Source organism: Aquabacterium sp. CECT 9606 (assembly GCF_918741295.1).
GTDB lineage: Bacteria > Pseudomonadota > Gammaproteobacteria > Burkholderiales > Burkholderiaceae_C > Aquabacterium.
Genome location: NZ_CAKKNB010000003.1, coordinates 910,416 through 966,961 on the forward strand (window position 1 = coordinate 910,416; position 56,546 = coordinate 966,961).

The 56,546-nt window shown below is 63.1% G+C and carries 54 protein-coding genes (2 of these 54 cut by a window edge); 16 read left to right on the plus strand and 38 right to left on the minus strand.

Going from position 1 to position 56,546, the window contains the following annotated elements:
- Positions 1–841, plus strand: the end of a protein-coding gene (locus tag LQ232_RS16870; RefSeq protein ID WP_230181524.1) for an Rne/Rng family ribonuclease. Its footprint begins 2,204 nt before the window's first position; 841 of the gene's 3,045 nt are visible here — the last part of the coding sequence; its start codon lies beyond the left edge, outside the window; the stop codon is at positions 839–841.
- A gap of 67 nt (positions 842–908) precedes the next feature.
- Here LQ232_RS16870 and nagZ read toward each other — a convergent pair whose 3' ends face one another.
- The 21 genes from nagZ to LQ232_RS16975 all read right to left on the minus strand — a co-directional run bounded on the left by nagZ (position 909) and on the right by LQ232_RS16975 (position 20,430).
- The gene (gene nagZ / locus LQ232_RS16875; protein WP_230181525.1) at positions 909–2,024 is read right to left on the minus strand and encodes a beta-N-acetylhexosaminidase; all 1,116 of its coding nucleotides are present in this window, start codon (positions 2,022–2,024) and stop codon (positions 909–911) included.
- The gene (gene acpS, locus LQ232_RS16880) at positions 2,021–2,425 is read right to left on the minus strand and encodes a holo-ACP synthase (RefSeq protein WP_230181526.1); all 405 of its coding nucleotides are present in this window, start codon (positions 2,423–2,425) and stop codon (positions 2,021–2,023) included. Before acpS ends, nagZ begins: the two co-directional genes overlap by 4 nt.
- Positions 2,422–3,249, minus strand: a complete 828-nt coding sequence (locus LQ232_RS16885) for a pyridoxine 5'-phosphate synthase (RefSeq protein WP_230181527.1) — start codon at positions 3,247–3,249, stop codon at positions 2,422–2,424. The genes acpS and LQ232_RS16885 overlap by 4 nt, the downstream gene beginning before the upstream one ends.
- A complete protein-coding gene (gene recO, locus LQ232_RS16890) occupies positions 3,246–3,995 on the minus strand; it encodes a DNA repair protein RecO (protein WP_371820277.1) in 750 nt (249 codons plus the stop codon). The genes LQ232_RS16885 and recO overlap by 4 nt, the downstream gene beginning before the upstream one ends.
- 60 nt (positions 3,996–4,055) lie before the next feature.
- On the minus strand, positions 4,056–5,033 hold the full coding sequence (gene era / locus LQ232_RS16895) for a GTPase Era (protein WP_371820293.1): 978 nt from the start codon (positions 5,031–5,033) through the stop codon (positions 4,056–4,058).
- 116 nt (positions 5,034–5,149) lie between these two features.
- On the minus strand, positions 5,150–5,953 hold the full coding sequence (gene rnc, locus LQ232_RS16900) for a ribonuclease III (protein ID WP_230181529.1): 804 nt from the start codon (positions 5,951–5,953) through the stop codon (positions 5,150–5,152).
- Between the two features lie 31 nt (positions 5,954–5,984).
- A complete protein-coding gene (locus LQ232_RS16905) occupies positions 5,985–6,332 on the minus strand; it encodes a DUF4845 domain-containing protein (RefSeq protein ID WP_230181530.1) in 348 nt (115 codons plus the stop codon).
- Between the two features lie 17 nt (positions 6,333–6,349).
- A complete protein-coding gene (gene lepB, locus LQ232_RS16910) occupies positions 6,350–7,321 on the minus strand; it encodes a signal peptidase I (RefSeq protein WP_230181531.1) in 972 nt (323 codons plus the stop codon).
- A complete protein-coding gene (gene lepA, locus LQ232_RS16915; RefSeq protein WP_230181532.1) occupies positions 7,321–9,129 on the minus strand; it encodes a translation elongation factor 4 in 1,809 nt (602 codons plus the stop codon). Before lepA ends, lepB begins: the two co-directional genes overlap by 1 nt.
- 438 nt (positions 9,130–9,567) lie before the next feature.
- A complete protein-coding gene (locus LQ232_RS16920; RefSeq protein ID WP_230181533.1) occupies positions 9,568–11,067 on the minus strand; it encodes a DegQ family serine endoprotease in 1,500 nt (499 codons plus the stop codon).
- Positions 11,068–11,341: 274 nt separating this feature from the next.
- The gene (locus LQ232_RS16925; protein ID WP_230181534.1) at positions 11,342–12,079 is read right to left on the minus strand and encodes a sigma-E factor negative regulatory protein; all 738 of its coding nucleotides are present in this window, start codon (positions 12,077–12,079) and stop codon (positions 11,342–11,344) included.
- Between the two features lie 93 nt (positions 12,080–12,172).
- The gene (rpoE, locus tag LQ232_RS16930) at positions 12,173–12,904 is read right to left on the minus strand and encodes an RNA polymerase sigma factor RpoE (RefSeq protein WP_256450056.1); all 732 of its coding nucleotides are present in this window, start codon (positions 12,902–12,904) and stop codon (positions 12,173–12,175) included.
- Positions 12,901–13,701, minus strand: a complete 801-nt coding sequence (locus LQ232_RS16935; RefSeq protein WP_230181535.1) for a hypothetical protein — start codon at positions 13,699–13,701, stop codon at positions 12,901–12,903. Before LQ232_RS16935 ends, rpoE begins: the two co-directional genes overlap by 4 nt.
- Positions 13,702–13,726: 25 nt before the next feature.
- Entirely contained in the window at positions 13,727–14,971 is a 1,245-nt protein-coding gene (fabF, locus tag LQ232_RS16940; protein WP_230181536.1) for a beta-ketoacyl-ACP synthase II, read from the minus strand.
- Between the two features lie 79 nt (positions 14,972–15,050).
- Positions 15,051–15,290, minus strand: a complete 240-nt coding sequence (gene acpP / locus LQ232_RS16945) for an acyl carrier protein (RefSeq protein ID WP_230181537.1) — start codon at positions 15,288–15,290, stop codon at positions 15,051–15,053.
- A 99-nt stretch (positions 15,291–15,389) separates the two neighbouring features.
- A complete protein-coding gene (gene fabG / locus LQ232_RS16950; protein ID WP_230181538.1) occupies positions 15,390–16,136 on the minus strand; it encodes a 3-oxoacyl-ACP reductase FabG in 747 nt (248 codons plus the stop codon).
- Complete coding sequence (fabD, locus tag LQ232_RS16955; protein ID WP_230181539.1) at positions 16,133–17,071, minus strand: ACP S-malonyltransferase; 939 nt, start codon at positions 17,069–17,071, stop codon at positions 16,133–16,135. The genes fabG and fabD overlap by 4 nt, the downstream gene beginning before the upstream one ends.
- Positions 17,072–17,098: 27 nt before the next feature.
- A complete protein-coding gene (locus LQ232_RS16960) occupies positions 17,099–18,079 on the minus strand; it encodes a beta-ketoacyl-ACP synthase III (RefSeq protein ID WP_230181540.1) in 981 nt (326 codons plus the stop codon).
- A 63-nt stretch (positions 18,080–18,142) separates the two neighbouring features.
- Positions 18,143–19,312: a phosphate acyltransferase PlsX gene (gene plsX / locus LQ232_RS16965; protein ID WP_256450057.1), complete on the minus strand. Its 1,170-nt coding sequence runs from the start codon at positions 19,310–19,312 to the stop codon at positions 18,143–18,145.
- 140 nt (positions 19,313–19,452) lie between these two features.
- Positions 19,453–19,635, minus strand: coding sequence for a 50S ribosomal protein L32 (gene rpmF, locus LQ232_RS16970; protein ID WP_230181541.1), 183 nt, complete (start codon positions 19,633–19,635; stop codon positions 19,453–19,455).
- A 195-nt stretch (positions 19,636–19,830) separates the two neighbouring features.
- Positions 19,831–20,430: a DUF177 domain-containing protein gene (locus tag LQ232_RS16975; protein WP_230181542.1), complete on the minus strand. Its 600-nt coding sequence runs from the start codon at positions 20,428–20,430 to the stop codon at positions 19,831–19,833.
- Between the two features lie 32 nt (positions 20,431–20,462).
- Between LQ232_RS16975 and LQ232_RS16980 the strand changes: the two genes are divergently transcribed.
- From LQ232_RS16980 to LQ232_RS17000, 5 genes are read left to right on the plus strand one after another with little or no spacing between them, the layout of a single operon-like run.
- Positions 20,463–21,089, plus strand: a complete 627-nt coding sequence (locus LQ232_RS16980) for a Maf family nucleotide pyrophosphatase (protein ID WP_230181543.1) — start codon at positions 20,463–20,465, stop codon at positions 21,087–21,089.
- Positions 21,086–21,940, plus strand: coding sequence for an SAM-dependent methyltransferase (locus LQ232_RS16985; RefSeq protein WP_230181544.1), 855 nt, complete (start codon positions 21,086–21,088; stop codon positions 21,938–21,940). The genes LQ232_RS16980 and LQ232_RS16985 overlap by 4 nt, the downstream gene beginning before the upstream one ends.
- A 55-nt stretch (positions 21,941–21,995) precedes the next feature.
- Positions 21,996–22,502, plus strand: a complete 507-nt coding sequence (locus LQ232_RS16990) for a DUF3429 domain-containing protein (RefSeq protein WP_230181545.1) — start codon at positions 21,996–21,998, stop codon at positions 22,500–22,502.
- 10 nt (positions 22,503–22,512) lie between these two features.
- The gene (locus tag LQ232_RS16995) at positions 22,513–24,306 is read left to right on the plus strand and encodes a M61 family metallopeptidase (protein ID WP_230181546.1); all 1,794 of its coding nucleotides are present in this window, start codon (positions 22,513–22,515) and stop codon (positions 24,304–24,306) included.
- A 38-nt stretch (positions 24,307–24,344) separates the two neighbouring features.
- Positions 24,345–25,460 carry a DUF3108 domain-containing protein gene (locus tag LQ232_RS17000; protein WP_230181547.1) on the plus strand — a complete coding sequence of 372 codons (1,116 nt, stop codon included), beginning with the start codon at positions 24,345–24,347 and terminating at the stop codon, positions 25,458–25,460.
- A 7-nt stretch (positions 25,461–25,467) separates the two neighbouring features.
- Here LQ232_RS17000 and LQ232_RS17005 read toward each other — a convergent pair whose 3' ends face one another.
- Together LQ232_RS17005 and LQ232_RS17010 are read right to left on the minus strand one after the other, a co-directional pair.
- Positions 25,468–26,238 carry a DsbC family protein gene (locus LQ232_RS17005; protein ID WP_230181548.1) on the minus strand — a complete coding sequence of 257 codons (771 nt, stop codon included), beginning with the start codon at positions 26,236–26,238 and terminating at the stop codon, positions 25,468–25,470.
- A 20-nt stretch (positions 26,239–26,258) separates the two neighbouring features.
- Entirely contained in the window at positions 26,259–27,419 is a 1,161-nt protein-coding gene (locus LQ232_RS17010; RefSeq protein WP_230181549.1) for an FAD-dependent monooxygenase, read from the minus strand.
- A 101-nt stretch (positions 27,420–27,520) separates the two neighbouring features.
- On the opposite strand from LQ232_RS17010, the gene LQ232_RS17015 reads away from it, so the two are divergent.
- The gene (locus tag LQ232_RS17015; RefSeq protein ID WP_230181550.1) at positions 27,521–29,365 is read left to right on the plus strand and encodes a response regulator; all 1,845 of its coding nucleotides are present in this window, start codon (positions 27,521–27,523) and stop codon (positions 29,363–29,365) included.
- Between the two features lie 63 nt (positions 29,366–29,428).
- Positions 29,429–30,520 (plus strand): redox-regulated ATPase YchF, encoded by a 1,092-nt coding sequence (gene ychF, locus LQ232_RS17020; RefSeq protein WP_230181551.1) that lies wholly within the window; start codon positions 29,429–29,431, stop codon positions 30,518–30,520.
- A 72-nt stretch (positions 30,521–30,592) separates the two neighbouring features.
- On the opposite strand, the gene LQ232_RS17025 is transcribed toward ychF, so the two are convergent.
- From LQ232_RS17025 to LQ232_RS17035, 3 genes are all read right to left on the minus strand, one after another.
- Positions 30,593–31,171: a PEP-CTERM sorting domain-containing protein gene (locus LQ232_RS17025; protein ID WP_230181552.1), complete on the minus strand. Its 579-nt coding sequence runs from the start codon at positions 31,169–31,171 to the stop codon at positions 30,593–30,595.
- 88 nt (positions 31,172–31,259) lie between these two features.
- A complete protein-coding gene (locus LQ232_RS17030) occupies positions 31,260–32,198 on the minus strand; it encodes a DUF72 domain-containing protein (protein WP_230181553.1) in 939 nt (312 codons plus the stop codon).
- Positions 32,195–33,934: an ATP-dependent DNA helicase RecQ gene (locus LQ232_RS17035; RefSeq protein ID WP_230181554.1), complete on the minus strand. Its 1,740-nt coding sequence runs from the start codon at positions 33,932–33,934 to the stop codon at positions 32,195–32,197. Before LQ232_RS17035 ends, LQ232_RS17030 begins: the two co-directional genes overlap by 4 nt.
- Before the next feature lie 101 nt (positions 33,935–34,035).
- On the opposite strand from LQ232_RS17035, the gene LQ232_RS17040 reads away from it, so the two are divergent.
- Positions 34,036–34,614 carry a chemotaxis protein CheW gene (locus LQ232_RS17040; RefSeq protein WP_230181555.1) on the plus strand — a complete coding sequence of 193 codons (579 nt, stop codon included), beginning with the start codon at positions 34,036–34,038 and terminating at the stop codon, positions 34,612–34,614.
- A 6-nt stretch (positions 34,615–34,620) separates the two neighbouring features.
- Here LQ232_RS17040 and LQ232_RS17045 read toward each other — a convergent pair whose 3' ends face one another.
- Entirely contained in the window at positions 34,621–37,239 is a 2,619-nt protein-coding gene (locus LQ232_RS17045; protein ID WP_230181556.1) for an ABC transporter permease, read from the minus strand.
- Positions 37,240–37,305: 66 nt separating this feature from the next.
- On the opposite strand from LQ232_RS17045, the gene LQ232_RS17050 reads away from it, so the two are divergent.
- The gene (locus tag LQ232_RS17050) at positions 37,306–38,058 is read left to right on the plus strand and encodes a YoaK family protein (protein WP_230181557.1); all 753 of its coding nucleotides are present in this window, start codon (positions 37,306–37,308) and stop codon (positions 38,056–38,058) included.
- A gap of 8 nt (positions 38,059–38,066) precedes the next feature.
- Here LQ232_RS17050 and LQ232_RS17055 read toward each other — a convergent pair whose 3' ends face one another.
- The 7 genes from LQ232_RS17055 to LQ232_RS17085 form a co-directional block, all read right to left on the minus strand.
- The gene (locus tag LQ232_RS17055; protein ID WP_230181558.1) at positions 38,067–39,098 is read right to left on the minus strand and encodes an adenosine deaminase; all 1,032 of its coding nucleotides are present in this window, start codon (positions 39,096–39,098) and stop codon (positions 38,067–38,069) included.
- 10 nt (positions 39,099–39,108) lie between these two features.
- Entirely contained in the window at positions 39,109–40,287 is a 1,179-nt protein-coding gene (locus LQ232_RS17060) for a BMP family ABC transporter substrate-binding protein (protein ID WP_230181559.1), read from the minus strand.
- Between the two features lie 66 nt (positions 40,288–40,353).
- Positions 40,354–41,289: an ABC transporter permease gene (locus tag LQ232_RS17065; RefSeq protein WP_230181560.1), complete on the minus strand. Its 936-nt coding sequence runs from the start codon at positions 41,287–41,289 to the stop codon at positions 40,354–40,356.
- The gene (locus tag LQ232_RS17070; protein WP_230181561.1) at positions 41,286–42,344 is read right to left on the minus strand and encodes an ABC transporter permease; all 1,059 of its coding nucleotides are present in this window, start codon (positions 42,342–42,344) and stop codon (positions 41,286–41,288) included. The genes LQ232_RS17065 and LQ232_RS17070 overlap by 4 nt, the downstream gene beginning before the upstream one ends.
- Entirely contained in the window at positions 42,331–43,842 is a 1,512-nt protein-coding gene (locus LQ232_RS17075; RefSeq protein WP_230181562.1) for an ABC transporter ATP-binding protein, read from the minus strand. The genes LQ232_RS17070 and LQ232_RS17075 overlap by 14 nt, the downstream gene beginning before the upstream one ends.
- A gap of 18 nt (positions 43,843–43,860) precedes the next feature.
- On the minus strand, positions 43,861–45,261 hold the full coding sequence (gene guaD, locus LQ232_RS17080; protein WP_230181563.1) for a guanine deaminase: 1,401 nt from the start codon (positions 45,259–45,261) through the stop codon (positions 43,861–43,863).
- A gap of 6 nt (positions 45,262–45,267) precedes the next feature.
- Entirely contained in the window at positions 45,268–46,281 is a 1,014-nt protein-coding gene (locus LQ232_RS17085) for a LysR substrate-binding domain-containing protein (protein WP_230181564.1), read from the minus strand.
- Positions 46,282–46,411: 130 nt separating this feature from the next.
- Between LQ232_RS17085 and xdhA the strand changes: the two genes are divergently transcribed.
- The 3 genes from xdhA to xdhC are packed head-to-tail and all read left to right on the plus strand — an operon-like array spanning position 46,412 to position 51,107.
- A complete protein-coding gene (gene xdhA, locus LQ232_RS17090) occupies positions 46,412–47,911 on the plus strand; it encodes a xanthine dehydrogenase small subunit (protein WP_230181565.1) in 1,500 nt (499 codons plus the stop codon).
- On the plus strand, positions 47,899–50,223 hold the full coding sequence (xdhB, locus tag LQ232_RS17095) for a xanthine dehydrogenase molybdopterin binding subunit (protein WP_230181566.1): 2,325 nt from the start codon (positions 47,899–47,901) through the stop codon (positions 50,221–50,223). The genes xdhA and xdhB overlap by 13 nt, the downstream gene beginning before the upstream one ends.
- Before the next feature lie 5 nt (positions 50,224–50,228).
- Positions 50,229–51,107, plus strand: coding sequence for a xanthine dehydrogenase accessory protein XdhC (gene xdhC, locus LQ232_RS17100; protein ID WP_230181567.1), 879 nt, complete (start codon positions 50,229–50,231; stop codon positions 51,105–51,107).
- Between the two features lie 14 nt (positions 51,108–51,121).
- Here the strand turns inward: xdhC and LQ232_RS17105 are convergent, their stop codons facing one another.
- Positions 51,122–51,532 carry a GFA family protein gene (locus LQ232_RS17105; protein WP_230181568.1) on the minus strand — a complete coding sequence of 137 codons (411 nt, stop codon included), beginning with the start codon at positions 51,530–51,532 and terminating at the stop codon, positions 51,122–51,124.
- Positions 51,533–51,574: 42 nt separating this feature from the next.
- Complete coding sequence (locus tag LQ232_RS17110; RefSeq protein ID WP_256450058.1) at positions 51,575–52,576, minus strand: AraC family transcriptional regulator; 1,002 nt, start codon at positions 52,574–52,576, stop codon at positions 51,575–51,577.
- Positions 52,577–52,735: 159 nt separating this feature from the next.
- Between LQ232_RS17110 and LQ232_RS17115 the strand changes: the two genes are divergently transcribed.
- Positions 52,736–53,563, plus strand: coding sequence for a class I SAM-dependent methyltransferase (locus LQ232_RS17115; protein WP_230181569.1), 828 nt, complete (start codon positions 52,736–52,738; stop codon positions 53,561–53,563).
- Here LQ232_RS17115 and LQ232_RS17120 read toward each other — a convergent pair whose 3' ends face one another.
- The gene (locus LQ232_RS17120; protein ID WP_230181570.1) at positions 53,564–54,787 is read right to left on the minus strand and encodes a lipase family protein; all 1,224 of its coding nucleotides are present in this window, start codon (positions 54,785–54,787) and stop codon (positions 53,564–53,566) included.
- A gap of 262 nt (positions 54,788–55,049) precedes the next feature.
- On the opposite strand from LQ232_RS17120, the gene LQ232_RS17125 reads away from it, so the two are divergent.
- Entirely contained in the window at positions 55,050–55,535 is a 486-nt protein-coding gene (locus LQ232_RS17125) for a helix-turn-helix domain-containing protein (protein WP_230181571.1), read from the plus strand.
- 2 nt (positions 55,536–55,537) lie between these two features.
- Complete coding sequence (locus LQ232_RS17130) at positions 55,538–55,972, plus strand: VOC family protein (RefSeq protein ID WP_230181625.1); 435 nt, start codon at positions 55,538–55,540, stop codon at positions 55,970–55,972.
- On the opposite strand, the gene LQ232_RS17135 is transcribed toward LQ232_RS17130, so the two are convergent.
- Positions 55,943–56,546, minus strand: the 3' portion of a protein-coding gene (locus LQ232_RS17135; RefSeq protein ID WP_230181572.1) for a helix-turn-helix domain-containing protein. It continues 371 nt past the right edge of the window; 604 of the gene's 975 nt are visible here — the last part of the coding sequence; the start codon falls outside the window, past its right edge — the gene reads right to left on this strand; its stop codon occupies positions 55,943–55,945. The genes LQ232_RS17130 and LQ232_RS17135 overlap by 30 nt on opposite strands.

The following is a 56,546-nucleotide window of genomic DNA, read 5'->3' on the forward strand; positions in this document are numbered from 1 at the left end:
CATTCCTGCAGGCACCGACGCGCAAGCCGAAGGCACGGCAGAACGCGAGGGAGCACGCCGCCGTCGCCGTGGTGGACGTGGTCGTGGCGAGCGTGACGATGCCAACCTGAACGCCGAAGGTCAAACCGGTGATCAGTCGATCGAGTCTGGTGACGCCTCACCGCGCCAACAAGACGAGGCCGCTGCAAGGACCGAAGGCAACGACGACTTCAATGAAGGCGAACGCCCCGAAGGTGATGGCGAGAACGCCGATGGCCGCCGCCGTGGCCGCGGACGTGACCGCAATCGCCGGGGTGACCGCCGTGACCGCCCTGCGGCCACGGACGAGAACCAGTCCGCCATCGAACCGGCGCCACAGCCGGATTTGAGCCTGACCTTGCCGTCACCATCCGCTGATGTGGGTCCGTTCAGCCTGGCGCCGAGCGCCCCTCCTGCCGCCGCCGAGGCTTCGTCCTTTGAGCCGGAGGAAGAAACGCCTCCGGTGGCCCTGGCCGTGGCCCCAGTGGAAGCGATCCACGTGCCAGCACCGGCGCCAGCAGTCCCCGTGGCCGCTGGACCCGTGGTGGCCTCCGCTGCGCCCGTGGCCCCTCAGGTCGAGGCCTTTGTCTTGCCCCTGAATGACCTCAATGCGATTGCGCAAAGCGCAGGCCTGCAATGGGTGAACTCTGACTCGGACAAGGTCAACGCCATCCGCGAAGCCATCGCCCGCGAACCCAAGCCGGTGCACGTGCCACGCGAGCGTCCGCCCGTGGTGATTGCTGATGAAGGCCCTCTGGTCTTAGTCGAGACCCGCAAGGACCTCAACCAGATCAAGCTGCCTTTCGAGTCGGCCACCAACTGATCGACGCCCAATGAAAAGCGCCATCCCCATGCCGGGGATGGCGCTTTTTTCATGGGCCTGCGATTGATCAGCCCGGCAGGCGGGCCAGGGCCTGGTGGTAAGGCGCGTGGTGCATCAACTCATCCCACGTGAGCGGGGCGGTTTGCGGCAACAGGTCCAGGCGGCGCGCCTCACTGTCAGCGCTGGGCTGCCACTGGCCGCGCGCATGGGCCATTTGCAGCCCGTCCAGCAAGTCGTCCACCGCCCTGCCGCCCTGCAAAGACTGGTTGCACAGCAACACCAGGTCGCAACCCGCGTTGAGGGCCGCCACGGCGCCTTGGGTGTGGTCACCCGCCACGCTGGCGCCTTCCATGCTCAGGTCATCGCTGAAGATGGCGCCAGTGAAGCCCATCTGCTCACGCAGGATGTCCTGCAGCCAGCGTTGTGAAAACCCGGCCGGCATGTCGTCCACCTTGGGGTAGATGACGTGCGCAGGCATCACGCTGGTCAGCGAGGTGCTCATCCATTCATAGGGCTTGGCGTCGTCGCCCAGTATGGCCTTGAGACTGCGGCGGTCCACCGGCACATCCACGTGCGAGTCCGCCTTGACAAAACCGTGCCCCGGAAAATGCTTGCCGCAATTGGCCATGCCGGCCAGCAGCAGGCCATGCATCACGCTCTTGGCCAGCAAGGTCACCACCCGGGGGTCGCGGTGAAAGGCGCGGTCGCCAATCACGCTGCTTTCACCAAAGTCCAGGTCCAGCACCGGCGTGAACGTGAGGTCAACGCCGCAGGCGCGCAACTCACTGGCCAGCACATAGCCGCACGCCGTGGCGGCATCGCTGGCGGCCATGGCACCACTGCCCTCGCCCGCCTTGCCATCCTTCATCCACATCTCGCCCAAGCGACGCATGGGCGGCACGTGCGTGAAACCGTCGGTCTTGAAGCGCTGCACGCGCCCACCCTCGTGGTCCACGCAGATCAGCATGTCGGGGCGCAACTCCTTGATCTCAGCGCACAAAGCCGTGAGCTGCACGCGGCTGGCCCAGTTGCGGGCGAACAAGATCAGTCCGCCGGTGAGCGGGTGCTGCAATCGGCGCCGGTCATCGGCATTGAGGCTCAAGCCTTCGATGTCCAGCACCACGGGGGCGTGGATGATGTCGGAATCGGCATTGGCCTGGACGGAATGGGGCGATGGGCTCATGGGTGGTCGGTTTGGGTTTCGATGACAACGAAGGCCAAGGCATGGTCCACCTCATCGGTGACCGTGACATGGGCCTGCCACTTCTTTTGGGCGAACCAGTCGGCCAGTTCGCCATTCAACACGATGCGCGGGCGTCCGCTGGATTCGTTCAGGATTTCGCAAGAGCGCCAGGTCATGGGCCAGTGGATGCCCAAGCCGATCGCCTTGGAAAAAGCCTCCTTGGCGGCAAAGCGCGTGGCCAGGTAACGCAATCCGCGAACGGCCACACGTGCCTGGCGTTGCCGGTAGACCAGCAACTCCTGGGGGCCCAGCACTTTCTCGGCAAAGCGCTCGCCCCGCCGCTGCAAGGCCTCCTGGATGCGGCGGATGTCGCACAGGTCGGTGCCAATGCCCACGATCATGCCGGCACCGCCCGGCGCGCTCGCACGATTTCGGCTTTGTAGTCTGCAATGGCCTGCTTGAGCCCGACGAAAAGCGCATGGCCGATCAAGGCGTGGCCAATGTGCAGCTCCGTGATCGCGGGCAAGGCGGCCACCAAGGCCGTGCTGCTGGCCGTGGGTGGCGCCACCCCAGGCGTGGCCGACCAGCTTTCGTTCAAAGACAGGCCGTGCCCTGCATGCGTGCGAAGGCCCAGGCTTTGTGCCAGCTTCAGCCCGGCCTGCAGACGTTGCAGCTCGGCTTGCACGCCCGTGGCATCACCCGCCCACCAGGCATTGGCCAGGGCGCCAGTGTGCAGTTCAACGCAGGGCGCGCCGGCTTGGGCGACCGCTTCAATCTGGGCCGGATCAGCCCCGATGAACAGCGACACGCGCGCCCCCACGGCGGCCAGACGCGCGCAAGCGTCCGTCACACGGGGCAGTTGGCCCACCACATCCAAACCACCTTCGGTGGTGATCTCCTGGCGGCGCTCGGGCACCAAGCACACATGCTCGGGGCGCGTGCGCTCGATGATGTCCAGCATCTCGTCGGTCACAGCCGCCTCGAAATTCAAAGGCGTCGCGATGCTGGCCTTCAGGCGCACCACATCGTCGTCGCGGATGTGGCGGCGGTCTTCGCGCAGGTGGAAGGTGATGATGTCGGCACCGGCCTCGGCCGCCAGGATCGCAGCCGCCACCGGATCCGGGAAACGGCCGCCTCGGGCATTGCGCACAGTAGCAACGTGGTCGATGTTCACGCCCAGCAAGGGCGCGTCGTGCGTGGTCAGGTGCGTGGCAGAAAAAGTCATGCCTGTTGAAGCTCCATCATGAGCTGGCGGGTGCGCAGCGTGTGGGATCCGAGATGATAGTGAAGCAAAGCGCGCAGCACCGTTTTGAGCTCACTCAAGGCGGGCATGCAGGCCGCCATCAGTGGTGGCATCGCGGGCACCAGTATCGTACGCCCGCCCTCGCCTTCGGTTGACAAGGCGGCCTCCAATTGGCGCAAAACGGCGCCGTCCAGTACGGCCCCCTCCTCGTGCCGGTGGGCATGCGAAATGCCCAGCTCCGGGTGCAGTTCGTAACCTTGACCCGGCTCCACCGCCTGGCCATCGATGGTCAGCTGCGACAGATCGGGCAGGTGGCCCAACTGGCGCAGCAATACCATTTCAAAGGCCCGCAAGGCGGCTTGCAACAAACTGGGATCGGCCAAGGCAGGCAAGGTCTGCGCATAGGCGTCAAACAAGCCGGGGTGCGGGTCGTGGCGCGCCAGCAGGCGCATCAGCAGTTCGTTCAGGTAGAAGCCGGGCAGCAAGGCGGCACCACCAGGCCACGCGGGACCGCCGGCCCACTCGGCCTGGCGCAGCAACCAGACTTCGGCTTCATCAGAGCGCTTGACGCCAAAGCCCACCTGCAGACGCTGAAAAGGCATCAACACGGGCCGCAACTGTGAGTAGGGGCGCTTGGCGCCCTTGGCCACGGCCACCACGCGCCCTTGGTCGCGGGTGAACAGGTCAAGGATCAGGCTCGACTCGCTCCAGTCATGGCTGTGCAACACAAAGGCTGCACTGGAAGGTCGGGACGCCGCACGGGCCACTCAAAACGCCTTTGAGCTGCGTTACTCGTAGCCGTAAGTGCGCAGGCGAGCGTCGTCGTCGGCCCAGCCCGAGCGCACCTTGACCCAGATCTCCAGGAAGACCTTGCGGCCCCACAGATGCTCCAGCTCGGTTCGCGCTTCCATGCCGATGCGCTTGAGGCGCTCGCCTTTGTCGCCAATGACGATGCCCTTGTGCGTTTCGCGCTCCACCACGATGGTGGCGGCGATCCTGATGATGCCGGTGGCCCGCGGGTGATTGGCCAGCGGAGGCTCGTCCGTGTAGGTGTCGATCACCACGGTCGAGGTGTAGGGCAGCTCATCCCCGGTCAGGCGAAAGAGCTTTTCACGCACGATCTCGCTGGCCAGGAAGCGGTCGGTGCGGTCGGTCAGTGCATCCTGGTCATACCACCAGCCTTGCTGCGGCAGGTAAGGCCGCACGATGTCCAGCAGGCGGCGAACGTCGTCCGCGCTCTGGGCCGACAAGGGCACGAACTCCGCGAAGGGGTGGCGCTCCTGCATGGTCTGCAGCCAAGGCAGGACATCGGCACGGCGGTGCACCAGGTCCAGCTTGTTGGCAACCAGGAAAACGGGCTTGTCTTTTGGACACAAGGCCAGCACCTTGGCGTCGTCCAGGCCAAAACGCCCGGCTTCGACCAGGAACAGCACCACATCCACGTCGGCCAAGGTGGCCTGCACGGTTTTGTTGAGGTTGCGGTTGAGCGCAGCCGTGCCCTTGACCGTGTGCCGGGTCTGGAAGCCTGGTGTGTCCACGAACACGAACTGGGTGGTGTCGTCAGTGTGGATACCGGTGATGCGGTGACGGGTGGTTTGCGCCTTGCGCGAGGTGATGGACACCTTCTGACCCACCAGGGCATTGAGCAGGGTCGACTTGCCCACATTGGGCCGGCCGACGATGGCGATGAGACCGCAGCGTTGGTTCGACACGTCCACGCCAGGCTTGGCGCCGCCCGTCTTGGCCATGGCCAATCCAGCCAGCATGTCGTCCAGTGACGGGTTCAACGCATCAACCACGGGGGGGGCGGTGGGGGCCTGGGCAGGCGCCGCGGGCGAAGTGTCATCTGGTGACAAGGGAGTATCGGGCATGGTTGGCAGAGTCAAGAGGAACGTTTGGCGCCCATCGCGCGCTTCTTCGATGGGCTTTTTGACAGAGTGACGCCAGCACCTGGCTGGTCAGGGAGCTTGAGCGACGGGGAAGGCAGTTGCTGCACCTGCAGCAGGGCGAGTTGAGCAGCCACCTGTTCGGCAGCGCGCTTGGACAGCCCCTCGCCCAGCACGGAAATTCCAAAATCTGGCAAATCGCACGCGACCACGAACACCTGCTCATGTGCCTTGCCCCGCGTGGAATCGACCCGGTAGACAGGCACGGCCATCTTGCGACCTTGAAGCCATTCCTGCAAGGCCGTTTTGGCATCCTTGCTCCAGACTTCCAGGGTGGTTTCGGCCATCACAGGCTCGAACAGCCTCAGCACCCAGTCGCGAGCGGTGTCAAAACCAGCGTCCAGGTAGACCGCACCGATGATGGCCTCCAGGGCATCCGCCAGGATAGAAGGGCGCTGGGCGCCCCCGCCACGAGATTCACCTTCGCTCATCTTCATGACCGCGGGCAGATCCAGGCTCAAGGCCAGCTTGTGCAGCATGTCCTGGCGCACCAGGTGAGCGCGCACACGGGTCAGATCGCCTTCGTCGCTTCGGTCAAACCGCGCATACAGCATGCTGGACACGGCCAGGTTCAGGACGGCATCGCCCAAAAACTCCAGCCGCTCGTAATGGTCCTGTCCGAAGCTTTTGTGGGTCAGCGCGCGCGCCAACAGCGCGGGTTCCTTGAACTCATGGCCCAGCCGCTGCTGCAAGGCCTTCAACGGCGAAACCGCCGCCGACACCATCGTGGATCGGGACATCAGGATCCCAGGCGATCAAACCCGACCGCCATCACTTGGATTGACCGTGGAACTTGATCAAGAGGTAGACCGGCTCGATCAACTCGATTTCCTTGTCGTAGGCGAACTTGACCACCACCTTGTCGTTTTCCTTGGTGACTTCCAGGTCACGCGAGCTGATGGCCTCGACGTTGTACTGCACCGATTTGTCGCGGTCAAAGGCGGCCCGGATTTCCGGCACGGTGCTGCCTGCGCCCGCGGCACTGGTCACCATCTTCTGGATGGTCTGAAATTCCATGACGGCAGGCACCACCTTCATGATGACCAAGGCGAAACTGCAAAGAATCACCGCCCAAAACATCAAGCCGATCAGTGTGATGCCCGACTGCGAACGTTTCATGTTGTCCCCCACACGAATCATTGGAAAAAGCCGATGCGCTTCAGGCTGCTGAAATTCATCCACACGACGAAGGCCTTGCCGACGATGTTTTCGTCAGGCACGAAGCCCCAGAAGCGCGAATCTTGTGAATTATCGCGGTTGTCGCCCATCATGAAGTAATGGCCTGGCGGCACCTTGCAGACCACACCTTCTACACTGTAGCTGCAGTTTTCCTTGAACGGATATTCTTCAATGGCCTGGGCTGGAATATCAGGCTGGCGAGCCTTGTCAACCAGGATTCGGTGGCTGACGCCACTCAGGTTCTCGGCGAATTGCAGGAAATAGCGCAGGCTGTCTTCGTCGTAAAACTCGGCCAGCGGCGTTTGCTCGATGGGCGTGCCATTGATGGTCAGCCGCTTGTTGATGTAGGCCACGGTGTCACCCGGCAAACCCACCACCCGCTTGATGTAGTCAAGACGAGGGTTGACGGGGTAGCGGAACACCATCACATCGCCACGCTTGGGATCATGGTTGGCAATGATCTTTTTATTGATCACTGGCAGGCGGATGCCGTAATGGAATTTGTTGACCAGGATGAGGTCACCCACCAGCAAGGTCGGCACCATGGACCCCGACGGGATCTTGAAAGGCTCGAACAGGAACGAGCGCATCAGGAACACCACCACGATCACCGGGAACAAGCCGGCAGTCCAATCCAGCCACCAAGGCTGCATCAGCAAGCGCTCTTTGGCCTCGGTCACGTTGCCGTCGACCTGGGCAATGCCCTGGCGGCTCAACTCGGAGCGCCGGGCCTGGTCTTGCGCTACCAGATTGGCGGCAGCCGCTTCACGCTCGGGTTGGAACTTGTAGCGCTCGGCCAGCCAATACAGCATGGTCACGACGGACATGACGAACAGCAGGAACGAGAAGTTGCCTTGCCATTGGCCCACATACCAGCCGCCCAGGTAAATTGCCAGGGCGCCGTAGAAAATACCGGTGAGGAAACTCATCAATCGTCCACTTGAAGGATGGCCAGGAATGCTTCTTGGGGCACCTCGACGGACCCAATCTGCTTCATCCGCTTCTTCCCGGCCTTTTGTTTTTCGAGCAGCTTGCGCTTGCGGCTGATGTCGCCGCCATAGCATTTTGCCAGCACGTTCTTGCGCAGTGCCTTGATGTTCTCCCGCGCAATGATATTGGCGCCGATGGCCGCCTGGATGGCCACGTCGTACATCTGGCGCGGGATCTGCTCGCGCATCTTGGCAGCCACACCGCGTCCGCGGAACTGGCTTTGCGCGCGGTGCACGATGATCGACAAGGCATCGACCCGGTCACCGTTGATCAGGATATCGACCTTGACGACATCGGAAGCGCGGTACTCCTTGAAGTCGTAGTCCATCGAGGCATAGCCGCGCGACACGCTCTTGAGCTTGTCGAAGAAATCGAGCACGATCTCGGCCAGCGGCATCTCGTACGTGAGCATGACCTGGCGGCCGTGGTAGGCCATGTTGAGCTGCACACCGCGCTTCTGATTGGCCAGCGTCATCACCACGCCGACATAGTCTTGCGGCATGTACAGGTGCATGGTGACGATGGGCTCGCGGATCTCCTTGATCCGGCCCAGCTCGGGCATCTTGGAGGGGTTCTCCACTTCGACGATCGTGCCGTCGTTCAGCTCCACCTCATAGACCACGCTGGGCGCGGTGGTGATCAGGTCCTGGTCAAACTCGCGCTCCAGGCGCTCTTGCACGATTTCCATGTGCAACAGGCCCAGGAAGCCGCAGCGGAAGCCGAAGCCCAGCGCTTGCGACACCTCGGGCTCGTAGCGCAGCGACGAGTCGTTGAGCTTGAGCTTTTCGAGCGCATCGCGCAACTGGTCGTATTCGCTGGCCTCGGTCGGGTAGAGCCCTGCGAACACTTGCGGCTGGATTTCCTTGAAACCTGGCAAGGCTTCAGTGGCCGGGCCCGCATTGTTGGGCAGCTTCTTTTCCACCGTGATGGTGTCGCCGACCTTGGCGTTCTGCAGCTCTTTGATACCGCAGATCACGAAGCCCACCTCACCGGCTTTGAGCGAAGCGCGGTCAACGGACTTGGGTGTGAAGACGCCCAGGTGCTCAGCGGGATACACGGCGTTGGCCGCCATCAGGCGAATGCGTTCGTTCTTGCGCAATTCGCCATCGACCACGCGCACCAGCATGACCACGCCCACGTAGTTGTCGAACCACGAATCAACGATCATGGCGCGCAGGGGGCCATCGGGATTGCCTTGCGGTGGCGGCATGCGCGCCACGACCGCTTCGAGGATGTCTTCAACGCCCATGCCGGTCTTGGCTGAACAGGGGATCGAGTCGGTGGCATCGATGCCGATGACGTCTTCGATCTCTTCCTTGGCGCGATCGGGATCAGACTGCGGCAAGTCCATCTTGTTCAACACCGGGATGACGGTCACGCCCAGGTCCAGCGCGGTGTAGCAATTGGCCACTGTTTGCGCTTCAACACCTTGGCTGGCATCGACCACCAACAGCGCACCTTCGCAAGCTGACAGCGAGCGGCTGACTTCATAAGAGAAGTCAACGTGTCCGGGTGTGTCGATCAGGTTGAGGTTGTAAACCTTGCCATCGCGCGCCTTGTACGACAGCGCGGCTGTCTGGGCCTTGATGGTGATACCGCGCTCTTTCTCGATGTCCATCGAGTCGAGCACCTGGGCTTCCATCTCTCGGTCGCTCAGGCCCCCACACAGCTGAATGATGCGATCGGCCAGGGTGGATTTGCCATGGTCGATGTGGGCAATGATGGAGAAATTACGGATGTGATTCATAAAAAAAAGGCACGTCGAAATGGATGACGCGCCTTCCAACAAAAACGTATGGCAACTGCTTGTTGGGACTTCATTGTAGCCAAAACGACCCCATCCAAAGCCGCATCCCGGCCGGGCAAAGGGTCGTTGCAGGCCGCCAACAAAGACATTGTCAACAGGTTATCCACAGACGCTTGTTGACAAGTTCGGCGATTCGGGGACCCGTTCGGTCATTCGGAGATGACCTCTCATATCCCGATCAGCAATGGCGCGCTCAACCGGTGGATTGTAGCCAGATTCCAACGCGATCGACCTAAGTTATCAACAGCATTTGCGCAAGAAAAAGACTTGCAAGATGTGCCACAAGTCTGTGTATTTTTTGCAATAAGAAATCCCGCAAGACCTTTTGGCGCTTGCGGGACGGGGTTCAAGGCAATTTCGGGTGATCAGCCGGGCTCGTCATTTGCTGGGGCGGATGAGCACGTATTGGGCACCATCGCCACGCCGCACCAGCACATTCACTGGGCGCCCCTTCTCTGACTTGGCCAAAGCCGACTCGAACTGACGCACGTTGGCCACCAGGGTATTGCCCACGCTCAGGATGACATCACCAGGGCGCAGGCCTGCACGCGCAGCGGGTCCGCCCACCTCTTCAACCAACACGCCGCCGTTGACCTTGAGTTCGGCCTTTTGAGCCGATGTCAAATCGGTCAAACCCAGGCCGAGCGAGGCCACAGCCGTGGCCTTGGACCCGGCGGGCGAATCGTCGCCAGCCGCCGCCTTGGCTGCCTTCTCGAGGTCAAGCTCAACCACCGTGATGCCCAAGTCTTTGTAGGCACCGCGGCGGAACACTTGCAAGACAGACTTGGTGCCAGGCTTGGTGGCCCCGACCAACCGCGGCAAATCACCCGCGCTTTCAACGGCAACGCCATTGAACTTGGTGATGATGTCGCCGGCCTCCAATCCCGCTTTGGCCGCTGGACCACCAGGCTCGACCATGCGGACAACGGCCCCCTGTGCCTTGCCCAAGCCCAATGATTCTGCGACCTCCTTGGTGACGGGTTCAATCTGGACACCAATGCGGCCACGCACCACCTTGCCACCGGCACGCAGCTGATCAGCCACCTTCACGGCATCGTCAATGGGGATGGACAGGGAGATGCCCATGAAGCCACCAGAGCGGCTCAGGATCTGCGAGTTGATGCCCACCACCTCGCCCCGCATGTTGATCAGCGGGCCGCCAGAGTTACCGGGGTTCACCGCGACATCGGTCTGGATGAAGCGGACTTCTTCGCCGGTGTCACGTGCCTTGGCACTGACGATGCCCGCAGTGACGGTGTTCTCCAGGCCGAACGGCGTACCGATGGCCATGACCCACTCACCAACCTTCAGGCGGCTCACATCACCAATGCGCACCGCAGGCAAGTTCTTGGCATCGATCTTGAGCACGGCCACATCGGTGCGCTTGTCGGCGCCCACCACCTTGGCCTTGAACTCGCGCTTGTCGGTCAAGGTGACGTAAACATCATCCGCGCCATCAATGACGTGCGCATTGGTCATGACCAAGCCATCGGCACTCAAGATGAAGCCCGAACCCAGGCCGCGGGGACGCTCTTGTCCTTCGCCACTGCCTTTGGGCGGGTTCTTTCGCTGGCCCTGCCCTGGCATGGGTGTGCCGAAAAAGCGGCGGAAAAATTCGCGCATCTGGGCATCGGCATCGTCCCCGGCCTCGTCATCGGAATCGTCGACTCGCTGGGTGGTGCGCACACTGGCCACCGACGGCCCGACACGTTCGACCAACTGGGTGAAATCAGGCAAGCCCTGCACCAGCAAGGGAGGCTGGGGGGTGGATGGCGGAGGAACAACTGCGGGCGTGGCGGCCGCCAAAATAGTTGCAGGTTGCTGCGCCTGCGAAGCGTGGGGCAACAAGCTGGAGCTCAATAACAGACCCACTGCCATCACGACGCCACCCACAACCAAAGTGCGACGCACGACAGAGCCGGCGGAAGTTCCTGACTGGAAAGAAGATGTCATTGCTGAAAACCTCACAAATGCATAACAAGTAACTATTGGATCAACGTTGGAGCCCATCACGCGGATGACAGTTCATCCTTGGAGAGTTTCTGTTGGTAAAGCCACACCATTCGCACACAACGCCACAAGTGGCAACGCCGCCTGGGCAAACCACAGCGGCGTCAGATCGGAGGATGGTGGATTTCAAACAACTTGGTGATCAGGGAGTCTCATAGAGCACATTGCGAGCCAAGCTCTCGCGCGCAGCAAATGATGACTCGCCATGGCCTTGAACACGGCGCGCTGAAAGGGCTTGCTCAAGCTGTGGATCACGCCAGACCGAGGCCCCGGCTGCTGCCGGATCACTGCCCATCGCCGACGGGAATGCCGCCCCTTGGGCCAGGGACGCGGCAGTCACGCCGTTTCCAGCGGGCCACGACGTGGCAGCAACTGCGGAGGGCGCAAAGGCCTGGGCATGATCAGGCGCGGGAAATGCCCCCTGAGCCAGGCTATTGGCAGGCAGAGACGAACCAGACGGCGCACCGCCCTGGTTGGTCACCAAGGCACCCACCACCATCACGAAGCAGGCGGCAACGGCCATCGGGCCTGCCCACACGCGCCGGCGCAGAGGCTCGGCAGGGGGCACTGCGGCCACGCCCATGTCCACCACGGAAGGATGATGGCGCGCCACCAAACCGGCTGGCGCCAACACCACCGGCTCTTGAACCAATCGCTCACGGAAGGATTTGAGGAAGTGCGAACTGCCGGAGGCATTGGCCAGTTCATCGGAGCGCATGACGTCGCCGATGAGGTGGTAGTCGCTCCAGCGAGCGCGCACCTTGGCATCATCACGCCATGAGGCACAAGCTCGCGCGACCTCGGCCACGTCAGCCTCGCCATCGGCCAGGGCCGACAGGGCTTCCAGGGGCAAATCATCATCCATGCGACGGTCAGACATAGGCGGGCTCCGTGTCGACATTTGAAACAGGCCAAAGAAAATTGGCCTTCCTGGCCATTCAGAGGCGCGAGTTCACAAAAAGTTCACTCAACTTCACCAACGATCGCCGTCCTTGGTGTCCAACAGGGGCCGCAGACGCTGCGCAATGGCGTCGCGGGCCCTGAAAATGCGCGATCGGACGGTGCCAATCGGGCAGCCCATCACTTCGGCGATCTCTTCGTAACTGAGGCCTTCGATTTCCCGCAGGGTGATGGCCTGACGCAGATCCTCGGACAAAGCCTCGATGGCGGCATTGACCGTGTTGGCGATCTGGCGGCTGGCCATCAGTGACTCAGGGGTTTCCCCCGTGGTCAGCTCGTTCTCGACACGAGAGGTGTCCGCATCATCGTCATCGCCAGAACCTGAGCGCGATGACTCGGTGACCAAGGGGTCGCGGCGCAAACCGATGAGTGCCTTCTTGGCCGTGTTGACCGCAATGCGGTAGAGCCAGGTGTAAAACGCGCTCTCGCCCCGAAAGTTGGGCAAAGCCCGGTAAGCGCGGATGAAGGTTTCCTGGGCGATGTCTTCAACCAGATCAACGTCGCGCACCATGCGGGCGATCAGCCGCTGTATGCGGCGCTCATACTTGACCACCAACATTTCGAAGGCCCGCTGGTCGCCGCGTTGCACGCGCTCGACCAACAAGGCGTCCACGTCGACGATGGGCGTGACAGGGCCTGTTTCCTGGCCCTCGATGCCGACGGCTTCCAACGGATCAAAGGCCTTTGCCGACACGGGTTGGTCGGGCATCACGGGCGGCTCGGAGGGCATGCGCGGCGGAGTCATGCACGGCCACTCTGCTGAACAAACGGATCAGGCCGAACCAGGACCACCGTGTCGGCGAAGTCACTGCCAGCCGCGGCCATGCCTTGAACGCTCGCTCCTTTTCGAACAACGCCCTTGTTGCCGGCCACCGGGCCGCTGGTTTTGAATGTTGAAAGCAAGTTGGACCACTGAATTTGATGATTTGCGGATGATGCCACCACTTGCTCGGCGCCGACTTGATTGGCGCGCGCGCTGTACAGCAATGCCCTTAAATGGTGACCAGCGCGACCTTTGAAACAAATCCTTGCATCCAGCCAGGACCATGTGTCGGCTTGACCACCCTTGCCGCACGCCACCATTTTCACCAATACCCACCAGCCCAGGTCAAAAACCACGTGCGCAGCGACGGCATGGGCGGGTGTTTGAGCTGCGTCTTTGAGCGACCAACCAGGCGGAATGCCTGCCGCAGGGCTGATCGCGCGGAAAGGCGGCAGGCCGCCCCACTGCAAGATCACCACGCGATTGACTTTCAGGCTTTGCCAAGAGCGCCAAGCCATCAACAGCCAGGGCACACCAATGACCAGTGCCAAGGCGGTGGTAAACCAGGAGCCTTGGCCGGACATTGCCTGTGACATGAGGGCCCACGCCCATGCCAGCAACAAGGCCGTGGCCAAGAGAAGCAAGGCCTGCCCAAACCGGCGAATCCAGGGCGTTTGCGTGACGCCAACCGGCACGCACCATTGCGCCACGGAACCCAGCAAGCCCTGATCCAGCGAGTGCGCGTCCCCTGCCCCTGCGATGTCATCGGCGAAAGGCATGGAACGGGCGCTCAAAGGACGGCTGTCAGACGCGCTTGAACACCAGCGAACCGTTGGTGCCACCAAAGCCGAAGTTGTTCTTCAAGGCCGCATCGATCTTCATTTCGCGCGCGGTGTTGGCGCAGTAGTCCAGATCGCACTCGGGATCCTGGTTGAAGATGTTGATGGTGGGGGGCGAGATTTGATGGTGGATCGCCAGCACCGTGAACACGGACTCGATGCCGCCCGCCCCGCCCAGCAAGTGGCCGGTCATGGACTTGGTCGAGTTGACCACCAGGCTCTTGGCATGGCCGCCAAACGCGCGCTTGATCGCGTTGGTTTCATTGGAATCGCCCAACGGGGTCGAGGTGCCATGTGCATTGAGGTACTGCACCTGGTCCGGGTTCAATCCGGCGTTGCGCAGCGCGGCCATCATGGAGCGCGTGGGACCGTCCACATCAGGGGCGGTCATGTGGTACGCATCGGCACTCATGCCAAAGCCGCAGATCTCGGCGTAGATCTTGGCGCCGCGTGCCTTGGCGTGCTCGTATTCTTCAACGACCATGACCCCAGCGCCCTCGCCCAGGACAAAACCGTCGCGGTCCTTGTCCCAGGGGCGTGATGCTGTTTGGGGGTCATCGTTGCGCGTCGACAAAGCGCGGGCCGCGGCAAAGCCGCCAATGCCCAAGGGCGAAACCGTGGCTTCGGAGCCGCCAGCGACCATCACATCGGCATCGCCGTATTCGATCATGCGCGCGGCCTGGCCGATGCTGTGCAGGCCGGTGGTGCAAGCCGTGACGATGGCCAGATTGGGGCCCTTGAAGCCGCAGTGGATGGACACATGCCCCGAGATCATGTTGATGATCGAAGCCGGGACGAAAAATGGGGAGATGCGGCGGGGCCCGCGGTCTGCGTATTCCTGGTGTGTGGCCTCGATCAAAGGCAGGCCACCAATGCCTGAGCCCACGATGCAGCCAATGCGCTCGGCCACTTCGGGTGCCAGGGCCTCGCCCAGGGGCAGGCCCGAATCCTTCACCGCCTGGATGCTGGCAGCCAGCCCATAGTGGATGAAGGTGTCCATGTGGCGGGCTTCTTTGGCGGGGATGTAATCCTCGATGTTGAAGCCTTTGACCTCACCTGCGAAACGGCAGGCGAAAGCCGACGCGTCGAACTTGGTGATGGTGTCAATGCCGGACTTGCCAGCAATCAGATTCGACCAGGATTCATCGACCGTGTTTCCAACGGGGGTGACGAGGCCTAGGCCGGTGACAACGACGCGACGACGGGTCATGCTGGGGTGTGGCAAAAAAAATTGATGGTCAGAGACAACCAAGGCCCCGAAGGGCCTCAGTGATCAACAAGTCGTTATTTTAGGCCTTGGCGTGGCCCTTGGCATAGTCGATGGCCAGCTGAACGGTGGTGATCTTTTCAGCTTCTTCATCGGGGATTTCGATGCCGAACTCGTCTTCGAGCGCCATCACCAATTCAACGGTGTCCAGCGAATCAGCGCCCAGATCGGCCACGAAGGCTTTTTCAGGGGTGACTTCGGATTCGGCTACACCGAGTTGTTCGGCAATGATTTTCTTGACGCGTGCTTCGATATCGCTCATGACTCCTCCAGGAGGGGGTGCAAATAAACCGGGGATTTTACCGGGTTAGCGGCGCAAACCGCCAAACCCGAAAAACGAATTTGAGAACCCCGTAAAAACTCAATTCATCAACATGCCACCGTTGACGTGCAATTCCGTCCCGGTGATGTAAGCGGCTTGGGGCGAAGCCAGGAAGGCCACGGCCCCGGCGATGTCTTCAGGTTGGCCCAGGCGCCCCAATGGGATCTGGGCCTTCAATGTAGCTTGCTGCTCGTCGGTGAGCGCGCGGGTCATGTCGGTGTCGATGAAACCAGGTGCAACGCAGTTCACCGTGATGTTGCGGCTGCCCAACTCGCGTGCCAGTGCACGGGTCATGCCGGCGACACCCGCCTTGGCGGCCGCGTAATTGGCCTGCCCCCCGTTGCCCATCGCGCCCACCACCGATGTGATGTTGATGATGCGGCCATGGCGTTGCTTCATCATGGGGCGCATGACGGCACGGCTCATGCGGAAAACGGCTTTGAGGTTGGTGTCCAGCACCGCGTCCCAATCGTCATCCTTCATGCGCATGGCCAAGGTGTCACGCGTGATACCAGCATTGTTGACCAGCACATGCAGCGCGCCATGTTCTTTCAGGATGGCATCGATCGTGGCATCTACCGCAGCGGCGTCGGTCACGTCGAGGACCAGGCCTTTGCTGTCTTCAAAACCGCTCAGCGCCTCGCTGATGGCATTGGCGCCGGATTCGGTCGTCGCCGTGCCCATGACCTTGTAGCCTTGCTGGGCCAATGTCACGGCGATGGCGCGCCCGATGCCTCGGCTGGCGCCAGTGACCAGGGCCACCTGGGTTGTTGATTCGGCGCTCATGCCAGCAAGCCTTTCGCTTCCAGCAGAGATGCCGGATCAAAGATGGTAGCGCTGATCAGATCGCCGTCAATGCGCTTGACCATGCCGGACAACACCTTGCCAGGACCACATTCAATGACATGGGTCAAACCGCGGGCTTTCAATGCCTGGATGGTTTCTACCCAGCGAACGGGCCCGAAAGCCTGCCGATACAGGGCATCGCGCAGTTCATCACCCTGGATGACGGAGGCCACATCGATGTTGTTGATGACAGGGATGGTGGGCACCGAGAAGGTCGTGGCGGCCAGTTTTGCCTTGAGCCGTTCAGCGGCGGGTTTCATCAGGCTGGAGTGGAACGGCGCGGACACCGACAGCAGCAGCGCGCGCTTGGCGCCCGCGGCCTTGAGCACCACGCAGGCTTGGTCCACCGCCGCCTTGGTACCGGCGATCACGGTTTGCTTGGGATCATTGAAATTCACGGCCTCAACCGCTTCGCCACTGGCCTGGGCGGCCTCAAGGCATCCGGCCTTCACCGCATCGGCGTCCAGACCAAGGATGGCGGCCATGCTACCCATGCCCACGGGCACGGCGTCTTGCATGGCCTGGGCGCGAAAACGCACCAAGGGCAAGGCATCGGCCAAGGTCAAGGCGCCTGCGGCCACCAGGGCCGTGTACTCGCCCAGAGAATGACCAGCCACGGCAGCAGGCGTCAACCCGGTTTCGGCCAGCCAGGCGCGCCAACAGGCCACACCGGCGACCAACATCACGGGCTGCGTGTTGGTGGTCAAGTCCAAAGCTTCTTTCGGGCCCTCGGCGATCAGCCGGCCCACGTCTTCGCCCAGGGCCTCGGAGGCCTCGGCCAGGGTGTCGCGCACGGCGGCGTGATCGGCCCAGCCATTGAGCATGCCCACGGACTGCGAGCCTTGCCCCGGAAACACGAATGCAAATGCGGTCATCTTGTTTGTGTCCTCAGTACCCATGAATCAGTAATCCACCAACACGGCGCCCCAGGTGAAGCCACCGCCCACGCCCTCAAGCAGCACGGTCTGGCCCCGCTGGATCCGGCCATCGCGCACCGCCTGGTCGAATGCCAAGGGAACGGACGCGGCCGAGGTGTTGCCATGCTCATCGAGCGTGACGATCATCCTATCGTCTGGCACCTGCAGCTTGCGCGCCGTGCTTTGCATGATGCGCAAGTTGGCTTGGTGGGGCACCAACCAGTCGATGCATGAGGCATCGCGACCAGCGGCCTGCAGCACCTCGTTGGCGACTTGCTCCAGCGCGGTCACCGCCAGCTTGAACACACCAGGGCCGTCCATTTTGACAGTGGGATCGCCCAATATGGCGCCACCAGACACGGTGCCCGGCGCGCAAAGCATGCCGGCTTGCTGCCCATCGGCGTGCAGGCGGGACGCAACGATGCCGGCCTGCTGAGATGCTTCAAGCACCATGGCGCCAGCCCCGTCGCCAAACAACACGCAGGTGGTGCGGTCGCTGAAATCAAGCAGGCGGGAAAACACCTCGGCGCCAATGACCAACGCGCGCCGCGCCGAACCCGTGCGGATCATCGCATCGGCCACCGTCAGGGCGTAAACAAAGCCCGAGCACACCGCCTGCACGTCAAATGCGGCGCAACCCCGGATGCCCAGCTTCTGCTGGATAAGGCAGGCGGTTGAGGGAAACACCATGTCAGGCGTGGACGTGGCGCAGATGATCAGGTCGATGTCGGTGGCCTGCAGCCCCGCGGCTTCGAGGGCCCTTTGCGCCGCCAGCAAACCCAGGTCGCTGGACCCCACATGCGGCTCGGCAAAGTGGCGCGCGCGAATGCCCGTGCGAGACACGATCCATTCGTCGGAAGTTTCGATGCCCTGACTGGCCAGCTGATGGGCCAAGTCCTGGTTGGTAAGTCGTCTTGGCGGCAGGTAAGCGCCAGTACCGGCTATGCGTGAGTGCTTGATGGGCATTTCAGGGGGGCAACGCGGTGCTGGTTAGAACACCTCGACGCCCTTTGGGCACGGCTCGAAGGATCAGGCAGCGCGGTCAACCGCACCCGCAGATCCAACAGCCGCCGACGTGCCTTCTGGATTGACCAAACCCGCTGCATCAGCAACTGGCAGGCCATCGAGCGATGCCGCAATGCGGTCATGCACACGCTCCAAAAGGCTGTGACGAGCCGCATCATAGGCCCTGTTGATGGCCAACTCGAATGCAAAGGCATCGGCGGAGCCATGGCTTTTGAACACCAGGCCGCGCAAACCCAGCAAAGCCGCGCCGTTGTAACGGCGGTGGTCAGCCCTCTTTTTGAACTGGTTGAGCACCGGCATGGCGACCAAAGCCACCAGTTTGGTCAGCAGGTTGCGTGAGAATTCTTGCTTGATGAAATTGGCCAGCATGGATGCCAGCCCTTCAGCGGATTTGAGCGCCACATTGCCGACGAATCCATCGCACACGACGATGTCGGTCGTGCCCTTGAAGATGTCATTGCCTTCGACATTGCCCTGGAAATTGATCAGGCCTTTATCGCCAGCGTCGCGCAGCAATTCGCCAGCGCGCTTGATCACTTCACTGCCTTTGATGACTTCCTCGCCGATGTTGAGCAAGCCCACCGTGGGGGATTCCTTGCCATCGACGGCCGACACGAGCGCGCTGCCCATGACCGCGAATTGCAACAGGTGCTCGGCGGTGCAGTCCACATTGGCACCGAGATCGAGCACCGTGGTGGAGCCATCCAGCTGATTGGGCAGACCAAAGGCGATGGCCGGGCGGTCAATGCCTTCAACGGTTTTGAGCACATACCGGGCCACGGCCATCAAGGCCCCGGTGTTGCCCGCGGACACGCAGGCGTGCGCATTGGCAGGCGCATCGGCCGAGGCTTTGACCTGAGACACGGCCACGCGCAACGACGAGTCTTTTTTGCGGCGCAAGGCCACTTCGACCGGGTCGTCCATGGAGACGACCTCGCTGGCGGGAACCAGGGTGACACGCTCCCAACTCTTGGCCGGCGCCAAGGCTTCGGGCAACCCCACCAACACCAGCTCTGCTTCGGGGTGCTTGGCCAGAAAGGCCTTGCAAGCGGGCAAAGTGACCGAAGGGCCATGATCGCCCCCCATGCAGTCGACCGAGATGCGGACACGGCCTTGGCGATCTGGAATGGCAGCACGGCCAGACGGCGCGTTGGAAATGGTCGAAACAGTCATCGGGTGGGTCTTGGGTGGGGTATTGCTCAGCGAGCCCAAAACAACAATGGGCCGGAGGACTGACCAGCGTCAGCCTATCCAGCCCTTTGCTTCTTGACGAATTTTGAAAGAACCCAGCATTGGCCAGGTTCGATCAAGAATTAAGCGTCAGCCTTGGTCTTGAGCACCTTGCGGCCACGGTAGAAGCCGGTGGGGCTGATGTGGTGACGCAGGTGGATTTCGCCGGTGGTGCTTTCGACGGCGGTGCCCGGGGTGTTCAGCGCGTTGTGCGAACGGTGCATGCCGCGCTTGGAAGGGGACTTTTTGTTTTGCTGAACGGCCATGGATGACTCCAGAAACCGAGCCTCACGGCCCGTTGAGTGCAAGCTCTCACCAACTTTTCAAGCGCTGATACCAATGACTTGATACCTGCCGCGCCAGTTGTTTTGTAGCCTGCGAAGTGTTGACAAATTGTATAAATCCCGGGGCCTTTCCCGGAAAACCATAGATTCTAGCACGAGTGCGCCAGACAATTCAAATCAAGAGCTGCCCTTTTCCTTTTTCAAGGCGGCCAATACCGCGAAAGGATTGGGTTTATCCGAAACCGATTCTTCATCGGTAGTTTCAAGCACTGGGGTGCCATCGGGCGCCACCAGGCCAGATTGCATCAGGGATTGCACGTCCGTGGGACATTCGTCATGCCGGGGCACGATGGGCTGCGCCATGATCAATTCATCTTCAATCAGGGCCAGCAGATCGAACTGGCGGCTGATCGCCAGCACGTCGTCGTCCGAATCCGCGTCCAGTTCGGCCGCCGTGGCCTCATCTGCCACAAAGCGAACCGTGTGGTCCACGGTGACCGGGATGAACACAGGCTGCAGGCAGCGCTGGCATTCCCACGGCAGATTGCCCTCGGCGTGCAAGTCCAACCACAGCTGGGGGCCACCCACGCGTTGCGGCTCCAGCCGGCCTTCGGCCCACCAGGTCAGGGGCTCAAGCGGCGCCAGATCCAGGTCTTGCGCCAGGCCGGAGGCCAAACGCGTCAGCGCGACCACGGGCAACTGCCCTTCCAGGCGCGACTCTTCGTTGATGAAGGCCCCCAAGTCAAGCTTGTGGGGCAAAAACGTGCGTGCATTCATGCCGGGTAGTGTAGAGGCTGGACAATAGGGGGATGACCTCCACCGCTTTCCCTCGCCTGATCCTGGGCTCGACCTCTCGCTACCGGCAGGAACTGCTGCAAAGGCTGGGCTTGCCCTTTGACGTGCAGGCGCCCGATGTGGACGAAAGCCCCTTACCCGGCGAAGCCCCTGCTGAGATGGCGATGCGCCTGGCCCTGGCCAAGGCACGGGCAGTTGCCGCGTTGAACCAGGACGATGTGGTGGTGATTGGATCAGACCAGGTGGCCGACCTGGCGGGAATGCCTTTGGGCAAGCCTGGCACCCACGACCAGGCCGTGAAGCAGCTGACAGCCATGCGCGGTAAAGCGGTGCTTTTTCACACCGCGGTGGCCGTTGTGCGGCCCAGCACCCATTTTTCGCAAACCCAAATGAGCACCACCCGGGTTCAGATGGGCCACTACAGCGACCAGGAGATTGAAACCTACCTTCGCTGCGAGCAACCTTACGACTGCGCCGGTAGTGCCAAATCCGAAGGATTGGGCATCGTGCTGCTGGAGCGTATCGAGTCGGACGACCCCACGGCCCTGATTGGCCTGCCGCTGATCCCCACCACCCAGATGATTCGACAAGCGGGGCTGGATCCCCTGGCCTGGCGCGCCCTGCATCACCCAACACCATGACTTCAAAATCAAAAAACGCCCCCGCCCCGAGCCCCAAAGGCCGCTTGCTGCTCATCCCCAACACCCTTGACTTTGGTTGCCTGGCAGAAGGGCCCGACGCGGTGCTGCCCGACCTGCGCGAGGTGCTGCCCCTGGGCGCCTTGACTGCAGCAGCGCGTTTGCAGCACTGGGTGTGCGAGAACGCCAAGACCACGCGTGCATTTTTGAAGCGCGTGGACGCCATCGTGCCGCTGGCCGCACCTTTGCAAACACTGGACATCCAGGCCTTGCCACGGCCCAACAAAGGCGGCGAGAAAAGCGCCAACAAGACCCACAAGAAGCCTGACGGCAAGCCAGCGCCCAACCCAGACGCCGAAATCGATGCCCTGCTGGCCCCCGCCCTGGCAGGGCAAGACATCGGCTTGATGTCAGAGGCCGGCTTGCCGGGCGTGGCCGATCCAGGCGCCGCCCTGGTCCTGGCAGCTCACCGCCTGGGCGTGACGGTGGTGCCGATTTCTGGCCCCAGTTCGCTGGTGCTGGCCCTGGCCGCCAGCGGCCTGAATGGCCAGAGTTTTGCCTTCGTGGGTTACCTGCCGGTTGATGCGGTTCAACGTGGCGACCGCATCCGCGAACTGGACCAACTGTCCCGCCGAGCGCGCCAGACGCAACTGGTGATCGAAACGCCCTACCGAAACACCGCGCTGTGGTCGGCCTTGACCAAGCACCTGCAGCCCGACACCTGGCTGAGCGTGAGCTGTGGCTTGACCCTGGATAAAGGCTGGAGCCGCACCCAGCGCGTGAGCCATTGGCAAAAGCATGCCCTGACGTTGCCGGACGACATCCCGACGGTCTTTGCCTGGCTGTCCGCCTGAACCCCGCCCCGGACACCGCACTTCTTGCCACAATGCCGAGCACCTGCCCTCAGCCATGAACACACCCACTTCCTCATCAACGATCCCATCGGCCTATCCCGGTTTGGCCGAGCCCAACGAACTGGCCCGCAAGCTGGGACATGCCGGACTGATCCCATTCGTGGGCGGTGCGCTGTTTGTGTGGCTGTTGGTGGGCCGCATCGATCCACAGCCATTTGCATTCGTCGTCAGCGCCTTCACCAGCTACGCGGCCCTGGTCGTGTCCTTCCTGGGCGGCCTGCCCTGGGGATTGAGCATGCTGAGCCAGCGTTATGACCAGCCCGCTTTGCCCACGCATAAACTCGGTTTGATCTGGGGCGTGGTTTATTCATTGGCGGCTTGGCTTGCTTTGATGATGCCGCCTCACGCAGGCTTGGCCGCACTGGGCGGCCTGCTGATCGGGTGCTACCTGGTGGACCGCAAGTGCTACCCCGAACTGGGCGCGGCCGGCTGGCTCAAGCTGCGCTTCAGGCTCACCGTGGTGGCCAGCCTGAGCTGCTTCCTGGCCGCCGCCCAACTTTGAGAACTGCTCCATGATCGACTACCGCATTGAGGTGGGCAGCGCCCACGCCCATCGTTTTGTGGTCACTTTGCGCATCCCGCAGCCGCAGGCCCAGCAGCGTTTGAGCCTGCCCGTGTGGATACCCGGCAGTTACCTGGTGCGGGAGTTCGCGCGGCACTTGTCCCCGCTGACGGCGCAACAAGGCCAACACACACTTGAAGTTCAACAAGTAGACAAATCCAGTTGGGTGGTCGATTGCACGGGCAGGGGCGCGTTGACGGTCACTTGCGAGGTGTATGCGTTTGACACCTCGGTGCGGGCGGCATTTCTGGATTCACGCCGCGGTTTTTTCAACGGCACGAGCGTGTTCCTGAAAGCCGAGGGGTTTGAGGACCAGCCCCACCGCCTGAAAATTGCCGGACTGCCCAAAGGTTGGGGCGTGGCCACTGGCCTGCCGCCCGTGAAGGTCAATGCGCTTGGATTGGGCGACTACCAGGCGCCCGACTACGACAGCCTGGTGGACCACCCTGTCGAGCTGGGCACGTTCTGGCGCGGGAGCTTCACCGCCAAGGGCGTGGTCCACGAGTTCGTCGTGTCAGGGGCCAGTACAGACCTTGACGGCCCACGGCTGCTGGCCGACACGCAACGCATTTGCGAGGCCCAGATCGCCTTCTGGCATGGCCGCCGCAAGCCCGCCTTTGGGCGCTATGTGTTCTTGCTCAATGCCGTGGACGAAGGCTATGGCGGCCTGGAGCATCGCAACAGCACCGCCCTGATCTGCAACCGCCGCGACCTGCCCCGCACAGGCCGGCCTGTCAACACCGACGCCTACCAGACGCTGCTGGGCCTGATCAGCCACGAGTACTTCCACACCTGGAACGTCAAGCGGCTCAAGCCCGCCGAGTTCGCGCCCTACGACTACACGCAAGAGAACTACACGCAGATGCTGTGGTTCTTTGAAGGCTTCACCTCTTATTACGACGACCAGTTTCTGCTGCGCACAGGCCTGATCGACGCCAAAACCTATTTGAGGCTGCTGGCCAAGACCATCAACCAGGTGCAGGCCACGCCAGGCCGGCACAGCTACAGCGTGGCCCAGGCCAGCTTCGACGCCTGGACGCGCTACTACCGCCCTGATGAGAACACCGCCAACGCCACGGTGAGCTATTACACCAAGGGATCGCTGGTGGGTTTGTGCCTGGACCTGAGCCTGCGCCAATGTCCGGTGGACGGCAAGCGCCAGCCATCACTGGACGGTGTGATGCAGCGCCTGTGGCAGTTGCAACGGCCGATTCAAGAGGCCGACATCGCCCAGGCATTGCAGGACGAGGCCACTGGCGGACCGCCCGCCTCAGCCGGCGCCCGCTCATGGGCCGATCTTTTGCACAACTGGGTCCATGGCACCGACGAGCTGCCGCTGAAAGCCTTGTTGAGCGCCGCGGGCGTGACCTGGGTGAGCAAACCCGCGGCCTTGGCGCAAAGGTTGGGCGTGCGGCTCAGCGATGCGGGCGGCGGACTCAAGGTTCAGGCCGTGATGCGCCACAGCGTGGCTGAAAGCGCCGGCCTGAGTGCCTCGGATGAACTGATCGCGCTGGACGGATGGCGCTTGCGCAAAAGCGATGACCTGGCCTTGTGGCACAACGAGCAAAAAGCCCAGGCACTGCTGATCTGCCGCGATCAGTCCATGCTGACACTCGATTTGCCTGCGTTGGCGTCCGCCAGTTCCCGGCCCAAAGGCGCCAGCGGTGACATCATCGCCCTGGCATTGACCGAGAACACCGACGCCATCACTGCACAACGACGGCATCAGTGGCTTAAGAGCTGAGCATGGTGGAGTCGAGGTCACGTCACTGGTGGTTGCTGTTGTTCATCATCCTCGCGGTGATGGGCCTGCACGCCTGGCTGACCTTGTCCATGGCCACGCTTCTCAACGACATGCAGGCCAGCGACACCTCCGGCATCAAGCGGATGGAAGCCACGATGATGAGCGAACTCAAACTCAGCGATCCGCCCGTGGCCGCGCCCCCTCCCCCCAAGCCACGGGCCTCGCGCAAAGCCTCTGGCCAACGCCCACCCAAATCGCCAAGCCCCAGCGCTTCGGCCCCTGAGCCAGCACTGGCGCGGCCCGAAGAAAGCGCCAGCGCACCTGAGCAAGCCGAGTCGAGCATCACCGTGGCGGCCTCCAGCAGCGAGCCCGAATCATCAGCTTCTGAGCCTATCCCACTGGCACTGTCGGCCAGTGAACCCAGCTCGGCGAAGGGGCCGCCATTTGTCTGGCCTTTGGCCACCCGGGTCAGCTACAAGGTTCGCGGTTATTTCCGTGGTGACGTGCATGGTCAGGCCCGGGTGGAATGGGTGCGACAAGACATGGATTACCAGGTTCGGGTCGACACCACCATCGGGCCCAGCTTCGCGCCCATCGGATCCTGGAATCTGATCAGCGCCGGCACCATCACCCCCGAAGGCTTGTCGCCCAAGCGCTTCGAGCAGGTCAACCGCCTGCTGATCAAGACATCGCCCCCCCGCACCGTGGTCTTCGACCCGCAGAACGTGGTGCTGGACTCAGGCGAGAAGTTGCAGCGCACGCCGGGCATGCAAGACGCGGCGAGCCAGTTCATCCAGCTGGCCTACCAGTTCATCATGCAGCCGGACCTGCTTCGCCCGGGCAACACCATCCACATTCCTCTGGCCTTGCCCAAACGCGTGGAGACCATTGCTTACGATGTGATTGACGAGCAGATGCTCGACACGCCCATTGGCACCATCCCCACCTTCCACGTCAAACCGCGCAAGATGTCGGCCGAAGGCGGCGTGTTGCCCGTGGAGATCTGGTTCGCCCCTGGCCTGCAGTACCTCCCCGTGCGCATCCTGGTGCGGGCGAACGAGAAAACCTACATGGATCTGCAGATGGAGCGGGCCCCTGAGCAGGCGCCCGCTGACGCGGCCTCCGCATCAGCATCGGCGCCGCCCCTGCCCTGAAGTTCAATCAGGATGCGCTGCCCACCTTGGCAGCGGCCTTGGTCAAGCGCTGCTCGATGACATTGACGGGCGCGGCCGATGGCAGGCGGGTGCCGTCTTCAAAGAACATGGAAGGGGTGCCGTTCACGCGCAGTTTCTGAGCCAGCGCATTGTTGCGTTGTGTGGGCGTGGCGCACATGCCGAAAGCCTTGGCGGGCTCGGCCCCTGTCAGCATCCAGTCGCGCCAGGCCTGCGTGCGGTCTTTCAGGCACCAGATGTTGTTGGCCTTGACCTTGGAGTCATCACCCAGGATGGCCACCACGAAGGTGTAGACGGTCACGTCCTTGACCTGTTGCAGGTCTTTTTCAAGGCGCTTGCAATAGCCACAGTTGGGGTCGGCGAAGATCACCATGCGGCGTTTGCCATTCCCGTTTTTCCAGACCACGGCATCTTTGAGCGGCAGGCTGGCGAAATCAATCTGGTTGATTTCGTCCATGCGCTCCTCGGTCAGATTGCGTTGGGTTTTGGTCTCCAGCAGGTTGCCCTGGATGACGAACTCGCCTTTGGGGTCGGTGTAGATGATGTTGTTGCCGGAGCGCAGCTCGATCAGGCCAGGCATGGGCGTGGTTTGCGCCGAGTCGATGGGCGGAAAATCAGGCAGGTTCTGGGTCAGCTTCTGCTTGAGCTGCGCCAACTGAGCGGGCGACAACTCGCCGGCCCAGCTGGCCGAGGCCACCAGCACCAGACCAGCACTCAAGAGGGCCCGCAAAGGGGAGTGAAAAATAGAGAGGCGATTCATGGTGGCAACCTTATTGGGTTTCAAGCATCAAGTGCGCGGCTGACCAGCCAGCGTTTGACAGGAGACATTTGGTCTAACAGAGCCATGCCGGTGTTGCGAAGTTCCCTGAATGGTGCACGATCATCCGCAAACAGGTGCAACAGGCCATCGGTGACCCCGGCCATGGCGCGGGTTGGCAACTCGCGCCGGCGAGCGTAACGCCGCAGCAAACGCTCGTCACCCGCGGTGCGCCAAGGCTCCAGCTCACGGGCCTCGGTCAAGGTATTCACGAGGGTATCGACATCGGCCAGGCCCAAATTGAGCCCCTGCCCCGCCAAAGGATGAACCTGGTGCGCGGCATCGCCCAGCAGCACCCAACCCGGGCCGCTCCACCTTTCAGCTTGCGCCAGGGCCAAGGGCCACGACGCCACGCGGGACGTCAAGGACAAAGGGCCCAAGACAGCCGACGCGCCCGGGTCGACCTCGTCAAGCGCCTGGCGCAAGGCGGCTTCGAAATCAGCTGGCGCCATGGCCATGACTTCTTTCGCCCTCGACTGGGGCAAAGACCAGACCAAGCCGTAGGACGCGCCCGGTTCAGGGTCGTGAAAAGGCAGCAAGGCCAGCACATCAGGCGAGCGGAACCATTGGCGGGCCACACCGTGGTGGGGTTGGCCACTGCGCAACCGGGCGGCAACGCCCCAATGGCCGTAGTCCGCCCTGCTGAAATCCACGCCCAAAGCCGCCCGGGTGGCCGAGTGCTTGCCCTCGCAGATGGCCAGCAGATCGGCATCCACCGGCGGCACACCATCGGCCAAAGGCGGCACCACAGTGACGTGCGGGGCGAACTTCAAGGCCTCGCCCAGCAATTGTTCCAGCGCGGCTGCATCCACGATCCATGCCAGCTCGGACACACATTGCTGCCAGGCCGAAAACGCCAGGTGCCCCCGACCATCCCCGCGGATCTGCATGTCATGCACCGGCGTTGACGCCAATTGCAACCTGGGCCAGATGCGCAGCCGCTCCAATAAAGCGACAGAGCGGGAATTCAGGGCGTAGGTTCGAATATCCTCCGCCATGGCTTGACCGCCTTGTTCAGCGCAGGCCCAAGCCACGCGCCAACCATTGCTGGACAGTGCCAGGGCCAGGCTTCGGGCCACCGCGCCCGAGCCGCTCACACACACGTCGAATTTTTTTGTCGTCATCTAGGGATTCTAGGTAATCCGTTGACCGAAAGACCAGTCACCATAAAGTGTCGGGTAAGTGACATTCAATGATCAATGAACAGGGACACGCATTGGATCAAATGAAACGGCCTGAGCCGCCCGGCGAACTGCGCCGCGATCGGTTTTTGTCGCTGATCGAAAGGAAAACCGCGCTGGGGTTCTACCTCATCGCGGCGGTCGCCTGCCTGCTGGTCTGGGGCAGTGAATTGATCGCCGGCATCAGCACGCCCCACGACCGTTGGGCCCAGCCCGTGCTCGCCTTGTTGCTGCTGTGGATGTGGGCCATGCTGCGGCGCAACCCGCAATCGCTGATGCTCACGCAGCGCGTGGTGGTGGCGGGTGTGTGCCTGTATTTCGTGATCGGCTCGCTCAGCGTCCTGATCTTCAACCAGCAACCCGCATCGCCTTACTGGATCGCCACCAATTTCCAGTGGATGCCGGTGGTGGCCCTGCTGATGCACATTGCCTGGCCATGGCGCTGGGCGGTCAGCCTGTCGATCGCGCTGCTGGCACTGGTGGCCATCCCCGCTTGGTTGCTGGAGGTCGGGGCGCACGACAGGGTCTGGTCGGGCGTGGTCCGCTCGCTGGTGGTCAACGGCGTGTTGATGCAGATCACTTTTCTGGTCAGCTTGCTCAGCGTGACGCGGCTCAAGCATGGTGTCAGCCTGGTGGTGGCGGGTGATCCGCACGGCCCCACCGACGCCCGCGATGCCCTGAATGCCTGGGTGCAAGAGCGCACCTCCGAGCTGGCGCAAGCCAGGGACACCGCGGAGACGGCCTCCTTGGCCAAGAGCCGCTTCCTGGCGGTCATGAGCCATGAACTTCGCACGCCCCTGCACGCCATGCTTGTTTCGGCCGATCTGCTGGCAGATCACCCCGAGCGCGCGCGCGATCCACGCGATGCGCTGCTGATCAAGACCATCCACAGCAGTGGTCAACACCTGCTGACCTTGATCGACCAAGTGCTCGAGCTGTCGCGCATCGAGTCTGGCAAGGTGGACCCTGTGCTGGCACCGCTGGACCTGTCGGCGATCGCGGACAAGGCGTTGGCGGCGGTGTCGCCCCAGGCCACCGTCAAAGGCCTGGAATTGCGCCGCCATGTCAGCCCCAGCCTGGCCTTGAGCCGCATGGGCGACGAATTGCGGCTCACCCAGGTGCTGATCAACCTGCTGGCCAATGCGATCAAGTTCACCGACCGTGGACACGTGTCGCTCAGCATGGGCCCCAGCCCGACCAAAGCCGTGGATGGCGTGGCGGGCGTGCGGCTGTCGGTCAGCGACACGGGGCAAGGCATGTCGCAGTCAGAGCAATCACGCGTGTTCGAGGCCTTCTTCCAGGCGGACACCAACAGCACCCGCACCAATGGCGGCGTGGGCCTGGGCTTGACCATCACGCAAGAGCTGGTGGGCCTGATGCACGGCACCATCAACGTGAACAGCCGTGAGCGCCAAGGCACCAGGATTGACATCGATCTGCCTCTGCCAGTGCTGGCCGAAGACGCGCGGGTGCCCGTGCGCCGGGTGCTGGGCAGCCCTGACTTGAAAGGCACCGAGGTGCTGGTGGTAGACGACGACCCCGTCAACAGCATGCTGGCCGCCGAGGTGCTGCGCGCGGCGGGGGCCACCGTGTTCACCGCCGACACAGGGCCGGCCGCACTGGCTTTCCTGCGCCAGCACACCCCCAATGTTGTGCTGATGGACTGGCGCATGCCCGGCATGGACGGCCTGGAAGCCACCCGCCGGGTCCGCCAGGGCGAGGCCGGCACCAAGTCGCTGGACGTGCCCGTGCTGGGCCTGACGGCCAATGCCTTCTCGGAAGACCGCAGCGCCTGCCTGAACGCCGGCATGAACCATGTCCTGACCAAACCCGTGGACCGCCAACAACTGCTGGAAGAAGTGGGATATTGGGCGACTCAATCGGCCTGAACCCGCACACCCGCGATCGCCGGTAAAATAGGGGGTTATCCACCCTCCAGTCCAGGAACGTCCATGAGCCTCAAATGCGGCATCGTGGGTCTGCCAAACGTCGGCAAGTCCACCCTTTTCAACGCGCTGACCAAGGCCGGCATCGCCGCCGAGAACTACCCGTTCTGCACCATCGAGCCCAATGTGGGCATCGTTGAACTGCCCGACCCGCGCCTGGGCGCCCTGTCGGAGATCGTCAAGCCCGAGCGCATCGTGCCAGCCATTGTTGAATTCGTCGACATCGCCGGCCTGGTGGCGGGCGCCTCGCAAGGCGAAGGCCTGGGCAACAAGTTCCTCTCGCACATCCGCGAAACCGACGCCATCATCAACGTGGTGCGCTGTTTTGAAGACGACAACGTGATCCACGTGGCCGGCAAGGTCGATCCGATCTCCGACATCGAGGTCATCCAGACCGAGTTGTGCCTGGCCGACCTGGGCACGGTTGAAAAAAGCCTGCACCGCTACAACAAGACCGCCCGCTCCGGCGACAAGGAAGCGGCCGCCTTGGTCAAGGTGCTGGAGAAGTGCCAGGCCGCGCTGGACCAGGCCCAACCTGTGCGCTCGATCGACTTCAGCAAGGAAGAACTGGTGCTGGTCAAGCCGCTGTGCCTGATCACCGCCAAGCCAGCGATGTTCGTGGGCAATGTGGACGAGAGCGGTTTCGAGAACAACCCCTTCCTGGACCGACTGAAGGACTACGCCGCCAAGCAGAACGCGCCTGTCGTGGCCATCTGTGCCAAGACCGAAGCCGAGCTGTCGGAGATGAGCGACGAAGACCGCGCCATGTTCCTGGCCGAAATGGGCCAGGATGAGCCCGGCCTGAACCGTTTGATCCGCGCCGCTTTCAAGCTGCTGGGCCTGCAGACGTATTTCACGGCAGGCGTCAAGGAAGTGCGCGCCTGGACCATCCACATTGGCGACACGGCGCCTCAGGCAGCCGGCGTGATCCACACGGATTTTGAGCGGGGGTTCATCCGCGCCCAAACCATCGCCTTTGACGACTTCATCACCTTCAAGGGTGAGCAAGGCGCGAAGGACGCGGGCAAGATGCGCGCGGAAGGCAAGGAGTACGTCGTCAAGGATGGCGATGTGTTGAATTTCTTGTTCAACGTCTGAACGAGAAAGGCGATTTCAAAAAGCTGTTCAGGCCCATTGAAATCGCCAGATCAATGCTGCACAACGGGTTGATCAGCGGCGGCGGCGCCTCAGGGCGATGCCAGCCACGCCCAGGCCTGCCGCCAGCAAGGCATACGATTCGGGTTCCGGCACGGCCGACGGGCTGTACCACAGCGAGGTGTCAGCACCCGAGATGCCCACGCCTTGGATGTGCACCGCAAAGCTCAGCGTATCGAGGCTTTGGTTGGCGCCGACCCACGTCCAGCTCACCGACTCGTTGTCGATCAGCCGGGCTTGCTTGGGCCCCGTCAGGTCAAAGCGGAAGTCGAACACGCCACCGGGGCCGCCACCATTGGCGAGGGCCACAGGTGAGTCGCCCACAACGGACGAGATCGAACCCGTCTTCAGGCCATCTACCGCGATGGCGCCCAGGAATGAACTGGTGCCCAGCAGGTCAAGGCCGGTGGCGGACAGCGAGAAATTGAGGTCATTGCCGCTTTCGGTCACGGTCAGGGTGGCCAAGTTGAGCTCTTGCGGGCCATTGCCGGCCAACAGGGCGCCAAAGGTGTAGGTGGCGGCCTGGCTGCTCATGGCCACCAGTGAAACCGATGTCGCGACGAGCGCGGCGCGGGCTGCTTGCTTGATGTTCATTGCTGTCCTCTGGGATTTGGTCGTTTGAATTTGATGCGCGCACGAGACACGTTTCCATCAAGGTATACGAAGACCGTTGAACGATGTGTTAGGAAGCGTTCACAAGCACCCCTTGTTCAGGGGGACTGAAGCTTGGCAAACCCAGCTTGCCCATCAAGGAGGTCGCGTCGAAAGGGGCCCTGACCTTGATGTCGTTGTCGAAGTAGCAATGGACGTCACGGTGCGCGCGCTTGGGCGGCGCGTGGTCCGGATCAACAAGGTGGGCATCCTTTGGCTGATCACCATTTGACCAGGCGGCAATGCGCGTGGCCCAGCGGTCCAAAGCCTTGTCGGTGTACCCGCTGGCGTACAACTCGGCATCGCCGTGCAAGCGCAGGTACATGAAGTCGGCGGTCACGTCCTCCAGGTATGGCCATTTGCCTGCCGTGTCGGCCACGACCAAAGCCACGCGGTGGTGGCGCAGCATCTTGATGAAAGCGGGGTCCGCGAAACTCTCGTGGCGGATTTCGATGGCGTGCCGGAGGGGCCGGTTGGCATCGATCTCCAGACTCTCGCGCTTGGCCATGAAAACATCGCGCTGTTTGGCCAGCTTCTGGGCGGCCTCGGTGTCGTGAGGCAGTTCGCTGAGAAAGGTTTCCATCAGATCGGCATTGAAGTGAAAGCTCGGCGGAAACTGCCACAGCACCGGCCCCAGCTTTTGACGCAAACGCAATACACCCGAGGCGAAGAAATTGGCCAGAGGTTGGTGCACATCCTGCAATCGGCGGATATGGGTGATGTAACGGGGTGCCTTGACGCTGAAGACAAAATCATCTGGCGTTTGCTCAAACCATTGCGCGAAGCTGTCCGGCTTTTGCATGGCGTAGAAAGTGCCGTTGATTTCAATGCTGGGCAAGGCGCGCGAGGCGTACTCCAGCTCGCGACGCTGCACCAACTTCTTGGGATAGAACACACCACGCCAGGGCTCGTAGCGCCAGCCAGAAATGCCGATGCGGATGATGCTGTGGGGAGACGGGTTGACATTCATGCTGGTGACGCGCTCCTTCGTCGCGATTTGGCGGGTTGCACACAAGTGGCCAAGAAGCAGCGGGTGTCGCCCGAGGGGAAGGCCACGGTGATGGTTTCGGCATCGGCGGCGGTGACGGTGCCTTGGCCATAGCGGGCCACACGCACCAGGTCGTTCTCAGCAAAAACCGCATGCGGGGACGCGGGCTTGGCGGCCGTTGGCTCCTCGATGGGCGCCGTGGCTTGTTGTCGCTGCAAGGCGCTCAAGCGAAGGCAGTTGTCGCAGGTTTCGCAACGCTCAAAGTCCGCGCCTTCGCCAAAGTGCTCCTGAAGGACTTTCCAACGGCACAGGCCGGTCTGCCCATAGAACACCATTTTCTCGAGCAAGGCCTTGTCGTGCTCACGTTTGCCGCGGTAGGCCTCGAGCAACTGGTCCATGGCGGCATCGCTCAAGCCGCGGCGCAGCAAACGCAATTCGCCCACACGGTTTTGCGCCACGATCTTGTGGTGGCGAAGCAGCCGCAAGGCCACTTGCAGCTTGTTGGCCGGACGCTTCAAGGTTTGCTGCAGCAGCGCCAGCGTCCAGCGTTGGCCTGCGGGCGGGTCTTCAATCAAAGCGCGGTACAAGGCATCGATGTCCTGCAGGTCGGGGTAGCGCCCTCCCATGAAAAAGCGCTGCACAGCTCGATCCCGGTGAAGGTAAAGCAAGCAACAGGTGGCGGCTTGACCGTCGCGCCCCGCCCTGCCCGACTCCTGGTAATAAGCATCCAGGCCCGAGGGCATCTGGTAGTGCAAGACGAAACGCGTGTCGGGTTTGTCGATGCCCAGGCCGAAGGCGTTGGTGGCCACCATCACCCGCGCTTCGTTGCGCATGAAGGCTTCCTGGTTGGCGTGGCGCTCGGCCTTGGGAAGGCGGCCGTGGTACAGGGTGACCGATTCGCCCGCGTCTTTCAAAGCCTGGTGCACCTGCTCCACGGTCTTGACGGTGGCACCGTAGATCACGCCCGACCCCGCGGTCGATTGCAAGAATGACAAGGCGGCTGTCATTTTTTCTGACTCACTCACCACCTGCTTGACCTCGTAGTGCAGATTGGCGCGGTAAATGCCGGTGTTGACCACGCCCAGTCCCGAGGCGTCGAGTTGCCGGGCAATGTCTTCAATGACGTCTAGCGTGGCGGTGGCAGTGAGCGCGAGCAGCGTGGGTTGCCCCAGCAACGAACGGGCGGCCGAGATTTCCAGAAAGGCGGGACGGAAATCGTGTCCCCATTGAGAGACGCAGTGCGCCTCGTCCACCACCAGCAGACTGGTGGGGCGGTGCTTCAGCAAGGCCAGGAACTCGGGCGCCGCCAACCTTTCCGGGGTGGTGAAAACAATGCGGGCTTCACCGGACCCCACGGCGGCCTCGGCCTCGGCCACCTCGGGCGCGGCCATGGCGCTGTGCAATTGCACGGCGTGCACGCCCATGGCCTGCAAGGCGTCGCATTGGTCCTTCATCAGGGCGATCAAGGGCGAGACCACCACGGTGCGGCCGGGCAGCAACAAGGCCGGAAGCTGATAACAAAGGGATTTTCCTGCGCCGGTGGGCATGACGGCCAGGGTGGGCTGCCCCAGCATGACCCGGCGGATCACGGCATCCTGCCCTTCTCTGAGGGCCTGGATGCCGAAGGTTTTTTTCATCAGGCGATGCAGGCCAGATTGCCAGGCCTCGTCACCAGGGCCGTGCAGGGCGTGGTCGATCTCGGTAGTGGGGGAACTCATCAAACTGCATGAGCAACTGGCAGGCCCGCAAGCAGCCTCAAGTTTCCCGGCCAACAACCGACATCCCTGGGGAGACCATTTCTATCGATTCGAGGACGTGTATGGAAGCCCTTCAAGTAGCTGCCCCCAAGCCAGCATCCGCGGTACGGCCCGGCGCACCCGGCAGTTTATCCAGCCGGGGCAATCCAGCCCGTCAAATTCAGCATGCGGTATCCGGTCGTGAATTCCTCACGTTCCGCCTGGGCACCGAGGAATACGGCATCGACATCCTGAAGGTTCAGGAAATCCGCTCTTACGAGCCGCCCACCAAGATCGCCAACGCCCCGTCTTACTTGAAAGGCGTGGTGAACCTGCGCGGCGTGATCGTGCCCATCGTTGACCTGCGCGTGAAGTTCAATTGCTTGAACGAAAATGGCGAGAGCGACGTCAACGACTTCACGGTGGTGATCGTGCTGAACGTGCGCGGCCGCGTGGTGGGCGCCGTGGTTGATTCCGTCAGCGACGTGATCCAGCTGGCCGAGCAGATGATCAAGCCCGCGCCCGAGATGAGCGCCTCGATGGTGGACACGACCTACATCACCGGCATTGCCAACATCAACGAGCGCCTCTTGATCTTGATGGACATCGAGTCGCTGATGAGCAGCTCCGAGATGGGCCTGATCGGCAACCTGACGCCCTGATGCAGTTCACTGGGCCGCCCGTCGCAAGGTATTGACGACGGGTTGCTCCAGCACCCCCCGCAGGCTCCACCAGCCTGCCAGAGCGGCCAACACAGCCCCCACCGCCGCGCCCATCAAGGGCCACCACAGCGGCGCGTTCCAATCGAACTCGAACACCCAGCGGGCCAAAGCCCAGCCGACGCACAGCGCCGCGCTGGAGGCCAAGGCCCCTGCCAGCGCACCCACGCCCAACAACTCCACGCGCTGCACCTTGGCCAGCATGTGCTGAGAGGCGCCCAGGGCCTTGAGCACGGCCCAATCCTTGGCGCGGCGTTCACGCGAGGTCAGCAGACCCGCCATCAGCACGATCAGGCCCGCGGCCAAGGTGAAGGCGAACAGGAATTCGACCGCCGCGATGACCTGGTCCATGATCCGGTTGATCTGGGCCAGCGTGGCCGACACGTCGACCACAGTGACGTTGGGGAAGGACTGCACCAGGATGCGGTCCAGCTTGCCATCAGGTGGCGCGCGGAACGAGGTGATGAAGGTGGCCGGCCACTCGGGCATCGATGCCATGGGCGCCATCACGAAGAAATTGACGCGCATGGAAGCCCAGTCCACTTTGCGCAGGCTGGTGATGCGGGCCTGGTGCTGAACACCTCCGATGTCGAACGTGAGCTGGTCGTTCAGGTGCAGCCCCAAGGTTTTGGCCAAGCCTTCTTCCACGCTCAAGGCGCCCTTTTCGTTCGCCTGGTAACGGCCAGCCACCACCGGGTTGTAGGCAGGCTGTTGGGCCGCGTAGCTGAGGTTGAATTCCCGGTCGGCCAGACGCTGGGCCCGGTCGTCGGCGTAGTCCTCGGGCTTGACGGTCTTGCCGTTGATGCCCACCAGGCGACCACGGATCATGGGATACCAGTCGAATTGCTTGACGCCGGCTTTCTGCAATTGCGCCTTGAAAGCCTCGGTCTGGTCGGGCTGGATGTTGATGACGAAACGGTTGGGCGCATCGACCGGCGTGGCCGCCCGCCAACTGGCGATCAGGTCGGTGCGCAGCAAAACCAGCAGCACCAAGGCCAGCAAGCCGATGGCCAGCGCGCAGACCTGCACCACGGTCTGGCCTGGTTGGGCGGTGAGTTGCCGGGTGGCCAGCACCAACCAGGGCGGGGCCACGCCACTGAGCTTGTTGAGCAGACGCTGAAGGATGAACACAGCCAGGGCGCCGAGGGCTGCAAAAGCAAGCACGGCCACGGCGACACCACCCAGGGCGATCGCGCCCAGCTTGACGTCACGCGCCACCATCATCAGCAAGGCCAGCAACGCCACACCACCCAGGCCCACGGCCAGCACCGACGCCCCCTTGAGTTCGCCCACATCACGGCGCAGCACGCGCAGTGGCGGCACGCGGGCCAATTGAAGCACCGGGGGCAGCCCAAAGCCCAAGGTGAGCACCACACCCACGCCCAGGCCCAGCACCACGGGCCAGATGCTGGGCGCGGGCAAGGCGACCGGCACCAGCTCGGACAGCAGTGCCACGAACACCTGGTGGAAGCCCCAACCCAAAGCCAGACCCAAGCCGCTGGCCACCAGGCCCACGATGAGGAACTGGAGCCCGTAAGTCAGCGCCATCTGGTTCTGCGGCACGCCCAGCACGCGCAACATGGCGCAATCATCCAGGCGCCGCTGAGCAAAGTCACGAGAGACCAAGGCAACCGCCACCGCGGACAGCAAAGCCGCCAGCAGCGCCACCAGGCGCAGGAACAGACCGGCCCGATCAAGGGTGGCACGCATTTCGGGGCGGCCCTGGTCCAGCGTCTCCACGCGCAACCCGCGTGTGGTTTTGGATTGCGCTTGCGCCGCCGCAACGAAGGTTTGAACGGCCTTGGCGGAGGCATCATTCGCGCCCTGCTGGCCCGCATTGGGCGCCACACCCGCGTCGCCCGCACGCGCCGGGCCGGCCACCAACAAGCGGTAAGTGACGCGGCTGGCGGGTTGCACCAATTGAGTGGCGGCCAGATCGGATTGGCGGATCATCACGCGAGGTGAAAAGCTCATGAAGCCGGCGCCCCGGTCGGCCTCGATGGCAATGACCGAAGCGATGAGGAAAGACACATCGCCCAACCAAAGCCGGTCACCCACCCGCAGGTTCAGCACGGGCAGCAAGGAGGCGTCCACCCAGGCTTGGCCGGCGGGCGGGCCGCCCAGAGGGGCTTTGTCCGAAGGCACCACGGAGCCATCGGCCAGCACGCGGCCCAGGGTGATCTGACCGCGCAAGGGGTAAGCCTCGCTGACGGCCTTCAGCGCCACGAGCTTGCTGTCACCACCGCGCTCGTCGGGCGCACGGGCCATGCTGGGAAAGGCCGCGGTGCTGGCTTGCCTCAAACCCAGCTTTTGCGCTTCGGCCGACAGCGCGGCCGGCATCGGTTGGTCGGCCACCACCAGGGCGTCGGCGGCCAGCAATTGGGCGGCATCGCGCACCAGGCCTTGCTCAATGCGGTCGGCGAAAAATCCCACGGCAGACAAGGCCGTGACGGCCAATACCACCGCCACCAGCAACAATCTGAGGCTGCCAGAGCGCATGTCGCGCCACGTCTGCTTGAGGGCCCAGCGCCAGGCCGGCACCGACGAGACCGCTGAATTGATCGCCATGACACTCCGTTTTTCTCAAAAACTGAAGGATCATTAGAACCTAATCAGAATGCCCCGCCCCCTGTCATGCCGATCAAGTATTTGCAAGGCCTCACCGCGCCGGAACGCACGCCGCAAAGCAACCTTCACCTGGGGGTTTCTTTGGCCTTCGTGGCAGGCGCCATCAACGCCGGGGGGTTTCTGGCCGTCGGGCAATACACCTCGCACATGACCGGCGTGGTCTCGGGCATGGCCGATCACCTGGCATTGGGCCAGTTGGACCTCGTCATCGCGGGCCTGGAGGCGCTGGTGTCCTTTCTGCTGGGCGCGGCCACTTCGGCCATCCTCATCAATTGGTCGCGCAGGCGGGGTAGCCGCAGTGAATACGCCCTGCCCTTGATGATCGAGGCGGGCCTGTTGCTGGTCTTTGGCTTGATGGGCGAACGGCTCAATGTGTCCATGACGCTGGAGGTGTCCTTGACCATCGCCCTGCTGTGCTTTGTGATGGGGCTGCAGAACGCCATGGTGACCAAGGTGTCGAACGCCGAGATCCGCACCACGCACGTCACGGGCCTGGTCACCGACATCGGGATCGAGCTGGGCAAGCTGCTTTACTGGAACAGCGCGGCGCCCCACCACGCGCTGGGCAAGGTGCAGGTCAATGCGAGAAAGCTGCGCATCCTGCTGGCCTTGACCGGAGCATTCATGGTGGGCAGTGTGGTGGGCGCGCTAGGCTTCAAGCATGTGGGCTATGTCTCCACCGTGCCCTTGGCGCTGGTGCTGGCACTGTTGTCATCGGTGCAGCTCATGCCTCCGCGGCCAAGCAAACTCACACTTTGATTGAAGGCTCAGGCGGCGAAACGCTCGAAGGTCTTGTCGAGCTTGGCGATCCAACCGGCTTTGTCTTCGTTGGAGGCAAAACTGGCCTCGAAACTGTTGCGCGCCAGGGTGTAGGCGGCGGTGGCATCCAGGCTCAGGGCCGCAAAGGTTTCCAGGTAGTTCTGGTTCAGGTAGCCACCAAAATAGGCTGGGTCGTCTGAATTGATGGTCACCTTCAGGCCCATCTCCAGCATCGATTTCAGGTTGTGCTGGTCAAGGGTACTGAAAACGCACAGCTTGACGTTGGAAAGCGGGCACACGGTCAGCGGCATGGCCTCTTTGACCAGCCGTTGCACCAGTGCAGTGTCTTCCACGCAGCGCACGCCATGGTCGATGCGCTCGACTTTCAACACGTCCAATGCACTGATGATGTAGGCCGGTGGGCCTTCCTCGCCCGCGTGGGCCACCACATGCAAGCCCAGCTCACGGCAACGCGCGAACACCTGGGCGAACTTCTCAGGTGGATGGCCACGCTCACTGGAATCCAGGCCGACGCCGACGATCAGGTCGCGCCAGGGCAAGGCCTCCTCCAGCGTCTTGAGGGCGGCTTCTTCAGACAGGTGCCGCAGGAAGCACATGATGAGCGTGGCGCTGACGCCCAACTCGGCCTTGGCCCGCCGGCAAGCGCGGTCCAGGCCCTTGATGACGACCTCGAAAGGCACGCCACGGTCAGTGTGCGTTTGCGGATCGAAAAACAACTCGGTGTGCAGCACGTTCTCAGCGGCGGCCTTGGTCAGGTAGGCCCAGGCCATGTCGTGGAAATCTTCCTCCTTGAGCAAGACCGAGGCACCCGCGTAATAGATGTCCAAGAAGGTTTGCAGATCGGTGAAAGCGTAGGCGGCGCGCAGGGCCTCGACGCTGGGGTAAGACAGCGCCACGCCATTGCGTTGCGCCAGGGCGAAGATCAACTCGGGCTCGAGTGAGCCCTCGATGTGGATGTGCAACTCCGCCTTGGGCATCGCTTGCAGCAGCTCAGGCAAGCGGTGGGGTGCAATGGTCATGGCGCTCACCTCACTTGCTGGACGGAATTGCACCGTCCACGCCCTTGACGTAGAAGTTGATGCCGCCCAAGAACTTGTCATCGGCCACGGCGTCCTTGGCCAGCACGTCCTTGCCATCCTGGCCCACGATCGGGCCCTTCCAGATGACGAAGCTGCCGTCCTTCAAACCGGCCTTGACCGTGTCCACCTTGGCCTTCAAGTCAGCGGGCACCTTGTCGGAGATGGACACCAGGTCAATGGCGCCTTCCTTCACACCCCACCACACGCCACCGGTTGACCAGGTGCCTTCCAGCGCGTCCTTGGTGGCCTTGATGTAGTACGGTGCCCAGTTGATGACGGCCGAGGCCAGGTGCGATTTGGGGCCGAACTTGCTCATGTCCGAATCCCAGCCAAAGGCGTACTTGCCGGCTTTCTCGGCCGTTTGCAGCACCGCACTCGAGTCGGTGTTCTGGAACAGCACGTCGGCACCCTGGTTGATCAGGCTCTGCGCGCCTTCGGTTTCCTTCGGGGGGTCGAACCAGTTGTTGATCCAGACGACCTTGGTCTTGACCTTGGGGTTCACGCTTTGCGCGCCGAGGGTGAAGGCGTTGATGTTGCGGATCACTTCGGGGATGGGGATGGAGCCAACCACGCCCAGGGTGTTGGACTTGGTCATGCCGCCCGCGATCACGCCGGCCATGTAGGCGCCTTCGTAGGTGCGCGAGTCGTAAGTGCGCATGTTGTCGGCCGTCTTGTAGCCGGTGGCGTGCTCGAACTTGACATCCTTGTTGTCGGCGGCGACCTTGAGCATGGGCTCCATGTAGCCAAAGGTGGTGCCGAAGATCAGCTTGTTGCCCTGGCCGACCATGTCGCGGATCACGCGCTCTGCATCGGGGCCTTCGGGCACTTTTTCGACGAAGGTGGTCTTGACCTTGTCGCCAAATTCTTTTTCGACCGCCAGGCGGCCTTGGTCGTGGGCGTAGGTCCAGCCGGCGTCGCCCACCGGGCCCACATAGGCGAAGGCGATGTTCAGGGGGCCGGCAGGCGCGGCGGCGGCCACCGATGCGGTTGACTCCGGGATTGAAGCGGCAGAAGCAGCATCGGGCGCTGCTTCATCTTTTTTGCCGCAACCCACCAGGGCCGCGGTGGCGGCAACGCCGGCCCAGCCAGCCATCTTCAACAAAGAACGTTTGGTCAATGGTCGAGTCATGTCATCTCCAGGGTGGAAAAAATCAAAACAAAGATGGAACCTGCAGCCAGGGGCGATGATGCCTCGTCAGCTGCCAGGATGGAAGGGCTTGCCCAGTGACGCCGGCATGTTGACGCGAATCCACGTCGGATTGCGAGAGATCAGGACCAGCACCACGATGGTGGCCAGGTAAGGCAGCATGGTCAGCCATTGGCTGGGAATCTGGATGCCCTGCCCTTGCAGTTGGAACTGCAACATGGTCACGCCGCCGAACAAGTAAGCCCCCAGCAAAACGCGGGCCGGACGCCAAGTGGCGAAGGTGGTCAGCGCCAGGGCGATCCAGCCCTTGCCCGCCACCATGCCTTCAACCCACAGCGGGGTGTAGACCACCGACAGGTAAGCCCCCGCCAAGCCGCACAGCGCACCGCCGCCCATCACCGCCATCAGGCGGATGCGGCGAACGGGGTAGCCCAAGGCGTGTGCCGACTCGGGCGACTCGCCCACGGCACGCAAGATCAAGCCTGCCCTTGAACGATAAAGGAACCAGGCCAGGCCCGCCGTGAAGGCGATGGCCAGGTACACCAAAGGGTGCTGTTTGAACAAGGCCGGGCCGATGAAGGGAATGTCTGACAGATAAGGGATGGCGAAGTTGGGCCGCTCGGGCAGTTTCTCTTGCGTGTAGCGGATGCCGGCAAACGCTGACAGGCCCGCCCCGAACAGGCTGAGCGCCAATCCGGTGGCGTACTGGTTGGTGTTGAGCCAGATCACCAGCACGCCGAACACGGCGGCCAGCAAGGCCCCGGCCGCGGCACCCGCCAAGAAGGCCAGGGTGTCGCTGCCGGTGTTCACACCGGTGGCAAAGCCAGCAATGGCGGCCACCAGCATCAGGCCTTCGGCCCCGAGGTTGACCACGCCGGAGCGTTCATTGATCAACAAACCCATGGCGGCCAGCCCCAGCACGGTGCCCGCGTTCAGCGTGGCGGCCAGCAGCAAGGCCAGCGAATCGGCGGTGAAGACGCTCATTTGGAAACCCAGCGCAAGCGTTGATGGATGAAGGTGTCGCAGGCCAGCAGGCAAAACAGCAAGAGGCCCTGGAAGACACCGGTGAGCGCTTTGGGCAAGCCCAGGCGCGATTGGGCCAGTTCACCGCCGATGTAGAACATGCTCATCAGCAAGGCCGAAAACACGATGCCGACCGGATTGAGCCGACCCACGAAGGCCACGATGATCGCTGCGAAACCGTAGCCCATGGGCACGAAGGGCGTGAGCTGCCCTTGTGGGCCGGCCGCCTCCAGCGCCCCCGCCAAGCCGGCCATGCCGCCCGACATCAACAAGCCAGTCCACAGCGCCCTGCGCGACGAGAAGCCCGCGTAGCGCGCGGCCGCCGGAGCCAGGCCACCCACTTGCAACTGGAAGCCCGCGTAGGTGCGCGCCAGAAAGATGGTGAACGCCGCCACCGCCGCCAAGGCGATGTAGACGCCAATGTTCATGCGAAAACCGCTGACGATCTTGGGGATGCGCGCCGGGTCGAGGAAGGTGATGGTCTGCGGAAAGTTGTAGCCCTGCGGGTCTTTCCAAGGGCCGTAGACCAGGTAGCTCAACAGCATCTCGGCCACGTAGACCAGCATCAGGCTGACCAGGATCTCGCTGGCGTTGAACCGGTCGCGCAGCAAAGCCACGATCGCGGCCCACGCCATGCCGCCCAACAGACCAGCCAGCAGCACCCCGACCACGATCCAGCGGCCGGTGTCGGGTGTGGCCTGCATGGCCACCCACCCACCGCAGATGGCACCCAGCACGAACTGGCCTTCAGCGCCGATGTTCCACAAGTTGGCGCGAAAGCACACGGCCAGGCCCAGGGCGATCAGCACCAGCGGCGTGGCCTTGATGGTCAGCTCGGTGAGCGAATAAACGTTTTTGACCGGCTCGTAAAAAAACATCCGCAAGCCGTCCACCGGGTTCTTGCCCAGGACCACGAACAGGAGCGAGCCCACCAGCACGGTGATCAGCAAAGCGATGACGGGCGAACCCACCATCAGTAGCCTGGACGGTTCGGCGCGCGCTTCAAGCTTGAACATGGGCGCCCTCCCACAGTCCGCTCATCCAGATGCCGATCTGTTCGACCGTGGCCTCACCGGCATCAATGCTGGGCGACAGGCGCCCTTGTGCCATCACCATCAGTCGGTCACTCACTTCAAACAATTCGTCCAACTCCTCGCTGACCACGAGCACGGCGCACCCGGCATCGCGCAGTTTCAACAACTCACCCCGGATCTGCGCGGCGGCGCCCACGTCCACGCCCCAGGTTGGTTGGGACACCAACAACAACTTGGGTGAGGCGTCGATCTCGCGGCCCATGATGAACTTCTGCAGGTTGCCGCCCGACAGGCTCTTGGCCATCGCGCCCGAACCACCGGCCTTGACCTTGAAACGTTCGATCAGGTCAGACGCCATGCCGTGCGTGCCTTGAACCCGCAACCACCCCGCTCGGCCCACCGCATTGGTGCGAGTCAACAAGGTGTTCTGGGCCAGCGACATGACGGGCACGGCGCCCCGGCCCAGGCGCTCTTCGGGCACGCTGTGCAGGCCCAGCTGACGACGTTCGCGCGGCGACGCGCGGCTGATGTCCTGGCCAAACAGGGTGACCATGCCGGGCGTGGTACGCGGGTCTTCGCCGCTCAGGGCAGCCATCAGGGCTTGCTGGCCATTGCCCGACACGCCCGCGATGCCAACAATCTCGCCAGCTTGCACCTGCAGGCAAATGCCTTGCAGACTCACACCAAACGGATCTTGCTTGGCCAGGTTCAGGTTCTTGACCACCAAGGCGGTGGCCCCCAGCACAGGCGCCACACGCTTGAGCTGCGGCGGTTCGGAGCCAATCATCAGGCGGGACAAGCTGGCATTGGTCTCCTGACGCGGATCGACCTCGCCGGTGACCTTGCCACCACGCAACACGGTGCAGCGGTGGCACAGTGCGCGGATCTCGTCCAGCTTGTGACTGATGTAAAGGATGGAGCAACCACGCTCGGCCAACTGCCGCAAGGTCACGAAGAGTTTCTCGACGGCCTGTGGTGTCAGCACCGACGTCGGCTCATCCAGGATCAGCAGTTGGGGGTTCGTGAGCAAGGCGCGCACGATCTCGACCCGTTGGCGCTCGCCCACGCTCAGTGTGTGCACCGGGCGCCAGGGGTCGACTTCCAGCCCGTAATCGGCTGACACCGCCTGGATGCGCTCAACGACCTCGGGCAAGGTCCATTTTTTATCAAGGCCCAGCCACACGTTTTCGGCGGCGGTGAGCGTGTCGAACAGCGAAAAATGCTGGAACACCATGCTGATGCCCAGGGCCCGGGCCTCTTGCGGCGAACGCACCTGCACCAATGCGCCATTGAAATAGATCTCGCCGGCATCGGGTTTCACTGCGCCGAAGATGATCTTCATCAAGGTGGATTTGCCCGCGCCGTTTTCGCCCAGCACGGCATGGATCTCGCCGGGGAGCACATGCAGGCTGACTTGGTCATTGGCCCGCACCGCAGGGTACTGCTTGGTGATGTTCTTGAGTTCTAGGCGGTACGACATAAAAAGCGCCTGGGCGCGTTATTGAACTGTGGCCTGGGCGACTGACTGGGCGTGGTGAACGCATTGGCCCGCCACATAGGTGCTCACCAGATTGCGCTCATCGCCCATGGTCACCCACGCGAAGACACGTTCGTGCAGATTCGCGTGCAAAACGCGGGCCAGGTTTTGCTGGGCAATGCGGTCCCGGTGTTCGGGCACGGGCCCATGCGCCACATTCCAGACCACCACATCGGCCATGCAGCCGGGCTCCAGGCGCCCGATTTCATCGGCCAGGCCCAGGTGGCTGGCAGCGCCAAGCGTGCAGGTGTAAAGCGCCTTCCAGGCCGACAGGCGCACGCCTTGCAAGGCCTGGATCTTGTAGGCATCGGCGATGTTGCGCAGCATGGACAGGCTGGTACCACCGCCCACGTCGCTGGCCAGGCTCACGTGCACGCCTTCGCGTTCGGCTTCCAGCCAGTTGAACAAGCCGCTGCCCAGGAACAGGTTGGACGAGGGGCTGTGAGCGATCTGCGCGCCATGCGCCTTCAGTACCGCGCGGTCATTGGCGTCCAGCCAGATGCCGTGGGCCAGTACCGCGCGCGGACCGATCAGGCCTTCGCGATCGTACACATCCAGGTAGCTGCGGGCGGTGGGGAAAAGGCTGGCCACCCACTTCACCTCGTCGCGGTTCTCGGCCACGTGCGTCTGCATGTAGGTGCCGGCATAGGCCTGGCACAGCCGGCCGGCCATGGTCAACTGTTCAGGCGTGCTGGTGGGGGCAAAGCGCACGGTCACGGCAAAGGCCAGCCGGTCCTGGCCATGGAAGCGGTCGATCAGGTCAACGCAGTCTTTCTCTGCCTGGTCCACATCATCGAGCAGGCCCTCGGGCGCATGGCGGTCCATCAGGACTTTGCCGGTGATGAGGCGCATGTGGTGGGCTTTGGCCTGGTCAAACAGGGCCTCGGCGCTGACCTTGTGGACGGTGGGAAACACGACCGCGCTGGTGGTGCCATGGGCCCACAAGGCGTGCAGGAAGCGCTCGGCGCCTTCGTGGGCCACGGCCGGGTCGATGTAGCGCCGCTCGGCCGGGAAGGTGTAGGTGTTGAGCCAATCCAGCAGTTCGGCGCCATAGCTGGCGATCACGTCCAACTGCGGACAGTGAACATGGGTGTCGATGAAGCCCGGCATGATCAGTTGGCCGCGGTGATCCGTCACCGGCACATCGGCCCACTCCAGCGGCAGGGACTCAGTGGCCGGCTGAATCGCCGCGATCCGCTCGCCCTCGATCAAGAGAACATGGTCCGGACGCCAGCGAACACCAGGTGACTCGGCCGGCAATGCAAAGCCGGGATCGGCCGTGAAGTCCAGCAAATCACCGCGCAGCACGCGTCGGGGCTGGGCAGTCTGGCCACTGGCGGAATCCAATCGGGAATCAGGCATGAAAACTCACTGTTTGGCCGATGAGCCCAGCACAGGCAGGGTTTCGGCGCGCAAAGGAGGTCGAACCTGGTGCAGGCCACGCACCACATCGCGCACTTGCTCTCGCAACCAGCGGCTGGCCGCTGAATGGTGCGTGAGATCGTGCCACAACTGATAGTAATTCATGGCCGGGAACGCCACCGGGCAGCGGATGATCTTGACGCGCAACTGCTGCGCATAGCGTTCACAAAACCGGCGCCCAGTGGTCAATACCAGCAAGGAGCCTGCCACCATGTAAGGCAGTTGCGCGAAGTGTGGATTGCGCACGACGATGTTGCGGCGCAAGCCCTGCATGGCCAGGCGCTCGTCGATCACGCCCACGGCGCCCGGGTGCAAGGCCGGGGGCGACACATGCTCGGCGGCCAGGTATTGCTCAATGGACCAGGCACGTTTGCCCTCCTTGGGCAGGCGCGCCGCCGGGTGGTCTTCAGACACCAGGCAGACCACCTCGTCGGTCAGCAGGCGGCCGAGGTGGAGTTCGTCAGAGGGCTCCAGCCAGTTGCCGATCACCAGGTCGACCTCGCCGCGCGCCAGGCTGCGGCGGTGGTCCAGCTCGGCCGTCAATTGCACCACCTCGACCTTGATGTTGGGCGCCAGGCGGCGCAGCCTCAAGGTCAGCTCCGGCAGGAAGAAGGGATCGAGGTAATCGGTGGCCGCGATGCGAAAGGTGAGCATGGTGTTGGCCGGGTCGAAGTCGCGCACCGAGTTCTTGTGGCCGAACATGCTCTGGGCATGTTGCAGGATGGCCGAGGCCGGCTCCAGCAAGCTCAGCGCCACATCGGTGGGGGCCATGGCCTGGCCACAGCGCACCAGCAGCGGGTCGCCCGTGATCTCGCGCAGCCGCTTCAGCTGGGTGCTGACGGCGGGCTGACTGGATTGAAGGCGAAGGGCCGCCTTGGAGACGCTGCACTCGGTGATCACGGTGTGTAAGACCCGGATGAGGGAAAGGTCGATCTTGTCGAAAACAGCGTCCTTGCTCATGTGCAACGGCAGATAGTTATTATTATCATGATGGTATAGCGGCAAACCCCAATCGCAGTACCCTCTGACGCGGGATCCCCATTCAGTGGGGAGTGCCATTCAATGCTTTCGCTGTTCCAGGAGCCTGACCATGAGCGACCCGACATCCCGTCCGATTCGCTTCTTCCACCAAGGACAGCTTCATTCGGTAGAGGGCTTGCCGCCCACCACCACCGTGCTGCAATGGCTGCGTGAACAAGCCCATTGCACAGGCACCAAAGAGGGTTGCGCCGAAGGCGATTGCGGGGCCTGCACCGTGGTGGTCGGCGAGGTGGATGAATCAGGCCAGACGCTCACCAAGACCACCGTCAACGCCTGCATTCAGTTCCTGCCCACCCTGCATGGCCGAGCCTTGTTCACCGTTGAAGATTTGCAAGGCCTGAACGATGGCGCGCTGCACCCCTGCCAGCAAGCCATGGTGGATTGCCACGGCTCCCAATGCGGTTTTTGCACCCCTGGTTTCGTGATGTCGCTGTGGCAGGTCTACGAGGACCAGGTTCAGCCGCTGCCTCGCCAGGATCTGGCCGATGCCTTGTCGGGCAACCTGTGCCGCTGCACGGGCTACCGCCCCATTCTGGACGCAGGCCACAAGATGTTTGATGCACCCCGCGTGGCCTTCGATCCCACGCCAGCGTTGACGGCTTTGAAGTCGCTGGATCGGCCCGAAGAGACTTTTGTGCATGTGGCGCCGGAGGCCACCGACCCCATGCAAAGCACCCGCTTCGTGGCCCCAGCCACCTTGAGCGAGCTGGCCCGTTGGCGTGAGCAAATGCCCCAGGCGCGTTTGCTGGCCGGCAGCACCGACGTGGGCCTGTGGGTCACCAAGCAGATGAAGCCACTGGGCGACATCATCTACCTGGGCCGCGTCAAAGAGCTGAAAGCCATCAAGGCCTGCGGCACTGGGCTGACCATCGGCGCGGCCGTCTCGCTGGAAGACGCCTGGGCTGCCATCGTGCAGCATGTGCCTGCGCTGCGAGAGATCTGGTTGCGCTTTGCCTCGCCGCCGGTGCGCCACGCGGGCACCTTGGGGGGCAACATCGCCAACGGCTCACCGATCGGTGACAGCGCGCCCATGCTGCTGGCCCTGAACGCTGAGGTCACCCTGCGCAAAGGTGACTGGCAGCGCACCCTGCCCTTGTCGGCCTTTTACCTGGACTACATGAAGAACGCCCTGGAGCCTGGCGAGTTCTTGCAATCCATGCACATCCCATTGCCCAAGGTTGACGAAATCGTGCGCGGCTACAAGATCTCCAAGCGGCGAGACAGCGACATTTCGGCCGTGTGTGCGGGCTTGATGATCCGCATGGACGGCGACGTGATCACCGAGGTGCGCCTGGGTTGGGGCGGCATGGCGGCCACGGCCAAGCGCGCAACCTTGACCGAGGCTGCGATAGCTGGCCAAGCCTGGACCGAAGCCACCTTGCGCCGGGCCCAGGCCGCGTTGGCGCAAGACTTCAAACCCATGACCGACCTGCGCGCCAGCGACCGCTACCGAACCCGCGTCGCCGCCAATCTGCTGGAACGTTTCTGGCTTGAAACCCGGCCAGAAAACGCACTCGCCGTTGAAAAGGTGCAGGTATGGACCGCCTGATGATCAACGCCGCCACGGCCGCTGGCCAATCGCTGCCTCATGAGTCCGCACACCTGCACGTGGCGGGCGCCGCGCCCTACATCGATGACTTGCCCGAACTGGCGGGCACGCTCCACTGCGCCTTGGGCCTGTCACCCGTGGCCCACGGTCGTTTGATCACTGTTGACCTCGATGCCCTGAAGGCCATGCCTGGCGTGGTGGCGGTGCTGACCGCGCAAGATGTGCCCGGCCAGAACGATTGCGGCGCCATCATCCACGACGAGCCCATCCTGGCTGATGGCGAGGTGCACTTCCTGGGCCACCCGGTGTTTGCCGTCATCGCCACTGACCGCGAATCAGCCCGCCGTGCTGCCGCCCGCGCCAAGGAGGTCATCCAGGTCGAGGCCCTGCCTTCGCTGCTGACCATCGAAGCGGCCCACGCCGCCGAATCCTACGTGGTGCCGCCCATGCACTTGAAACGCGGCGATGCGGCCAGCGCCATGGCCCGGGCGCCTCACCGCTTGAAGGATCGCTTCTATTTGGGTGGCCAGGAACAGTTCTACCTGGAAGGCCAGATCTCTTACGCCATCCCGCGCGAGAACAATGGGATGCTGGTGCACTGCTCAACCCAGCACCCCAGCGAGATGCAGCACCACATCGCCCAGGCTTTGAAGCTGAGCTCGCACCACATCCAGGTTGAGTGCCGGCGCATGGGCGGAGGCTTTGGCGGCAAGGAATCGCAGTCGGCCGTGTTCGCCTGCGTCGCGGCCATCGCCGCCCACCAACTCAAGCGCCCGGTCAAGTTGCGGGTGGACCGCGATGACGACTTCATGATCACGGGCCGGCGCCATTGCTTCATCCACGACTACGAGATTGGCCATGACGACGAGGGGCGCATTCTGGCCGCCCAGGTGGACATGGTCTCGCGCGCGGGCTGGTCGGCTGACCTGTCGCCCCCGGTGATGACACGCGCTCTGTGCCACTTTGACAATGCCTACTGGCTGCCGAACGTGGACATGCACGGCTACTGCGCGCGCACCAACACGCAAAGCAACACCGCCTTCCGTGGCTTTGGCGGGCCGCAAGGCGCGCTGGCGGTGGAAGTGGCGCTGGACAGCATCGCCCGCAAGCTCAAGCTCGATGCGCTGGACGTGCGCCTGGCCAACCTCTATGGCTTGCAAGAGAACAACGTCACGCCTTATGGGCAGACCGTTGAAGACAATGTGCTGCGCCCATTGATCGGCGAGTTGGTGGCCAGCAGCGACTACCGCGCGCGCCGCCAGTCGATTGAAGCCTTCAACGCCAGCAGCCCCGTCTTGAAGAAAGGCCTGGCCTTGACGCCGCTGAAGTTCGGCATCTCCTTCAACGTCGTGCACCTGAACCAGGCCGGCGCCCTGGTGCACATCTACACCGACGGCAGCGTGCTGGTGAATCATGGCGGCACCGAGATGGGCCAGGGCCTGAACACCAAGGTGGCGCAGATGGTGGCGCACACCTTGGGGGTCAGCATGGGCCGGGTGCGCGTCACGGCCACCGACACGGCCAAGGTGGTCAACACCTCGGCCACGGCCGCATCGACAGGCTCTGATCTGAATGGCAAGGCGGCTGCCGATGCAGCCCGGCAGATCGTCGCGCGGCTGACGCAATTTCTGGCCGACCGCGACAAGGTGCCGCTTGACGCCGTGCGCTTCGTGGATGACCACGTGCAGATCGGCGATCAGACGCTGCCTTTCGAGCAGGTCATCAGCCAGGCTTACTTTGCCCGCGTGCAACTGTGGTCTGACGGCTTCTACACCACGCCCAAGCTGCACTGGGACCGGGCCACCATGCAAGGCCGGCCCTTCTTCTACTTTGCCTACGGCGCGGCCGTGAGCGAGGTGCTGGTCGACACACTGACCGGCGAATGGAAGCTGCTGCGCGCCGATGTGCTGCACGACGTGGGCCAGTCCATCAACCCCGCCGTGGACATTGGCCAGATCGAGGGTGGCTTCATCCAGGGCATGGGCTGGTTGACGAGCGAAGAGTTGTACTGGCACCCGCAGACCGGCCGGCTGATGACGCACGCGCCCTCCACCTACAAGATCCCCACCGCCAGCGACTGCCCGGCCGATTTCCGCGTCAAGCTGTTCGACAACATCAACGCGGAAGACACGATCCACCGCTCCAAGGCCGTGGGCGAGCCGCCCTTGCTGCTGCCCTTCTCGGTGTTCCTGGCAATCCGCGATGCGGTGTCCAGCGTGGGCCAGCACGCCATCGATCCGCCTCTGCGCGCGCCCGCCACGCCCGAGGCCATCCTTGACGCCGTCGACGCCGTCAAGGCCGCGCTGGCCTGATCAGCATGAGCAGCTTGAGCGTCCGGGGTTTGCGACGCACGGCAGAGCAATGGCTGGCGAATGGGCGCCATGCCTTGGTCATCTCGGTCGACGAGATCAAAGGCTCGACGCCGCGCGGCATTGGCACGCGCATGCTGGTCTCGAACGCCGATGTGGACGGCACCATTGGCGGCGGGCACCTGGAATGGCAGGCCATTGACCTGGCGCGCCATGCCTTGTACGAGAACGCACCGCCCACGACCTCGTGGACGCGCACCTTTCCGCTGGGCCCCACCCTGGGCCAATGCTGCGGTGGCGTGGTGACCTTGCGCTTTGCCCCCCTGAACGAAGCCGCGCTGACCGACTGGACCATGCCCCCGCCCCGCTTCCACCTGGAGCTGCACGGAGCCGGCCATGTGGGCCAGGCCATCGTACGCCTGCTGGTGGACCTGGATTGCACCGTGCGCTGGATTGACGAGCGCGCGGAAGACCCCACGCTGACCCGTGCCGAACAACCCGGCCTGCCCAGCCCTGAGATGCTGTCCACGCTGCCACCGCACATCCAGTGGCTGGACACCGATGCCGCCGAGCAGGAGGTGCCGGACGCGCCCGCCAACGCCTGCCACCTGGTGTTGACGCACCGCCACGACCTGGACCTGCGCATCATCACCGCGGTGCTGCGCCGGGGCGATTTCAGCTTCGCCGGCTTGATCGGATCGCAAACCAAGCGCGCGAAGTTTTTGCACCGCCTGCGCGAGCAAGGCATTGCGCCCGCCACATTGGAACGCCTGGTCTGCCCCATCGGCTTGCCCGGGCTGGAAGGCAAGGAGCCCGCCGTGATCGCCATCGCGGTGGTGGCGCAACTGCTGCAACACAGCTCAAACCCCTTGCCAACAAGCCGCTGAACCGCCCGGCTGGCTCACGCAGCCGGAGCATCCTGGTCATACCTCGGCGCCTGGGCATCGCCTTGGCACGTCCACCAATTGGCCTTGGATGCATCGTGAATGTGAAAACCGATCTTGGCTTTGACATGCCCTTGCAGCGTGCCCACCCGCAGGCGCAACACCCCCGGCAACGACGTGCGCTGGCTGAACAAGGGCGAGCCGCAGGTCTTGCAAAAGCACCGGTATTTGCCGGGCGACGACTCGTAGCGTTGGATCAGGCTGATGCCCGAATGCCAATCCACTTGCGATTCGTCCAGCGGGATGTTGGTCACGAAAGGCGTGCCCTGCGCACGGCGGCACTGGCCGCAATGGCAGACCTGGATGGGCGGCAAGTCGCCCGACACGGTGAAGGTGACGCCTCCGCAGAGGCAACTGCCACGGTGCATGTCCATCCTCCTGAATTCCGATGCCACGAGTTTAGACGCGACCTATGTCGAAAGCTCAGGCGACTGCTGCTGCGCCCGCCGCCAGGTTCCTGGCGGCAGGCCGGTGGCACGCTTGAAAGCGCGTGAAAACGCGGCCTCCGAGTCGTAGCCCACCTCCAGTGCAATCGCCGCGACCCCTGAGCGACCCTCGCGCAGCAGCCTGGCGCCGCATTGCATTCTCCAGTTGGCCAGATACTGCATCGGCGCCATGCCCGTGAGGGCCACGAAACGTTCGTGCAAGGCCGAGCGCGACAGTCCCACATGGCGGCCCAACGCCTCCAAGGTCCATGGTTCATCGGGTGCGCCGTGCATCAGTGTGATCGCGCGGCCGATTTGTCGATCGCGTAGCGCGCCGAGCCAGCCTTGCGCCTGCGGCGGCAGAGGGTCCAGATAGCGCCGTGCGCCGTCGACGAACACCATCTCACTGACCCGCTGCAACAGCGCCGCCCCACCGGCGCGCCGCTCAACGGATTCCGAGGCCGCTTGTTCGAGCATCGGCGCCACCCAGGCCCCGACCCCTTCGGCGGGCAGGTGCAGCAGCCTTGGCAAGGCGTTGATCAGCGGGTTGAACGGCCGCAGATCGCACGCGATGAAACCACAGACAATGATGGCGCTGGCGTCCTCGGGCGGCAACAGCGAGCCGGGCTCGAACATGTGCCCTCGGTAAGTCACCGGAATCGGCTTGGGATTGTCGCGCACACGGAAAAGCCATTCGCCATCGCTGTCTGTCGGCGGCAGGCCTGGCGCGCTGGAAAGTACATGCGCATCGCCATGCGGCAGCATCACGATGTCGCCCTCGCCCAAATGCAACGGCGGCTCGCCCTCCACGCTCAACCAGCCCTGGCCCTTGACAAACAGGTGGTACTCGATGACGTGCTCGGCGCCAGGCATCACGGCCGGAGCCATCTCGCTTGAGTGCGGCGCCTTGGCCGACCACTGATCGCGACAGCTCACGTGGAAGAACACCGACCCACGCAGCCGCACGCTTCGCAGCACATCGGACAAGGGGTCGAGAACCGCCGTCATGGCACGGTGCCCATCGGATTGGAAGACGCGCGAGCAAGTCCGCGCGACATCCGGCCAAGCGCCTTGGCTCGCATCGAGGAATCATGGACGCACCGACCCATGCAGCGTCGGACAACAAGCAACTTAGAGGAATTCATCATGACATCCACCGTCTCCACGCCATCCCCAGATTTTGGCGCGATCAAGCAACGCCAGCAGGCCACCTGGGCCAGCGGCGACTACGCCACCGTCGGCACCACCCTGCAGATTGTCGGGGAAATGCTCGCCGAAGCGGTCGATATCCGCGCTGACGAACGCGTGCTTGACATCGCTGCCGGAAACGGCAACGTGACCCTGGCCGCCGCGCGCCGATTCGCCCAGGTAACGTCCACCGACTATGTGCAAGCGCTACTGGACAAAGGGCGCCAACGTGCCGAGGCTGAAGGCTTGAAGGTGCGTTTTGAGGTGGCCGATGCCGAGGCCCTGCCATATGTAGACGCCAGCTTCGACGCCGCGCTGTCCACCTTTGGCGTGATGTTCGCGCCCGACCACGCCACCGCCGCAAGCGAGATGCTGCGCGTGGTGCGTCCGGGCGGACGCATCGGGATGGCCAACTGGACGCCAGAAGGTTTCATTGGCCAGCTGTTCAAACTCATTGGCACGCACGTGGCGCCGCCAGCCGGCGTGCGCTCACCTTCACTGTGGGGCACTGAGGCTCACTTGAAGGACTTGTTCGGCCCGCGCCTGCGTGACCTGCGCATCGAGCGCAAGCATTTTCACTTTCGCTATCGCTCCGCCGAGCACTTCGTGCAGGTGTTCCGCGATTTCTACGGCCCCACGCACAAGGCCTTCGCCGCACTGGATGCGGCGGGGCAAGACGCCCTGGCGCGGGACATCACGACACTGTTGAATGAGCTCGACACCGGCCGCGGGCGGGGCCTGGTGGTGCCGAGTCAATACGCTGAAATCGTGATCACCGTGGACTGATTACTTGCAGGTGTTGGGCGCCACCTTGCCGTCGAAGCGGTCGAGCAAGTAGTTCAAACCGCCGCTCAATCCCAAGGCACCCAAGACGTGGTCGGTCCCCGACACCGGCTTGTATTGCACGGTGGACTGGTTAGCGCAGTAATAGGCGACCAGGTTGTTGACGTCGGCGATGGGCATCAGTTGATCACCGATGCTTTCAAAGATGTGCAACGGGATCTTGGGTGCGTACTGGCCCATGGTGTTTTCGCGGTTGATGGCCTGCATCAGGGGCAGGTTCAGGAAGTTGGGGTCCTTCAAGAGGTCAGAGCCCTTCTTGTAGGCGTAGGCCGTCAGCAGATTGGGCGAACCCGTCAAGCAACGGGTGCCGATGTCCTTGATGGCTTCCACGCCCGCCGGTGTGGCGTAGTCCTCCACCTTGATCTCGGGGTAGCCACGCGACAGGCCCACCACGGCACCCAGGTAGGCGCCGGCCCAGAACGTGCCGTCGACCTTCTTGGCCACGTTGATGGGGTTGACCGGCAGGCCACCTTGGGCTGCGCCAACGATCTTCAACTCGGGGGCATAAACGCCTGCCAGCTCGGCGGCCCAAGCCGTGGCAAAACCGCCACCGGAATAGCCCAGCATGCCGACCGGCGTCGTCGCATTCAGCCCGCTCTTGCTGAACCTTTGCGTGGCGCGGATGCCGTCAAGCACGCCCTGCCCGCTGTTCTTGGCCACGATCCACTGAGATTGGAGGCCTTCATAGTCGGCCATGGTCACGACGTAGCCCTTGTTCAGCGCCGATTGGAAGAATGTCTTTTCCAAAAGGCTGTTGGACGTGGCCTGTCCGGAGGGTGAGCAGTCCAGCGTGAGGCTGTCGTAGAAGGACTGGTATGACAGCAGTTTGCGGCCGGTGGCGGGCGCCGCCTTGGGGATCAAGACCGTGGTCACCATGGCCACGGGCTCGTTCTTGGTGTTCGTTGAGCGGTACATCAACTGCCAGCCTTCCTTCAGGCTGGTGCCCAGAGAACTGGCCGGCAGTGCACGGTAGCGCAGCACATTGCCCGGCACTTCAGCGGCCAACTCGGCGCTGGTGGGCGAGGTGTAGAAGGCGTCGGCGGTGGGTTTGAGCTTGGAGTCGACCGTGGGATAGACCTGTTGGGCCTGGGCCAGGTTCGTCATGGACAGGGCGCCCACGCAGGCCAGGCCGGCAATGGTGCTCAAGCGTTTCATGGTTTGCTTCATGCTGTTTCCTTCAGTGTGTTTTGGTGGATTGGATGAGATGGATCGGTTCAAACTCATGTCGTTTTCCCGCTGAGCCGAGGGGAAACGCGCCCACTGGACCAGGGGGCTGCTTTAGAAAACTTCAGGCGCGGCGCACATGGGCAAAATGGAAGTTGCCCGGATGCTAGGACCCCGAAGCCCTCGCGGTATGGGCCGACGCGGCCAATCATTGGCTTTGCCGCCTGGGACTTACCCGGTGACGCAGCATTTAACGACCGACAGAATGAACGCTGATGCATTGCAAGACCCCGCGCTGCTGCGCCGCCTGTTGCGGGCAAAAGACCGCATGGACGCGGCTTCGCACGAGGCCTGGCCTGTGGAGCGGCTGGCTGAGGTCAGTGGTGTCTCGCCAGCGCATTTCGCGCGGTCATTCAAGCAAGCCTTTGGCATCCCGCCACACCGCTATTTGTTGACCCGCCGCATCGAACAGGCGATCACGCTGTTGCGCGACACCGAACTGAACATCACCGAGGTTGCGTTTGCCACCGGCTGGGAAAGCCTGGGCACCTTCGGGCGCACATTCCGCGACATCACGGGCACGAACCCGAGCGCCGTGCGTGTGCGGGCCAGGGCATCGGCCCAGCAGATCGACCTGGTGCCCGCCTGCGTGCTGAAGGCCGCGCAACGGCCCAACCTCAACACAGCAGTTTCGGAGAAGCGCAGGCAAGTGGCCCAAGGTACAAATCGGTCATCTATCAAGGAGATGTGATGATGAACCAAGGTATCAATGTGGTGGGCTTGTACGTGGATGACCAGGACGAGGCACTCGCGTTCTATGTCGACAAACTCGGATTCCGTGTCCACACAGATGTGCGCAATGGTGCGTACCGGTGGCTGACGGTGCAGCACCCTGAGCAGCCGTCGTTCCAGCTGGGCCTGTTCACACCCGGACCGCCAACCCACGATGAAGCCACGGCCCAAATGCTGCGGGCCCTGGTGGCCAAGGGCGCCATGCCGCCGCTGGTGCTGAACGTGGCCGATTGCCGGGCCACCTTCGAGGAACTGCGTGCCTGCGGCGTGGAGTTCATGCAGGAACCGGTGGAGCGCTACGGCCATGTCGATGCCGGCTTCCGTGATCCTTCGGGCAATGGCTGGAAGATGATCCAGGCGGCCGAGCTACCTGGCAACAGCGCCCAGCGTCCGTGACGGCGAGCGGCCGAACATCCGCTTGTAGTCGCCGGCAAAGGCGCCCATGTGCCAGAAGCCCCAGCGCGAGGCGACCTCTTGAACGGTCATTCCCGCGCCGGGTGGGTGGGCCAGATCGTGGTGCGCACAGTTGAGCCGCATGAGCCGAAGGTACCGCGCTGGTGGCATGCCCAGCACATCGCGGAAGCAGTACTCCAGCTTGCGCGGGCTGGCGCCCAACACCTTGCACAGTTCCAGCATGGTGGGCAGTTGATCGGGCAAGCTGCCGCGCACATGTCGGCAGGCACGCTCGACGAGTTCACGTCGGTGCGCCAGTCCCGGCGCTGCCACGTTTTGTGCCGCGGCGCCATGCCCGGCCAGTGCGTCCTGCCAAGCCAGCACCAGCGCATCCTGCATCTGGCGCACCGCGGCGTGGTCTGGATTCCAGCCCGGGTGCTCGGTCAGCAGTTGCAGCAGCCCTTGCATGAGTCGGCGAAGGTGGCCGGCTTTTTCAGGCGCCAGGCGCCAAGTCATGGGCCCGCTCAAGGATTGTTCGGCCGCGCCAGGGTGCCATTGCGCCATCAGGCCCAAGAAG

What these genes read in the sequence shown, in the direction of transcription:
- LQ232_RS17115 (WP_230181569.1), top strand. Translation starts at nt 52,736, where the DNA reads ATGACATCCACCGTCTCCACGCCATCCCCAGATTTTGGCGCGATCAAG.
- LQ232_RS17055 (WP_230181558.1), bottom strand. Translation starts at nt 39,098, where the DNA reads ATGACCATTGCACCCCACCGCTTGCCTGAGCTGCTGCAAGCGATGCCC.
- acpP (WP_230181537.1), bottom strand. Translation starts at nt 15,290, where the DNA reads ATGAGCGATATCGAAGCACGCGTCAAGAAAATCATTGCCGAACAACTC.
- fabD (WP_230181539.1), bottom strand. Translation starts at nt 17,071, where the DNA reads ATGACCGCATTTGCATTCGTGTTTCCGGGGCAAGGCTCGCAGTCCGTG.
- LQ232_RS17085 (WP_230181564.1), bottom strand. Translation starts at nt 46,281, where the DNA reads ATGAGCAAGGACGCTGTTTTCGACAAGATCGACCTTTCCCTCATCCGG.
- LQ232_RS17005 (WP_230181548.1), bottom strand. Translation starts at nt 26,238, where the DNA reads ATGAATCGCCTCTCTATTTTTCACTCCCCTTTGCGGGCCCTCTTGAGT.
- LQ232_RS16920 (WP_230181533.1), bottom strand. Translation starts at nt 11,067, where the DNA reads ATGGCAGTGGGTCTGTTATTGAGCTCCAGCTTGTTGCCCCACGCTTCG.
- fabG (WP_230181538.1), bottom strand. Translation starts at nt 16,136, where the DNA reads ATGAGCGCCGAATCAACAACCCAGGTGGCCCTGGTCACTGGCGCCAGC.
- LQ232_RS16990 (WP_230181545.1), top strand. Translation starts at nt 21,996, where the DNA reads ATGAACACACCCACTTCCTCATCAACGATCCCATCGGCCTATCCCGGT.
- acpS (WP_230181526.1), bottom strand. Translation starts at nt 2,425, where the DNA reads ATGATCGTGGGCATTGGCACCGACCTGTGCGACATCCGCCGCATCCAG.
- LQ232_RS17010 (WP_230181549.1), bottom strand. Translation starts at nt 27,419, where the DNA reads ATGACGACAAAAAAATTCGACGTGTGTGTGAGCGGCTCGGGCGCGGTG.
- LQ232_RS17105 (WP_230181568.1), bottom strand. Translation starts at nt 51,532, where the DNA reads ATGCACCGTGGCAGTTGCCTCTGCGGAGGCGTCACCTTCACCGTGTCG.
- fabF (WP_230181536.1), bottom strand. Translation starts at nt 14,971, where the DNA reads ATGACCCGTCGTCGCGTCGTTGTCACCGGCCTAGGCCTCGTCACCCCC.
- lepB (WP_230181531.1), bottom strand. Translation starts at nt 7,321, where the DNA reads ATGAGTTTCCTCACCGGTATTTTCTACGGCGCCCTGGCAATTTACCTG.
- LQ232_RS16885 (WP_230181527.1), bottom strand. Translation starts at nt 3,249, where the DNA reads ATGACTTTTTCTGCCACGCACCTGACCACGCACGACGCGCCCTTGCTG.
- nagZ (WP_230181525.1), bottom strand. Translation starts at nt 2,024, where the DNA reads ATGAGCCCATCGCCCCATTCCGTCCAGGCCAATGCCGATTCCGACATC.
- guaD (WP_230181563.1), bottom strand. Translation starts at nt 45,261, where the DNA reads ATGCCTGATTCCCGATTGGATTCCGCCAGTGGCCAGACTGCCCAGCCC.
- LQ232_RS17060 (WP_230181559.1), bottom strand. Translation starts at nt 40,287, where the DNA reads ATGACTCGACCATTGACCAAACGTTCTTTGTTGAAGATGGCTGGCTGG.
- LQ232_RS16925 (WP_230181534.1), bottom strand. Translation starts at nt 12,079, where the DNA reads ATGTCTGACCGTCGCATGGATGATGATTTGCCCCTGGAAGCCCTGTCG.
- LQ232_RS16975 (WP_230181542.1), bottom strand. Translation starts at nt 20,430, where the DNA reads ATGAATGCACGCACGTTTTTGCCCCACAAGCTTGACTTGGGGGCCTTC.
- rpoE (WP_256450056.1), bottom strand. Translation starts at nt 12,904, where the DNA reads ATGACTCCGCCGCGCATGCCCTCCGAGCCGCCCGTGATGCCCGACCAA.
- xdhC (WP_230181567.1), top strand. Translation starts at nt 50,229, where the DNA reads ATGAGCAGCTTGAGCGTCCGGGGTTTGCGACGCACGGCAGAGCAATGG.
- LQ232_RS16995 (WP_230181546.1), top strand. Translation starts at nt 22,513, where the DNA reads ATGATCGACTACCGCATTGAGGTGGGCAGCGCCCACGCCCATCGTTTT.
- LQ232_RS17075 (WP_230181562.1), bottom strand. Translation starts at nt 43,842, where the DNA reads ATGTCGTACCGCCTAGAACTCAAGAACATCACCAAGCAGTACCCTGCG.
- LQ232_RS17045 (WP_230181556.1), bottom strand. Translation starts at nt 37,239, where the DNA reads ATGGCGATCAATTCAGCGGTCTCGTCGGTGCCGGCCTGGCGCTGGGCC.
- rpmF (WP_230181541.1), bottom strand. Translation starts at nt 19,635, where the DNA reads ATGGCCGTTCAGCAAAACAAAAAGTCCCCTTCCAAGCGCGGCATGCAC.
- LQ232_RS16980 (WP_230181543.1), top strand. Translation starts at nt 20,463, where the DNA reads ATGACCTCCACCGCTTTCCCTCGCCTGATCCTGGGCTCGACCTCTCGC.
- lepA (WP_230181532.1), bottom strand. Translation starts at nt 9,129, where the DNA reads ATGAATCACATCCGTAATTTCTCCATCATTGCCCACATCGACCATGGC.
- LQ232_RS16985 (WP_230181544.1), top strand. Translation starts at nt 21,086, where the DNA reads ATGACTTCAAAATCAAAAAACGCCCCCGCCCCGAGCCCCAAAGGCCGC.
- LQ232_RS16935 (WP_230181535.1), bottom strand. Translation starts at nt 13,701, where the DNA reads ATGCCTTTCGCCGATGACATCGCAGGGGCAGGGGACGCGCACTCGCTG.
- LQ232_RS17035 (WP_230181554.1), bottom strand. Translation starts at nt 33,934, where the DNA reads ATGAGTTCCCCCACTACCGAGATCGACCACGCCCTGCACGGCCCTGGT.
- LQ232_RS17030 (WP_230181553.1), bottom strand. Translation starts at nt 32,198, where the DNA reads ATGAATGTCAACCCGTCTCCCCACAGCATCATCCGCATCGGCATTTCT.
- xdhB (WP_230181566.1), top strand. Translation starts at nt 47,899, where the DNA reads ATGGACCGCCTGATGATCAACGCCGCCACGGCCGCTGGCCAATCGCTG.
- LQ232_RS17050 (WP_230181557.1), top strand. Translation starts at nt 37,306, where the DNA reads ATGCCGATCAAGTATTTGCAAGGCCTCACCGCGCCGGAACGCACGCCG.
- xdhA (WP_230181565.1), top strand. Translation starts at nt 46,412, where the DNA reads ATGAGCGACCCGACATCCCGTCCGATTCGCTTCTTCCACCAAGGACAG.
- LQ232_RS17025 (WP_230181552.1), bottom strand. Translation starts at nt 31,171, where the DNA reads ATGAACATCAAGCAAGCAGCCCGCGCCGCGCTCGTCGCGACATCGGTT.
- LQ232_RS17125 (WP_230181571.1), top strand. Translation starts at nt 55,050, where the DNA reads ATGAACGCTGATGCATTGCAAGACCCCGCGCTGCTGCGCCGCCTGTTG.
- LQ232_RS16905 (WP_230181530.1), bottom strand. Translation starts at nt 6,332, where the DNA reads ATGAAACGTTCGCAGTCGGGCATCACACTGATCGGCTTGATGTTTTGG.
- LQ232_RS17040 (WP_230181555.1), top strand. Translation starts at nt 34,036, where the DNA reads ATGGAAGCCCTTCAAGTAGCTGCCCCCAAGCCAGCATCCGCGGTACGG.
- era (WP_371820293.1), bottom strand. Translation starts at nt 5,033, where the DNA reads ATGCTGGCTGGATTGGCCATGGCCAAGACGGGCGGCGCCAAGCCTGGC.
- rnc (WP_230181529.1), bottom strand. Translation starts at nt 5,953, where the DNA reads ATGTCCCGATCCACGATGGTGTCGGCGGCGGTTTCGCCGTTGAAGGCC.
- ychF (WP_230181551.1), top strand. Translation starts at nt 29,429, where the DNA reads ATGAGCCTCAAATGCGGCATCGTGGGTCTGCCAAACGTCGGCAAGTCC.
- plsX (WP_256450057.1), bottom strand. Translation starts at nt 19,312, where the DNA reads ATGACTGTTTCGACCATTTCCAACGCGCCGTCTGGCCGTGCTGCCATT.
- LQ232_RS17120 (WP_230181570.1), bottom strand. Translation starts at nt 54,787, where the DNA reads ATGAAGCAAACCATGAAACGCTTGAGCACCATTGCCGGCCTGGCCTGC.
- LQ232_RS17015 (WP_230181550.1), top strand. Translation starts at nt 27,521, where the DNA reads ATGAAACGGCCTGAGCCGCCCGGCGAACTGCGCCGCGATCGGTTTTTG.
- LQ232_RS17130 (WP_230181625.1), top strand. Translation starts at nt 55,538, where the DNA reads ATGAACCAAGGTATCAATGTGGTGGGCTTGTACGTGGATGACCAGGAC.
- LQ232_RS17065 (WP_230181560.1), bottom strand. Translation starts at nt 41,289, where the DNA reads ATGAGCGTCTTCACCGCCGATTCGCTGGCCTTGCTGCTGGCCGCCACG.
- LQ232_RS16960 (WP_230181540.1), bottom strand. Translation starts at nt 18,079, where the DNA reads ATGCCCATCAAGCACTCACGCATAGCCGGTACTGGCGCTTACCTGCCG.
- LQ232_RS17070 (WP_230181561.1), bottom strand. Translation starts at nt 42,344, where the DNA reads ATGTTCAAGCTTGAAGCGCGCGCCGAACCGTCCAGGCTACTGATGGTG.